The organism is Brevibacillus sp. FW306-2-1A-C05A, assembly GCF_058781555.1.
Genome location: NZ_JBYSWV010000029.1, coordinates 1 through 57,671, shown reverse-complemented (window position 1 = coordinate 57,671; position 57,671 = coordinate 1). Strand labels below are relative to the sequence as shown.

Here is a 57,671-nt window from a genome sequence, read left to right as displayed (position 1 = left end):
GAACTTGTACATGCCGAGCCTGGACAAAGATTTGCGCGCGATGCAAAAGCAGGTGGAGCAGTTGTTCCGGCAAATTTTGCGGGAGTTCAGCTACTATTTGCGACACGGCGAGAGCGAGTGGGACGGAAAAGAGATGATCGAGGCGCCCGGTCTGCTGGAAAAAGCGATTCGGCTGGCGTCGCGCGACATCGACAACCGGCTGGGACGCCGGGATGATTCGTACTACCAGTATTTTGTCATGCGCGAAAAGCAGTTTGAGCTGCTGGAGCGGATGATGCCGATCGTGTCGTCGCTGGACACGCAGGTGCCGCAGAGCCACCGCATCGCGGACTTTCTCGAACAAATCAGCGCATCGGTGCATCCGGGCAATACGGCGTACCGCTTTATCGACCAACTTCGCCAGATGCGCGAGGAGATCAAAGAGTCGGAGCTGCCGCGCACGCGCGAGGAGTTCGAGACGCGGGCGTCGCTGTTTTACTTGTTGCGCGAGATCGAAAACTATTTATTCATCAAGCATGAGCTGGGCAAGAACAGTGACGACAAGAAGACAGCAGCCGTAAACAAGGCGAAGCCAGGCGCGTAAAGCCTGGCACAGCGACAGTGGCTTCCTCTGGTTGAAGAGCCGGAGGAAGCCGCTTTTTTTGGCGTTCATGCATATTTATTCAGCAAATTAAATTTTTCTTGAATGTCTGAAAATATACAATTATAATTTAAATCAGAAATCATTTCCGGTATTCGGAAAAAGTATAAGAGGCAATCCATCCGGCAGCAGATAGATAGGGGGATAGCAGGATGATTGAGGTTAAGCAGCTTGTCAAATCTTTCGGCTCGCTCACGGTACTGAAAGGGGTAACGCTCAAGGTCGAGGAGAAAGAAGTCGTCGTCTTGCTCGGGGCCAGCGGTTCAGGCAAAAGTACGTTGCTGCGTTGCCTGAATTTTCTGGAGTTTCACGATGGCGGCGAAATCTGGATCAGCGGGCAGAAGATTGACCCGCACAAGACCAACCTGAACCATTTTCGCGAGAATGTGGGCATGGTCTTCCAGCACTTCAACCTGTTCCCGCACAAGACGGTACTGGAAAACGTGATCGAAGCGCCGGTGCACGTCAAAGGAATGAAGGCGGCGGAAGCGAAAGAGCTGGCGTACGAACTGCTGAAAAAAGTAAACATGCAGGATAAGGCGGATGTCTACCCGGACATGCTCTCGGGCGGACAGAAGCAGCGCGTGGCGATTGCGCGGGCGCTTGCGATGAAGCCGAAAATCATGCTTTTCGATGAACCTACCTCCGCACTTGACCCTGAGCTGGTCGGCGAAGTGTTGCAGGTAATGAAGCAGTTGGCAAAAGAAGGAATGACCATGATCGTCGTGACCCATGAGATGGGCTTCGCCCGCGAGGTTGCCGACCGGGCGGTGTTCATGCACGATGGTCAAATTTTGGAGCAAGGGCCGCCTAGTGCGTTCTTTGAAAACCCGCAGCATGAGAGAACAAAACAGTTTTTGGGCAGTATCCGCTAAAAAAGAGAAACAGGGGGAATTTCAGATGAAAAAACGTGCAAAATGGTCAGGAGTTTTGTTGTCGACCGTACTGTTGGGCTCGCTTTTGCTCGCGGCATGCGGCTCGCAGGAGAGCAGCGCGCCAGCAGGCGGCGGACAGGCAGCGGGCGGCGAAGGCAAAAAAGATTTTACGTACGCGATGAGCGGAGTGTACAAGCCGTTCAGCTTTAAAGAAAACGGAGAACTGACAGGCTTTGACGTGGAAATCGGCAAGGCTTTGGCGGAAAAAATGGGCATGAATCCGGTGCCGATCACAAACCCGTTTGAGACGATCATCCCTGGTCTGGAAGCGAAAAAATACGATACGATCATCGGCAGCTTGACGGTGACGCCAGAGCGGCAAAAGGTAGTTTCCTTCACGAACCCGTACTATCGCTCCGGCTCGCAAATTTTCGTCCAGGAGGGCAATACGACGATCAAGAGCAAGGAAGACCTGAAAGGCAAAAAGATCGGCGTCGTGAAGGCTTCCAACTACCTCGACTGGGCGAGAAAGCTGACGGATGAAGACAAGATCACGCAGTACGACAGCGATATTACGGCGTTGCTCGACTTGCCGACAGGACGCCTCGATGCGGTCATTACCGACCAGGTAGTAGGCTTGCGCTTTATTAAAGAGGGCGGCGGCAAAGTGATCGACGTCGGCGAACCGCTCAGCTACGATGAACAGGCGATTGCCGTGCGACTGGGCGACCAGGAGGCAGTCGACCGGATCAACAAGGCACTGGACGAAATCATTAAAGACGGCACCTATGAAACAATCAGCCAAAAATGGTTTGGCCGCAATATCCTGCAAAAACAATAAAGTGGGCAACGGGGTGTCCGGTCTGGGCGCCCCCCTTTTTCCGCTTCATGTGAGGAGGATCTCCAATGATTATTGATATTTTCCTATCCAGTTATCCCCTTTTCCTTAAAGCGACATGGCTGACCGTGCAGCTTACGGCAGTCGCCCTCTTGCTCGGGTGCATCGTCGGTCTGGTCATTGCCTTTTTCCGCATATCCGATTCCAAGCCGCTCAACTACTTCGCGCACGTGTACATTACCGTCATTCGCGGCACGCCGCTGATCGTGCAAATTTGTATTTTGTACTTCGGGCTGGCGAACATGGTGACGCTCTCCCAGTTCTGGGCGGGGGCTATCGCGCTTGCGGTCCACAACGGCGCGTACATCGCCGAAATTTTCCGCGGCTCGATCCAGTCGATTGACCGCGGACAGATGGAAGCGTCGCGCTCGCTCGGGATGTCGTATCCGCTGGCGATGCGCCGGATTATTTTGCCGCAGGCGTTCCGCAGGGCGATTCCGGCGCTAGGCAACCAGTTCATCATCGGGCTGAAAGACTCGTCGCTGGTCGCGTACGTAGGAATGCAAGATTTGTGGGGGACCGGTCTCGGCGAGGCGGCTTCCAACTACAAGCAGTTGGAAACGTACATGGTTGTCGGCTTGTACTATCTCGTGCTGATTATGCTGTTCACTTATTTTGTCAACCGATTGGAAGCCAGGCTGGCCCGGGGAAGGGCGCCGAAAAAGCAAGACAAAGGGACGAGTGTTGCAGCGTAACGCACTTTTACGGAGGACGAAGCAATTATGGTTCAATCTATCGAGCGGACGATGAAAATTATCAGAGTGCTGATATCTGACGAAAAACCTGCCTGGCCGATTTCGGAGCTAGCTGACGCAACTGGCCTGCCCATCAGCACGCTCCATCGTTTTCTCGACTCGATGATCCAGTTCGGCCTGGTTGAGCAGGAGCCTGCGACCAAGCATTACAAGCCGGGATATACCTGGATGGAAATCGGCTTTATCCTGCATGAAAAGCTGAATTTGCGTGCCGTGGCGCGGCCGTTCATGGAGGAACTGGCAAACGAGGTCGAGGAGAGCATTTTCCTCAACGTGCCGGCGGGGACAGATTCGATGCCGATCGAAAAGGTCGAAAGCCCGCTGAAAATCCGCATCGACGAGAATTTGGGGGAGCGCATTCCTCTCACGATTGGCGCTCCCAGCAAAATGATTCTCGCTCATGCCAAGGCGGCTGAAATCGCCAAGGTCGTCTCTGCGCAACTGCCCGAGCAGCGGCAGCAGGCATTTGTAGAGCAACTGGCAGCAGCGAAGCAGAGCGGCTATGCCATCAGCTACGGGGAGAAAACGGAAGGGACGATGGCAGTCGCAGCCCCGGTCTTCGGCTACGGCAACCAGCTCGTGGCGGCCTTGTCGATCAATGCGCCGATCTTCCGGGTCCCGGAGGAAAGGCTGCCGCAGCTCATTGAAAAAGTAAAAGAGAAGGCCACCGCGATTTCGGCAAGAATCGGTGGAGCCTAGATCAAACCTCCATTTCCGGATGAACGGATGGAGGTTTTATTTCTTCTAATGCTTACTATTGGAACTTTCAATTTTTTTGCCTCAAAAAGTTGTGGTAGTGTGAAGGGAATCGAGAGGAGGCACACAAGACATGTTTCCATTTCGCGTCATCAATCAGGAAACCACGGAAGACTTACTGGATATGGCCAGCGTGATCGAAGTGGTCGAGCAAGCCTACCAGATGAAGTCGGCGCAGCAAGCGACGCTGTTTCCGATGATCTTTCACGAATTTGTACCGGGGAAAGCAGACATGGACATCAAATCCGGTCATTTGCCCCAGGCGGACGTGTTTGGACTGAAGCTCGTCTCCTGGTTTGGGGACAACGATCAGAAAGGCTTGCCGCAACTGCTCGGGACTGTGATGGTGCTGGACAGCCGCACAGGCGTCCCGCAGGGGATTTTGAGCGGCGAACACATCACCTGCATGCGGACAGGCGCGGCAGGGGGGATCGGAGCGAAGTATTTGGCCCGCCCGGAATCGGAGCATTTGCTGATGATCGGGACGGGGCACCAAGCGCCTTTTCAGATCATGGCAACATTGATGGCGATTCCAAACATCAAGCGAGTCTCCATCAGCAACCCGCGTTCCCATGCAAAAGCAGAGAAGTTCGCAGCAGAGATCAAAGACAAGCTGCTCGCCAAGTTCGTCTCGAAGTACAAGGGCGACGAATACGAGCGGTACGCACAAAAATGCGAAGTAGAATTTGTGGCGGTAGACGACCTCGAAGCGGCAACAGGACAAGCGGACGTCATCATTACCGCGACACCAGCGCGGGAGCCGTTCATCCGCCGCGAATGGGTCCGGCCTGGCACGCACATTACGTGCATCGGCGCCGACATGGAAGGCAAGCAGGAAATTGACGAGCGCCTTTTCGCTGTCGGACGCGTCTTTACCGACGATATCGGGCAGGCTGTACGCGTGGGCGAAACCGAGATTCCGCTGAAAAAAGGACTGATAACAGAAGCAGACATCGCGGCGGAGATCGGGAGTGTTATTTCCGGGCATGCCGCCGGGCGACAGTCTGCGGAAGAAATCACGATTTTTGACAGCACAGGGATTGCCATTCAAGATTTGCTGACGGCGCAACATATTTTGCGGATGGCCGAAAGCCGCGGCGCAGGAGCCATCGTCGACCTGTAGAGAGTCAGAAGCGGTACTGGACTTGGACTGGATGAACAAAGGAGAGGAACAGCCATGAGAATTGCCCCTTTTAAAGTGGAAGAATGGATGAACGCCTACGAGCTGGAGGCCGTGTACAATATCGCGGAAACGTGCGTCGATTCGCTCACCGTGGAAGAACTGATCCGGCTCTCTGCGGAACCGGAAGACTTTTTTCGCGAGATGGCGCAAAAGAAGCTGACGTACGGCCACATCGAAGGCTCGCCGGAGTTCCGCAGCCTTGTTGCGGGGATGTACGAGACGATGAAGCCGGAAAACATTTTGGCGATGAACGGAGCGATCGGCGCCAACTTTTTGACCTTGTTTTCGCTCGTAAACCCCGGCGATGAGGTCGTTGCCGTCCACCCGACCTACCAGCAAATTTACGAGGTGCCTGCGGCTTTCGGAGCAGAGGTGAAGCATTTGCGCCTGGTGCCGGAAAAGCAGTTTTTGCCTGACCTGGACGAGCTGCGCGCGCTGGTCACCGACAAGACCAAGCTGATCTGCATCAACAACCCGAACAATCCGTCCGGGGCCTTGATGGACGAAGCTTTGCTGCGGGAGATTGTGGAGATTGCCCGTTCGGTTGACGCCTATTTGCTGTGTGACGAGGTGTACCGCCACTTGCACCAGGACCCGGAGATCGTCGTGCCGTCCATTGTCGATTTGTATGAAAAAGGGATCGCGACGAGCAGCATGTCCAAAGTGTTTTCGCTCGCCGGGCTGCGTCTGGGCTGGATCGCAGCGCCGCTCGACGTCATCAAAAACTGCATCTCGCACCGCGACTACACGACGATCAGTTGCGGGATGCTCGACGACATGCTGGCTGTGCACGCGTTGAAAAACCGGGACAAGATCATGGAGCGCAACCTGAAAATCGTGCGGGACAACCTGCAAATTCTCGACGACTGGGTGGCGAGCGAGCCGCTCATCTCCTACGTCAAGCCGCAGGCAGGCACGACTGCGATGCTGAAATACGAGCTGGATATGCCATCGGAAACGTTTTGCATCGACTTGTTCAAATCGACGGGAGCCTTTTTGACGCCAGGAAGCTGCTTCGACATGGAAGGCTGGGTGCGGATCGGGTACGCTTGCGATACAGAGGTGCTCAAGGCTGGTCTGGCGCAGGTTTCGAAGTTTTTGCAGGCGCAAAAGTAAGCGGCGGGAAAAAGCGGGGAGAGTCTCTTTTGCCAGCGGAGCGAGGGAGGCTCGCCTGCCTCGCGCTTGCGCTTCTGGGGTTACAGGACTTGGATTTGATATCGAACAGGGGGGATATCATGAGTCAGCCACATGCAGAAGCGCAGCCGAAAAAACCGAAAAAGCTGCGGGAAATCAACGTGTTTGCCCTGCTTTTTGCCGTCATTGCCGTGGCGGTCGTTTTGACGTATGTGTAGCCTGCCGGAGAGTACGGGCGGGTGGAAGTGAACGGGCGGAGCGTCATTAATCCTCAGTCGTTTCAATGGCTGGAATCCGCGCCAGTCAAGCCGCTTGGGCTTGTGAACAGCGTGCATACAGGCTTGGTGGAAGCTTCGGGCATTATCTTTTTTGTACTGATAATTGGCGGAACATTCGGTATTTTGGTGGCGACAGGGGCGATTGAAGCGCTGATCGTCACGCTTTCCAGGCTGCTTCGGAACCAGGAAAAATGGCTGATTCCGATCATGATGCTGTTTTTTGCCGCGGGAGGCTCCCTCATGGGGATGGAGGAGGAGACGATCCCCTATATTGCAGTTCGGGGACGGCATCTCCAACATTTTTATTCCGACCTCGGGGTATTTCATGGCAGGGCTTGCTCTTGCAGGCATTCCGTGGATTCGCTGGATGAAGTGGATTTTGCCGCTGATTTTGCTGCAGTATGCAATCGCGGCGGTAGCGGTCAATTTGGCAGGGAAAGTGTTGCCTATGTCCAACCTGTCATGGGGGGCGAAGATTTTTCCTATTACTTGCAGGAAAAGCCCGGTGCCTTCCTGTTCGTAGGGATGGGAGGCGAAAACAGCAAGTATCCGCACCATCACCCCCGCTTTGATCTCGACGAAGAGGCCATTCCGGTGGGCATCGAGCTGTTTGTTCAATTGGTGAAGCATTTTTCCTGAGGAGGGAATGAAGTTGTTAACTGTATCGTTTCTGGATATTGTCAAAGCACACAAAAAGTTGCAGGGGCAGGTGCTCCACACCCCGTTGATTTCATCCGCGGCCCTGTCCGCCCTGGCTGGGGCTGACGTTTGGCTGAAGCTGGAGTGCCAGCAAAAGACAGGTTCGTTCAAGGTGCGCGGCGCCTTGAACAAGATCGCTTCGCTTACAGCGGAGGAGCTGGCGCGAGGCGTCATTACGGCGTCTGCGGGCAATCACGCGCAAGGGGTGGCCTATGCGGCGGCACTGCGGGGAGTGTCCGCCCTGATTGTTGTACCAAGCACAGCGCCGGAGACGAAAAAAGCGGGAATCAGACGCTACGGCGCAGAGCTGGTCGAGCATGGCAACAGCTATGACGAGGCGGAGAGCTACGCCTACGAGCTGGCAAAAGCAACGGGCCGTACATTCGTGCACGCTTTTGAAGACGACCACATCATTGCGGGACAAGGAACCGCAGGGTTGGAGGCCATGCTTGCGGAGCCGGACTTTGACGCGATTCTCGTGCCTGCGGGCGGAGGCGGGCTGATTTGCGGAGTGGCACTGGCGGCAAAGGCGATCAACCCGCAGGTGCAGGTGATCGGAGTCCAGACGCACGCTTCGCCGCCGTGGTACTACTCGTTTCGGGAAAAGCGGCTGGCAGACGTCGTGTACAGCGACTCGCTGGCAGACGGTCTGCACGGCGGCATTTCCCAGGGCAATCTCGACCTGGCGCTTGAGATCGTCGACGACTTCGTGCTCGTCGAGGAGGAGCATGTCGCCCAGGCGATGTACTGGCTGGCAAAAGAGCACCATCTAATAGTCGAAGGCTCAGGAGCTGTCGGAGTCGCTGCGCTGATGCAAGGCGTCGTGGGCGAGCTGGCCGGAAAAAAGGTGCTGACCATCGTGAGCGGCAGCAATGTGGACGCCGCCAAGCTGGCGGGGATCGTGGCCCGCTACTCCTAGCACGCAGCGTGCAGCCCGCAGGTTGAACTTCATGTCCACTCTCGGCTACACTTTTCCCTAGAGAGGCAGAAACGGCGGGAGGGTGATAGCGAACATGGAGTTGCGCAATTTGAAAACGTTTCAGGTCGTAGCCGAGCATCTGAACTTGACGAAGGCGGCCGAGTTGCTCGGCTACAGCCAGCCGACGATTACGCTGCAGATTCAGGCGCTGGAGCGGGAGCTGGGCCATCCGCTGTTGAACCGGGTGGGCAAGCGCACGTTTTTGACCCCGGCAGGGAAAACGGTGAAGCAGCATACCGACCAGCTTTTCTCTGTGCTGCAGCATATGGAGGAAGGGCTGAACCACCTGGATTTGCCTGTGGGGCCGCTCGTCGTGGCCGCTCCCGAATTTTACTGTACCCAGTACATGCCGCAAATGCTCAAGGCGTACGTCGAGACACATCCGCAGGTGAATTTGCAGGTCATCTCGTGCACGAGCCAGGAAGCGCTGAAAAAAATTCAGGCGCACGAGGCGGATATCGGGATCATTGCCGGAGTCAGTTCGCAGCCGGGGATTTATTCGATGGTGGTCGATTTGGAGGAATTCGCCCTGGTTGCCGCGCCGGAAATGGTAAAAGGACGCTCGATGGCAGAAGTACTGGCCGTATTTCCGTTTTTGTCCTACCAGGAGGGCTGCAATCTGGACGGGTTTATTACCCAATGCTTGCTGGAGATCGGCTACGTTCCGCCCTCCGTCATCAAGTGCAGCAGCGAGGAAACGATCAAGCGTTCCGTGCTCAATCAGACGGGGATCGCCCTGCTCAGCACGGCATTGGTGGAAAAAGAGCTGCGCACGGGCGAGCTGATCCAGTTGTACCGTTTTTCCAAAAAGGCGGAAACCTCGCTCGTCTGCCTGGAGCGCCGCCGGGACGAGCCGGCGATTGAAACTTTCATGGAACTGGTGAAGGACGTGTGGCTGTCGGTGCGAGAAGAGTAGCGGGAGCGCGTTTTGATACGGGAAAGGAAAGCGAAATGGGAATAAGCCGTGCGCAACGAGACACTTCATGAGGCAGAAGTGTCTTTTTTTAATGGGCATCATTTTGGATGGACAGTTTTACCCGTGGAGCGGGGAAGCGGCAGGCGAGATTGGCAGCATGATGATCGGCCCGGTACATAACTGCCCGAATGGCGTGTCAGAGTTTGGCAGCAGGGCCAGGTCAAGGGATTTCTCTCTGACTTTCAGGAAGGGGCGAGTGTCATAGAAGAGCTCATTTTAGTAGCTTTATTTTTTACTTTAATTGAAAATACATACACAAAAGTAAAAGTAATAAGCAAACATCCAGAAAATATCTGAAAGACAAGAGCAAATTATTTGACTATTCCGAAGGGTGTAGGTATAATTTGCTTATCTTTGTTAGTAAACTTAACTAACTGCTGTGGTGGTGATTGTATAGGCGTGCGAGCTCCGAGAAAAACAGGCAACAGTAAACTCGTCAAGAAACTGAACAAGGAAGAAGTTTTACAGCAGGTCATTCAGCACGGTCAGATTTCCCGCGCCGATATTGCCAAGCAGACCATGCTCAGCCGCCCGTGTGTCTCTGCCCTGGTCGATGAAATGATCCAGGAAGGACTGCTGCAGGAAGTGGGCATGGGCGATTCCAAAGGCGGCCGCAAGCCGATTTTGCTGGAGTACAACTACCAGGCTTACGCCATTGCCGGAGCGATCTTCGAAGGCTCGACGCTGGACATGGCGATTGCGGACATGAAGGGGGAGTTTCTCGCCCGGCATCGCAAGCGGCTGGCGCAGCCGGCGAATGGCGAGACCGTCATTGAGGATTTGGCAGCGGGTCTGGAGCGGCTGCTCGCCGAGAGCGGGATCCCGCGAGAGCGACTGCTCGGGATGGGCGTCGGCTTGCAGGGGGTTACACAGCGGGGAAGCGGTACGGTCAGCTTTTCGCCGAGCACCGGATGGATGGGGTCGCCGATTTTGCAAACCATCGAGGCGCGTCTGGGCGTGCCTGTCATTATCGACAACGATGTCAACATGATGACGCTGGGCGAATACGTTCGCGGGGCAGGCGTCGGCCACTCCAACGTCGTCTACATGTACGTCGGTACAGGCATCGGTGCGGGCATCATTTTGGATGGACAGTTTTACCGGGGGAGCCGGGAAGCGGCAGGCGAGATCGGCTTCATGATAATCGGCCCGGTACATAACCGCCCGAATGGCGCGTCAGGGGTGTTCGAGACGCATTATTCCATACCGGGTATTTGGCAGCAGGGCCAGGCCAAGGGATTTCTCTCTGACCTTCAGGAAGGGTCGAGTGTCATAGAAGAGCTCATTTTCCACGCCAAACAAAACAGCGAAGCCAGGCAGCTTCTTCTGGATGTGTACCGGCATTGGGCGTACGGGATGGCGAATATCATCAGCATCTTGAACCCGGAAATTTTGATCCTGAGCGGAGAGATGGTCCACGTCGATGATGAAGGGGTGAAGCAGATTCACGAGTGGCTGACCGAGTGGGTGCCGGAAGTGCCTTGCCTCGAAAAAGCCAGTCTGGGGGAGAGAGCAGGTCTGATTGGCGCCGTCCACAGTGTCTTGGAAGCGTTTCCGTTCACACGACTGCTTGACAAAGAGTGAGAAAACAAAAGGGGGAGTCAGTTTTGAAAAAGGTCAATCACAAGCTGAAAACTTGGATGAAAGGTGTATTCGTCAGCTCCTTGGCGCTGACGGTGGCCGCGTGCTCAGGTGGAGGACAGGAAGCAAAGCCTGCCGACAACGGCGCAGGCGGCCAAGCGGGCACACAGCCAGCGGCCGAAACGCCGGCTCCATCCGGCGAGCCGCAAAAGCTGGTCATTTACACCGGACGGGATAAAAACATTTTCGAAATCGTGTTGCCGAAGTTCAAGGAAAAGTACCCGAACATCGAAGTGGAGACGCTGGAGATGGGCGCGCAGCAAATTTTGGAGCGCGTTCGCGCCGAAAAAGCCAATCCGCAAGCAGACTTCTGGTGGGGCGGCACGCAATCCGCTCTGAGCACGGCCGCTGACGAAGGATTGCTTGCGCCGTACAAGCCGACGTTTGCCGACAAGATTCCGGACTTGTACAAAGACCCGCAAGATCGCTGGTACGGCGAGATGCTGCTGCCAGAGGTCATCATGTACAACTCGCAGGCGCTCAAGCCAGAGGAAGCGCCCCAAGATTGGGATGAGCTGCTCGATCCGAAGTTCAAGGACAAAATCGTCATCCGCAACGTCCTGCCGTCCGGCACGATGCGCACGATCTACTCCGCGATGATCTACCGCCAAGGCCCAGACACGCCGGAAAAAGGCTACGACTGGCTACTGAAGCTGGACGCCAACACAAAAGAGTACACGCAAGACCCGACAAACCTCTACCTGAAGCTTGACCGTCAAGAGGGCGTCATCTCCTTGTGGAACTTGCAAGACGTCCTGATTCAGAGCAAAAAGAACAACCATCCGTACGACTTCATCTATCCGAAGAGCGGAGCACCGATTCTCGTAGACGGAATCGCGCTTGTCAAAGGCGCGAAAAACCTGGATGCAGCGAAAAACTTTATGGAATTTTTGATGAGTCCTGAGATTGCTTCCCAGTTGGCGAAGGAGCGCTTCCAGTTCCCTGCCCGCACTGATATCAGCAAGGACGATCTGCCAGACTTCATGAAAAACCTGGAGCTGAAGCCGCTGGAGCTCGATTGGGGCGTCATGGCCGCCAAAGAGAAAGAGTGGATGCAGCACTGGGACGAAAACATCAAGGGCAAAGGCAAGAAGTAAGCGGCAGTCGGCTAGACGGGAAGGAGCGTTCCTTTCCGTCTAGCTGCTTATGCCAAGCAAGAATGATTTGCCACGAAGGAGGAAACAAAACCTGATGAGCAGCGTAACACTCGATCACGTCCACAAAAGGTTTGGCAATGCAAAAGGAGTAGAAGACGTCCACATTCACATCGAGTCAGGTGAATTTTTTACGTTCCTCGGTCCGAGTGGTTGCGGCAAAACGACGACCTTGCGGATGATTGCCGGCTTTTACTACCCGACAGAAGGACAAATTCGCTTCGGGTCCCAGGAGGTTACGTCCGTTCCTCCGCACAAGCGCAACACAGGCATGGTTTTTCAAAACTATGCACTGTTCCCGCACATGACCGTGTTCGAAAATATCGCGTTCGGCTTGCAGGTAAGATCCGTCAGCAAGACAGAGACAAAGGAGCGCGTAGAGCGAATCATGAAGCTCGTTCGACTGGAGGGCTACGGCGAGCGGCGTATCGACCAGCTTTCCGGCGGACAGCAGCAACGGGTGGCACTGGCGCGGGCGCTGGTCATCGAGCCGCAGATTCTGCTGTTGGATGAGCCGCTGTCCAATCTGGATGCCAAGCTGAGGGAAGAGACGCGCTTTGAGATCAAACGGCTTCAGTTGGAGCTGGGAATTACGACGATCTACGTCACGCACGACCAGGCCGAAGCGATGTCGATGTCCGACCGGATCATGGTCATGCAAGGCGGGGAAGTGCAGCAGGTCGGCACTCCGCACGAAATCTACCACCGCCCTGTGAACCGCTTTGTCGCTTCGTTTATCGGGGAGACGAATCTGTGGGAAGGAACCGTGGTCGGCCTCGACCAGGAGGAAGTGCACGTGCGAATTTCCTCGGGCCAAGTGCTCAGCGGGCTTGTAAAAAATGCTTCGCCGCGCGCCAAGCTGGCTGTCGGGGAGCAGGTCACGCTATCCATCCGCCCCGAATCGGTTCAGGAGAGCAGCGAGCGGGAAGGGACGAACATCGTCGCAGGCACTGTCGTCCTGTCTGAGTTTACCGGGGCGTGTGTCAATTACGTCACGGCAGTCGGGCAGGAGCAGTTGCGCAGCATGTCCATCAACCTGGGACGCCCCATCAAGCAGCGCGGCGATACCATCGGACTGCACATACCGAAGGAGAGCATCTACTTCGCGGGATAAGGGGGAAAAAGCTTTTGAGAGCACAATTGCAGCAAGCGCCGGCATCGGTCAGACGAAAGTCGATCACCGCTTCACCCGCCTTCGTCTATGTGCTGGTCTCGCCACTCTTTTTGATTTTGCTGGCTTATGTCATCTATCCGTTGTTTGAAACGTTCGTCGCCAGCATCCATGTCGACGAGCAGATTACGTGGAAAAACTACACGCGCTTCTTCAGCCTGGAGCATACCGCCAATCTGGAGGCGCTGTGGACGAGTGTGTACATCTCCGTGCTCAGCGTCATCACTTGCGGAATCGTCGGCGTGACGATGGCGTTTTTGCTGGAGCGCTACGAGTTTCCGGGACGAAAAATTCTTTCGGTGCTGGCGCTCGTCCCGATGGCTTTGCCTCCGTTGATCGGCGTTCTGTCTTTTACTTTTTTGTACGGCGAGAGCGGCATCTTCCCGCGCGCGATCAAGGAGCTGTTCGGGCTGGCCCAGGTGCCGTTTTCGCTCAAAGGCATCTGGGGCGTCGTCGTCGTTCATACGTTCACGATGTACACGTACTTTTTCATGACCGCGACCGCCGCGATCAAAGGGCTTGACCCGTCTTTGGAGGAAGCGGCCGCGAGTCTGGGCGCCAACCGCTTTACCGTATGGCGCCGCATCATTTTGCCGATGCTCACGCCGGCGATGGTTGCCTCTTCGCTACTCGTGTTCATGATTTCCATGGCTTCGTACACCGCACCGCTCATCTTCGGCATCGACCGGACGATGACGATGCAAATCTATTTGTCCCGCACCAATGGCGACCTCGACATGGCTGCGGCGCAGTCGACGATTTTGTCGATCGTCTCGATCGCGTTTCTGTTAATCATGCGCTGGTATCAGGGCGCGCGCAACTATCAAAACTTGAGCAAAGGCGTCAGCGTGCACCGGACGGAAATCAAGAGCAAAGCCGGGCGTTACGCCACGATTGTGCTGTCCTTCATCGGCACGGTCATTTTGATGCTGCCGATTCTCGTGCTGGTGCTCATCTCCTTTTCGGTGGATGGAACCTGGACGGTGCAAATATTGCCTCCGCAGTACACGCTGGAGCATTACGTAGACTTGTTTACCGACAGCAAGACGTGGCGTCCGATTGTCAACAGCTTGCAGTTGTCGGCGATTGCGTCGATCGGGATTGTCCTGTTCGGCGTGGCGGCGGCTTACGCCATGGTGCGCCTGAAGTTCCGCGGAAAGACGCTGCTGGATGTGCTGATTATGCTGCCGTGGGCTTTGCCGGGCACAGTTGTCGCGGTGAACCTGATCGCGGCGTTCAGCGAGCCGACCGTGTTCAGCTTTGGGCAAGTCTTGATCGGAACATTCTGGATTATTCCGCTCGCCTATTTTGTCCGCCACCTGCCGCTCGTCTTCCGGTCCACCTCGGCGACCTTGATGCAGATGGACCCGTCCGTCGAGGAAGCGGCGCGCAACCTGGGCGCATCGTGGTGGTACAGCTTCAGGCGGGTCGTGTTTCCGATGGCGTTGGGCGGAATCCTCGCCGGAACGCTGCTGGCGTTCGTGCAGTGTATCGGGGAATTTGTCGCCTCGATCCTGATCTTTACCCCGCGGACGACGCCGCTATCCGTCGCCATTTTCCAGCGCATGTACAGCTTCGAATTCGGCACTGCCTGCGCCTATGGCGTTTTGCAAATCGTCGTCATCATCCTCGTGCTGTTCATCTCTAGCAAGCTGACCAAAGACAAGGCCGGTACAGCGATCTAGCGAAAAGCGCTGTGCGCAAACGGCTTTTGTGGCAAGTCTCGTGGCATCACACGCTACCTGGCGAAAAAGGAGGCGCTTCACGTGGAGTGCAGCGAATCAAGGCCCGACCTACAATTACCGTGCTCCCGCCGTATTCCTTGACGCTGACTCCTTCAGCCGTCGTGCGCAACACGCTGCATACGGAGCAGCCTATTCCGGTAAAAGTAACATTGAAGCAGTATCGGCCAGGTAGCACGACGGCAAAAGTCTCGCTTGTCGTACCGGAAGGCTGGATGGCAGAACCGGAGTGTATCGACGTGCCGTTTGCTTTTCGCGGCGAAACGAGGACGATTGCGTTTACGGTGCAGACGGGACCACAGGTCGAAAACGGCAAGTACGAAGTTTTCGCGCAAGTAACCCGGCCGGACGGCGCGGCAGAGAGTGCCCGGGACGTCCAGGTGATCGAGTATCCGCATGTCGGCCGGACGTATTTTATCCGCCCGACGAAGCTTACCGTCCAGGCTTTCGACTTGGCGATCCCCGAAAATCGGCGGATTGGCTACGTCGCAAGCGGCTTTGACAGCATGGACAAATATTTGCGCGTAGTCGGCGTGCATTGTCTCAACCTCGACGCAGACGAGATCCAGTCGGGCGATTTGTCCCGCTACGACACGATTGTGCTCGGCATTCGCGCTTACGGCTTCCGCAGGGAGCTGATCGAGAACAATCATCGTCTCTTGCAATATGTAGAAAACGGCGGCAATCTCGTCGTGCAGTACCACAAGCCCGAGGACAAGTGGAAGCCCAGCCTCGCGCCGTACCCGATCTTCATCGGCGAATCGCTGATCGACTGGCGGGTCACCAATGAACAGTCAGACGTCCGCATGCTCGCGCCTGAACACCCGATGTTTTGCGAGCCGAATCGGATCACCCAGGCAGACTGGGACGGCTGGGTGCATACAATCCTTCGCGCTGGGGCAGCGAATACACGGAGCTGATCGCCACCAGCGATCCGGGCGAGCCGGAGTTTCGCGGCATTTTTTTGACCGCCCGCTATGGTAAAGGCATCTACACCTACAGCTCTCTCGCCTGGTTCCGCGAGATTCTGCAGCTTGTGCCAGGGGCATTCCGCCTGTTCGCAACATGATTAGCCAGAAGCAGTAAGCCCAAAAGGCCATTCGTCTGAACAGCTCCAATCTATCGTGGGTCGATCCATGGCAGCAGCAACGAAGCACTCGCGTACAGACCGCCATGATTGATATAGACATCAATCGTAAAAGGGAATGGAGGAGAGTTCATTGAGGAAGGGGAAACTTGCCAAGCTTTACACGATTGCGGCCGCGGCCGCGCTTGCCACCAGTCTGGTCATCCCGCTGGCGCCGCAGACTGCGCACGCCGATCGGGGAGTCGTCGACCTGTGGAAAGCGATCAAGCCGCTCACCACGATTGCCAGCGCGATGAATACCGGAGCCCATCCGGACGACGAGCACAGTGCCATGCTCGCCTATTTGTCGCTCGGCAAAGGGGTAGACACATCCAGTGTCATCGCCAACCGTGGTGAAGGAGGACAAAACGAGATTGGCAGCGAGCTGGGCAACGCGCTGGGGATCATTCGTACCCGCGAATTGCAGGAAGCTTCCAAAATCACGAACATCCATCTGGAGAACCTCAGCGAGAAGATTGACGACCCCATTTTCGACTTCGGCTTTTCCAAAAGCCCTGACGAAACGTTGGAAAAGTGGGGCGAGGATGTCGCTTACGAAAGGCTGATCCGCAAAATCCGCACCCTGAGACCCGATGTCGTGATTCCCGCATTTTTGAACGAACCTTCGACTCACGGCCATCATCGCGCGATTAACGTCATGACCGTTCGGGCATTCAAGGATGCCGCAGATCCAAACGTTTTCCCCGAGCAGTTGAAAGAAGGTCTGTTCCCGTGGCAGGTGAAAAAGCTGTATGTGCCCGCCCAGGAAAAAGACTACTCCGTGAGTGTCCCTGTCGGAGCCTACGACGAGATTTACGGCGCTTCCTACGTACAACTGGGCGAAGAGTCCCGCTTCATGCACAAGAGCCAGGGCATGGGCCGCCACTATGACGAAGGGCCGAGCTTCAGCTACTACAAGCTGGATCAGTCCATCGTCGAGACGAAGGCCAAGGAAGCCGACTTTTTCGCAGGCATCGCCTACACCTTCGACGATTTGGCCAAAGAAACCGCCAGTCAGTCCGGCGGCGAAAAAGTCGCCAATGAATTGAAAAAGCTGCAAAAAGACGCAGAAGAAGTCATTGCCGCCTACCCGAGCTTTGCCGCGGTAGCCAAGGAAGCGCACGAAATGCTCGCTGACGTGCAAAAAGCGCTGCGCGATGTCGAGTCGTCCTCGCTTCCCGCCGCTGCCAAAACGGATTTGCTCCACCGTCTGGGCGTAAAGCAGGCGCAACTGAACAAGGCGAGTGCAGAAGCGCTCTCGCTCGTGACAAAAGTGAAGCCGGAGACGAATGAGCTGGTCGCAGGCCAAACGACAAAAGTCACAGTGAGCGCGTACAACGGCGGCCAGGCCAAGGTGAACAACGTGAAGTTGGCGCTGAACGTACCGAAAGGCTGGCAGGCGAGGGCGCTTTCCGCCACCAGCTTCCCGTCGCTCGGCTACAACCAGACGGTGAAAACGACCTATGAAGTAACGGTGCCTGGCCATGCGGAGTTGTTCCAGCCGTACGCAGCTCCGGCCATCACGGCGGATGTCAGCTACAGCTTTGCAGGCTCGACAGCAAACAGCCATGTGCTGCCAGCCGATGCGGTCGCGGTGCTCCCGGCATTCGCCATGACGCTCGATCCGAACGCAACCGTGCTGAACACGCTGAAGCCGCAAGATCCGATTCCGGTGAAAGTGACAGTGAAAAACTACAATCCTTGTGCGGCCCAGACGAGCATTTCGCTGGAAGCGCCGGAAGGGTGGAGCGTTGAGCCGAAAGCGGCGCCGCTCGCCTTTGACGCCAAAGGAGAAACGAAGTCGGTAGCCTTTACAATCAAAGCGTCCGCTTCCGTCAAGCCGGCTCCTTACACGATTACGGCGGTGGCAGCAGGCGGCGGAAAAGAAAGCCGTCACGGGGCGCAAGTCATCCGTTACCCGCACATCGGCACGACGTATTTCGTACAGCCAGCGACACTCAACGTTCAGGCGTTTGACCTGAAAGTTCCAGCGGGACTCAAGGTCGGGTATGTTTCCAGCGGCTTTGACAACATCGATCAGTATTTGTCCCAGTTGGGCGTCGATGTGACGAACCTGACGGCCAAAGACATCGAATCCGGCGACCTCGGCCAGTACGACACGATTGTGCTGGGCATCCGCGCCTACGGCTTCCGGCCAGAGCTGATTCCGAGCAACGCCCGTTTGCTGAAATACGTGGAAAACGGCGGCAACCTCGTCGTGCAATACCACAAGCCGGAAGACAAGTGGAAGCCGGAACTGGCGCCGTATCCGATCAAGATCGGCACGCCGCTGATCCAGTGGCGCGTCACGGACGAAAATTCGCCGGTGACGATGCTCGCACAGGATCACGCCTTGTTCAACACGCCGAATAAAATAACCGAAGAAGACTGGAACAACTGGATTCAGGACCGCTCGGCCTACAACCCGTCCGAGTGGGGCAAGGAATACACCGAGCTGATCGCAAACGGCGATCCGGGAGAAAAAGAGTTTACGGGCACATTCCTCACCGCCAAGTACGGAAAAGGAACGTACACGTACAGCTCGCTGGTCTGGTACCGCGAAATTCCTTCGCTCGTGCCGGGAGCGATCCGCATGTTCGTCAACATGGTCAGCTTGCAGCAGTAGCTGCGCGCCGCTTTGCCAAAATAATAGCGCTTTGCCTGGGAAGAGCGAGACGACCGGGAGCGGTCGTCTCCTAGGCCCGAGGTGAAAAATGGGCTCTGCCGAGGGCGAGAGGCACACGAAATCAAGCAGAGAGACACGAATCCGTCGCAGAAAAATGAGTAGCTGAACAATCGGCAGGGAAGGAGATGCGAGTAGGATGGATTACAGAGAACGCATATTTTTGCAGGAGGGAGCCAGTTTCCCCGGGAAGACGTACGTAGAGGCGGTTTTGGAGCCGGCATTCAACGAGGCCAAACACCACCTGTTGCAGCCGATGATGGCGATCAACAAGGCGCATCTAATCATGCTGCGCGAGACGGAATTGATTACAGACGACGAGGCCAAGCAGATTGCCCGCGCGCTCTGCGGGATTGAGCCGGAAGAGTTGCGTCGCTCGGCCTATACCGGGCAGTTTGAAGATTTGTTCTTTCAGGTAGAGAGCCGTTTGCTGGAGCTGGCCCCTGATGTGGCTGGCAACCTGCACCTGGCCCGCAGCCGCAATGACATGGGGATCACGATCTACCGCATGGTGCTGCGCGAAAAATTGCTGGTGACGATCGCATCTGCCCTCTATCTGAAAGAGCATTTGCTCCTCTTTGCGCAAGAACACGCCGAGACGGTCATGATCGGTTATACGCATACCCAGCAGGCGCAGCCAACGACCATGGCGCATTACATCATGGCGGCGACAGACCTGCTTGGCCGCGATATCAAGCGGCTGATCCAGGCGTATCAGACAGTCAACCGTTCCCCGATGGGGGCCGCCGCCCTGACGACCTCCGGCTTTGCCATCAGCCGCGAGCGGATGCGCGAACTGCTCGGCTTTGACGAACTGGTGGAAAATTCGTATGACGCCGTCTGCGGCGCGGATTACTTGGGCGAGGTGGCGACGGCGGTACAACTGGCTGCGATCAACCTGGGGCGCACAGTCCAGGATATGCTGCTCTGGTGCACGCAGGAGTTTGGCGCGCTGAAAGTCGCAAGCCCGTACGTGCAGATCAGCTCGATCATGCCGCAAAAACGCAATCCGGTTTCGTTTGAACATATGCGCTCGCTGTTGTCCAGCAGCGCCGGAAATGCAACGACTGTGTTGACGATGATGCACAACACGCCGTTTGGCGACATCGTCGACACCGAAGACGACATGCAGCCGTACGCCTGGAAAAGCATGGCCGTGCTGGAGCAGATGTACCGCCTGATGGCGTGCGTCGTCGGGACGATGGAAGTCAACAAGGACGTTTTGCTGGAACGAGCCAAAGGCAGCTTCGCAACCGTGACGGAGCTTGCGGATACACTGGTGCGCACAGATCGCCTCTCGTTCCGCAAGGCGCATCACATCGTGAGCCGCGTGGTCAAGGAAGCGACCAGCGCCAACCTTTTGGCCAACCAGATCAGCCTTGCGCTGGTCAACCGTGCGGCGGTGGACGTGATTGGACGAGAGCTGTCGATTACGGCAGAAGAGTTGCGACTGGCACTCGATCCGGTGCACTTTGTCATGATCCGCAAGCTGCCGGGCGGCCCGAATCCGGAAGAAATCAAGCGGCAAATCGCTGAGCGCAGAGCCGTTCTCCAGCAGGAAAACGCATGGCTTGTCGCGAAAAAACAAGCCTGCACAGATGTAATGAACAGGCTCGACCAGATGACAGCCGAATGGAGTGTGGGGTAATGGCAGTGGTGCGAATACCTCTTCTGGCAGTGGACGGAGGGGGCACCAAATGCTTGGCGGTGCTCGCGGACCGAGCGGCAAGAGAAGTCGGCCAAGGCCGTTCTGGCTCTTGCAATTATCAAGGAATCGGAGAAGAAGCGGCTGCTCGCGAGCTGGTCGCAGCGATTCGCCAGGCGATGGAGGATGCGGCAGGGCGCGGCACCTTGCCCCCGTTTGTCTCGGAACAGGGCGCAGGCGAGCTGGAATGGGAAGTGGACTGCGCCGTTTTCGGGATCGCAGGTCTGGACACGGAGCACGATCGGCGGGTGATCTCGCAAATGGTGAGTAAAGTGCTCGATCAGCTCGGCATTCGCGTCCACCAACTCATCGTGGAAAACGACGGGTTTGCCGCCTTGCTCGGCGCAACTGGCGGCAAGCCGGGCATCCTCGTCATCGCCGGGACAGGTTCCATCGCCTTTGGCGTCAACGAGGCGCAGGAAACGGCACGCGCCGGAGGCTGGGGCCATCGGGTCGGCGACGAGGGAAGCGGCTACTGGATCGGCAAGCAGGCGATCATGGCTGTGCTGCGGGCAGCAGACGGCCGCGGCGAGCCGACGCTTTTGAAGGAGCTGCTACTCCCGCACGTAGGGCTTGCGCGCGTCGACGAGCTGTTCAATTGGACCTACAGCGAGCACTATTCCGTAGAAAAAGTAGGCGAGCTGTCTCCTTTGGTCAGCCAGGCGGCGCTCGCGGGAGATCAGGTGGCAGCGCACATTTTGCAGGTGGCGGGCGAAGAGTTGTTTGCTGCGGCTCGCGCTGTCATTGAGGCGCTGGACATGAAGACGAAGCCGTTTCAGATGATTATGCAGGGCGGCGTCCTGCAAAACGACGATCGCGTCCGCAAAATCGTCGTGGAGCACGTCCAGCGCTACGCTGCCCAGGTCGTCATCGAAAACGCGCAAAACGAACCGATCTACGGTGTCATAGCAAAAGGATTGGCGTATTTGGAGCGTCAATCCGGCAGCAAGTGAGGTGCCTGAAATGAAAAAAGTGATGGTCGTTTTTCCCCACCCGGATGACGAATCGTTCGCCTGCGGGGGAACACTGGCCAAATGCAAGGCAAAAGGCCAGGAGACGCGCCTATTGTGCATTACGTCCGGCTGCAAGGGGCGCTCCGGACCGTTTGCGATTGAATGCAGGGAAAAGCTGGCCCGTCACCGGGAGCAGGAGCTGGCAAAGGCGGCGGAAGTGCTCGGCATCAAGCGCCTTGATTTGCTCCGCTATGCAGACGGCTCCCTGCAACATGCCGATCTGCACGAGCTGACCGCCAAAATTCGCGACGCAATCGTGGAGTGGAAGCCTAACGTCGTCATCACGTTTCCGCCAGACGGCGTGACAGGCCACCCCGATCACATTGTCACCTGCAAAGCGACGACGCTGGCTGTCGCGCAGGCAGAGGAGCAGCTTGCTTGCGGGGAATATCCGGATTTGTACTACGTCTCGATCCCGCATTACTACGACCATTGCCCGGATCGCGGCCCCGAGCCTGCTGTTCCCATCACCGGCAAAGTAGACATCACCGACTACCGGACGCAAAAAGGGGAAGCGCTGCGCGCCCACCAAAGCCAGGTCTATTCCGTCAACCGCGCCTATCCGGGCGTCATCGACGGCGATTTTTCGGTCATCGGCTGCTACGAGTATTACACGCTCGTCCGCTCGGCGGGCCAGCGAATCGAGCCAGTCCGGGGGACGAATGGCATTCCGGTAATGGAGCTGTAGAGCGGCTTTGCCCGCTCGTCCCGCAATCCGCAAGAACATGTCTGTTTATCCAGCGGCTGTTTTCCGTCATTGGGCGGAAGCAGCCGCTTTTTTCAACCGTACATGTGACGGCGAATCTAGCTCAGCCATTTGATAGACTGCTTTCATCGGGCATATAATGAGGAGAGAAAAGGTTATTTTGCTTGAGCGCCTGATGAAGAGAAGAGGTGGCTTCTTATCGCGAATCCGACAAAAGGGCAAAAAGACAAAAAAGTTCTGAGATATATCAAGGCGTACAGGGAAATTTTGAACATGATCGAAAACGGCCTTTATCCTGAAAACAGCAAACTTCCGTCCGAATCAGAATTGTCCCACATGCGTGGCATCAGCCGGATGACTTTGCGGCAGGCGCTTTTGCTGCTTCAGGAAGACAGGTATATCGTCATGCGTCTCGGCTCCGGCAGCTATGTCAGCAAGGTGCCCAGCGAAAAACGTGCAGGACTGGAAAAAAAAGACAAACCCGGTCTATACAAGCTCGCAGTATGGCAGCAACGGGCTTGACCCAAGAAAGGAGCGGCAGCGATGAATTTTTTCCTCACTCTCTTTTCCAAATACAAATGCCTGATCTATACGGCGTTTGGCCACGAGCAATATTTGCAAATCGTGCACAAGCTGTCTGCCCACGGAGTGCGGTTTCGGACCCGTTCGCACTCATACGGAAGCAATTATTTCGGTGACAGTGCGGGCATGCTTCCCCGCGACAATCGGACGCAGTACGATATTTACGTCAAAAAAGAAGACGTGGCCAAGGCTCATCAGGCGATTCATGCAAGGTGAGGCGTCCGTTCTGATGGCTCCCCAGCCGCGCTCGCTAGACGAGTTCGAAGCTAAGGCCGAGCGGGCAATCCATGCAAGGTGAGGCGCCCAGGTCTTCCGGCGCAACTCGCCCCGCTCTCTATACGAATCGGCGAGCCATTATATATAATGAAATGGGGAATTTGTGCAAGCGAAAGAGAGCGAGGAGGAAACAGACGTGTCCGTAGTAGAAGCACTCAAAGAGAGAAGAGCCGTCCGCAACTATATTCCAAAAGAAGTCGAGACTGAAAAAATCAAGGCCTTGCTGGATTGCGCCGTATTGGCGCCGAATGACCGCTTGCGTCAGCCGTGGCATTTTTACGTCATCCGCGGAGAGGCGAAGCAACGGTTTGAGGCGATCGCCAAGGAGTTTTTGCTGGAGCGCTTTCCAACCAAGCCGAATCTCGTTCAGGATTCTTTGGCCGTTTTGGAAAAAACGCCGCTCGTTATCGTCGTGACAGCCGATGTGATTCCGGGCGACGAAGCTTCGTCGGAAGACAACGAGTACGCGGTGTGCTGCGCGATTCATTCCATGTGGCTCGCTGCCCGGGAGCTCGGGCTGGGCATGGTGTGGCGCACGCGAGGCGTAGGACTGGTGCGTGACGAGCGCCTGATGCAATTCCTCGGCTCGCCAGAAAACAAGAAGGTCGTAGGCACGCTGTTCATCGGCTATCCGGAAGCGGATGCGCCTGTGACAAGCCGCGTCGCTGCGGAAGACAAGACGACCTGGCTGTAAAAGATGTAAAATACACCGGAAAACATGCGGCAACAGAAACGATCCATGCATAAGGCCACAGGCAGCTACAGGCTTCCTTTTGCTTGCGACAGGCACTGTGCTCGCCTGGGCATTCGGCCTGCAAGATCGGGCCGCGATTGCTGCTTCCATGCAGTCGTTTGGCTTCAATCCGCCAACGGTGCACATTGACAGCCTGATTCAAGGGATTCCGCACGCGCTGCCGTACTTGGCTTCTGCTGTACCGCTCGGGCTGGCCAACTATATTTTTGACCTGGAAAACATCGAGAGTGCGCATGCCGCAGGGGACGAGTACAAGACGAGACAGGTCATGCTCGCCAACGGCATTTCCTCGATCATCGGCTGCTTCTGCGGCAACCCGTACCCGGTCACGGTCTACGTCGGACATGCCGGCTGGAAGTCGCTCGGCGCAGGAATCGGCTACACGGTCGCGACAGGCTTGTCGATGTTCCTTATTTCCCTGTTCGGGATAGGCGCCTTTTTGCTTGCGGTCATCCCGGTGGCGGCGATCGTGCCGATTCTCGTCTACATCGGAATCGTCACGGCGAATCAGGTCGTGCGCGAGACGCCGAAGCTGGAAGTTACGGTCATTTTCACTTGCATGTTCCCGTGGATCGCAAACTGGGCGCTGACCTTGACCAACAACGTGCTGTCTGCCGCCGGAACGACAGGCGCACAGGTCGGGGCTGCCATCATGGCGAACAAAGGCGTGTACTACAAAGGCCTGGTTCACCTCGGCAACGGCGCGCCGATCAGCAGCATGGTCTGGGGTTGCATCGCGATTTTTGCGATTACGGACAAGCCGTTGCGCGGCGCTGTCGCTGGTGCTGCGGGGGCGATTTTGTCCGTGTTCGGCATCATCCACTCCCCGACTGTCGGCTTCGCGCTGGAGCCGTCCATGCAGTTCGTCTACTCGTACCTGATGGTCGCCGCTATTTTCGTCGGCAAGTACATGATGGACAAAAACGCGCCGCACGCCCAACTGCAACAAACAGACGCAAAAGCTTGACCGTCCCGTCCGAAAAGCGAAGAAAGCCATGATCTGAAACAACTAGATCATGGCTTTCTTTTTTGCAGTGGATCAGTCGTCGCGGCCGCCGCGAACCGTTACAATCAGTCGGTCGCCGGGACGAAGCGTGAGCCGGAAAGTCCGCCTGCGGCGTTGTCTGGCGTTGTGCCGTCTTTTGCTGCTCATTGGAAATCCCCCCTTGCTCTTTCGTTACCATACTTTATGCGAGCGACAGCGAGGTGCTTGGACAAGTGGCGTAGGGAGCTTGACCATTTTTGCGGACGAGGGGGCGATTTGGCGTGTGCTATGGTACGCAACGCGGCTGGCTTTTTTTGTTCACGCGGCCAGCAAAAGTATAGTAGACTTGGATCATACTGGAAAAGGAAGAGAGGGGCGCTGGCATGAACAAGCACCGCGTCTTGCTGCTGGGGGCAAGCGGTTATTTGGGGGCGCAGATTTGGCAGGAGCTGCGGCGGATTGGCACGTACGAGATCGTCGGGACGTACTGTTCCTCGCCAGCTTCAGATGCTGGCCTGGTGCAGATGGATGTGACCGATTCCGCGGCGTTTGCGGCATTGCTCGATGAGTTTGCGCCGGATGTCGCCATCTGGGCGCTGATGAGTACCGCCGATGAGCAGGCCATGATCGCAGCAGGCATGGAGACCTTGCTCGGCCGTTTGCCGGCAAAGAGCAGGCTGATTTACCTATCCACAGACGGCGTTTTCGGGCAAGGGACAGGCTCTTTTGCGGAGGACGATCAGCCTGTGCTATTGGACGAGCGAAATCCGCTGGCAGGCTATTCGCATGCAAAATGGTTCGGAGAGACGCTCATCCGCGAGCGGCACGATCAGCACGTCATCGCCCGCATTGGGCCGATCTACGGCTGCAATTCCCGTGGCAGGTGGGACAAAAGAATCGCGGCGATTCGCCAGGAGCTGGAGGCTGGCCGTGAAGTCGTGCGCACGGGCAATTTGTACAAGACGTTTCTCCACGTGCAGGACGCGGGCCGAGCGATTGCGGAATTGGCGGGCAACCCGTACGTCGGGACATTGCATCTCGGCCCTGCGCAAAAAGAAAGCTATTATTCGTTTGCGCGTAAAATGGCTGCCGCGCTGGGGCTTGATGCCGCTGCCGTAAAAGAAGATCGCCTGGACGATACAGAAGCAAGGGCAAAAGGCATTCCGCTGGACACTTCGCTGGATACGAGCAGGGCGCGGGAGATTTTGCACATGCGTTTTCGGCAGGTGGGCGCAGAAGGGACGGCGAGCGGGATGCCGCTGCGGGGAGAAGGGGCTGTTCGTTGAACCTCGGTTTTCTTATGGGCAGTCGTCCGGAAAAATAACTCGCTACGGAATTTCCTCAAAATGAACGCCGCCAAACCGATGCTCGCTATTCGTCAATTCCTTTTGCAACATAACCAGATGATAGCAGTAGTCGGTTTTGCTCGAGCGCAACCAATCGGTATGCGTAGCTGTTTCCGTAATTCGCGAAACCAGTATAAACCAAGCCCACAAGGAGGTAGCGCTATGAAAACTATCGGACTGATCGGCGGCATGAGTTGGGAGTCGTCGCTCGTTTACTACCGTCTGCTGAACGAAACGGTCAAGGAAAAGCTGGGCGGGCTGCACTCCGCCAAAACGATCCTCTACTCCGTCGATTTTGCCGAGATCGAGGAAATGCAGCGCGAAGGACGCTGGGCAGAAGCGGGCGAGCGCATGGCGCAGGCGGCGCAGGGTCTGGAGGCGGCGGGGGCTGAACGGCCTGCTCAGCGCAGAGGTCTACTTTTTGGGCGGCAGGGTGAACGCCAAACATTACCGCGTTGGCGGTCCGTTTGCCGAGAAGATGATGAAGTCGTTTTACGTCGACAAAGCGTTTCTTTCCATGGATGGCGTGCTGCTGCACAAGGGCCTGACCTGCTATGACCCGGAGCGGGCTGAGCTGGCCAAGCATTTTATCGAAAATGCCAATGAGAGCATCGTGCTGGCCGACCATTCCAAAGTCGGGATCAGCACTTTGTGCAAAGTGGCGGACCTCAAGGAAATTGACATGGTCATTAGCGATGCGGCCGCCCCGGAGGAATGGAACGAAGAGTTGCAGGCGAAGGGTGTCACTTGGCTGGTGGCAAAAGAGCTGTAGGCGGGCACCAGCGAAAAAACGAATGAAACACGAACAGGCCGGATTGCTCCGTGGGGGAATCCGGCTTTTTGCGTTTTGTCCAAAAAGAGGCGCGAAAGCCGGGGCGCTGTCGCGAGTTTGGACAAAAAATAGTGGAGAACGTGCATTGTTTGTCCTCATGGAAGCACATAAGATGATGAAAAAGCTTGTGAGAATGATAATCATCATAAGCTCATCAGCAGCAAAAGAAGAGAGGGTAAAACATGGGGAGAAATCGTCGGAAAATCGTATTCGCGTGGCTGGCAGTTTTGCTGATCGCAATGGCAGGACTCGCCGCGTGCGGGGAAAAAGCGCCGGAACAGCAGGCTGCAGGCACAGACAGCGGGCAGCAGCCAGCCGAGCAACAGCCAGCGGCCAGCAAGGAAGCATCGGCAGAAACGAGAGTCGTCCAAGATGCGTACGGTGACGTCACGATTCCGGCTCATCCGCAGCGAGTGGCGGCCATTTATCAGGAAGACTTTTTGCTGGCCCTGGGCGTGACGCCGATCGTCCAATGGTACCACCCGGCATGGGGCAAACAAGATTACCTTGGCCTGGATGTGCCGCCGTTTGACATTACAGGCAGCATGGAGGCGCTGATTGCCGCCAACCCTGACCTGATTATCGTCGACGGAGGAGCGGATAAAGAGAAATACGAGCAGTACAGCAAGGTAGCGCCTACCTATAAACTGCCGGACGAGCTGCGCAACGACACGATTGGCCGCCTGAAAAAGATCGCCGACCTGTTGGGCATCCCGGAAAAAGGATTCCCCGGAAAACAAAGAGGCGCTGAAAATTCTCCAGGACCCGCTCTGGCAATCCGTCCCGGCGGTGAAAAAAGGGCATGTGTACCAGATGAACCGGACGCACTGGCAATCTGGCGCGATCATTGCCAATATGATGAAAGCAGACGATCTTATCAACACGTTCGTCAAGTAAAGCCAGCCGTTGTCTAGGCGAGCTGGGAGCCAGGCAGAAAGAGGGTGGCCCGGGGCAGATGAAACTGCGTCTCGGGCCGCCTTCTTCGCTTTTTTCCATTTTCCACAAGCGGCATTCGCCGTAGCCGAACCTGCTCTTTTGCTTGGCAAATCCCGTTTGTCCCCGTATAATATATAATGATAATCATTCTCATGTGATGGGTGAGGATATGCACACTAACGGGACGAAGAAACAACTGTACCCATCAGCGATTTGCGTGCTGACGGGCATGGAACGAGGGGTTCTTGCATCGCATTCTTGCCAGGACAGCACGGAATCGAATGATTTTACCATGATCGTGACCACGGATGGACTAGGCGTCCTGCAAGTCGACCAATCCCGCTTACGTCTTGGAAAAGAAAGCTGCTGGATCGCCGCGCCGGGCCAGCGTGTGCAAATTTGCGCCGCTGAGCGGGAACTCGAATACTATCGTTTGCCGCCCAAAACAAGCTGTCCCGCAGTCTGAAAGGACAGACGGTGGCGTTTTTGCGCATTTTGCCAGACAAGATCATCGTGGAGAAGACGTACACGGCTCCCGTGATGTTTGAGGATTTGCGCATGCAGCCGCACCCGCTGGTCAAAGCGCTTTCAATCGCCGAAGCAAGGGCAGGGGTGTCGCGGGAGTGGCTCGCCTCGCTTGACGCCGACCACATTTTTTACTCGTTCGACAAGTGGCACGAAGCGGACGAAGGCGCGGAAAAGCGGCTGATCGACCAACCTGTCTGGCAGTCTCTGCGAGCCGTACGCAACAACTGTGCGTACGAGGTCGATTTCATCACCTGGATGAATCACGGAATCATTGCCAACGGGAAAAAAATTGACGAGATTCTCAGCGTGTTGGCCTAGAGAGTTGGGAAATGTTTCAATCGTACAAAAAAGACCTCTCTTTTGTCCATTGACACCTTTTTCGTCAATCGCCTAAAATCCTACTATGATAATAAGAATCAATTTCAGATTTTTGCCGGAAGGGAAGGAGAAAGCGTCGTTCAGTGCATTTACATAATGAATGGAAAAGGTGGCTAGCATGGGTCAACAGGTACAATCTCTGAAACAAGGAGCCCAATCGAAAGCGGAACAGTTTCGTTCGCGTCCGTGGGCAGCAACGCTGATCCTGACGGGCGGGGTCTTTGCATTGATATTCGGCATGTTTCTGTCCGTATCATTCGGGGCAGCAGACATCCGGTTTTCTGTCGTTTGGGATGCCATTTTTCATTTTAATCCAGATATTACTCAGCACCAGATTATTCAGGAGATACGTCTTCCCCGCTTACTCGGGGGCGCGATGGTCGGAGCCAGCTTCGCTGTTGCTGGCGCGATCATGCAAGGGATGACGCGCAACCCGCTGGCAGACTCCGGCTTGCTCGGGCTAAATGCCGGGGCGGGCTTCGTGATTGCGCTCTGCTTCGCGTTTTTTCCGGGATTGCCGTTCATGTACTTGATTTTGTACGGCTTTTTGGGCGCAGGCGTCGGGGCAGGATTGGTTTACGGGATCGGCTCGATGGCCAAAGGCGGGCTGACCCCTGTGCGGCTCGTGCTTGCCGGGGCGGCGCTCAGCGCGCTTTTGTCCGCGCTCAGCGAAGGGATTGCGCTGTACTTTAAAATCGGCCAAGACCTGGCTTTCTGGTACGCAGGCGGGGTAGCCGGAACGAAATGGTTCCAGTTGAAAGTGATGTTCCCCTGGATTGCGGCTGCCATCCTGGGGGCGATTGTTTTGTCCCGTTCGATTACGATGCTCAGTCTCGGCGAGGAGATCGCCAAAGGGCTGGGGCAGCGAACGGCGCTTGTCAAGCTGGCGGGTACCGTCATCGTTTTGATTTTGGCAGGCTCGGCCGTTGCGGTTGTAGGCGCGGTTGGCTTTGTCGGCCTGATTATTCCTCACTTGACCCGCTATCTCGTCGGGGTCGACTATCGCTGGATTATTCCATGCTCGGCCGTTTTGGGCGCCTTGCTCGTCGTCTTTGCCGACCTGGCCGCGCGAATGGTGAATCCGCCGTACGAAACACCTCTGGGAGCACTTATTGCGCTGATTGGCGTTCCGTTCTTCCTTTACCTCGCACGTAAAGAAAGAAGGGAGATGTAGATATGCAACCAGCTACGGCTCATTTCGATGCCCGCAAGCGCAGCAGGGGCATCCTCGTCATGACCATTTTGTCCGTGCTCATCCTGATCGCTTTCATCATCAGTATGAACACGGGATACATCCGTCTGTCGCCTATGGATCTGCTCATGACCTTGTTCGGGGCGGGGACAGAGAAGCAAAACCTGATTTTGTTTGATTTCCGTTTGCCGCGCATCGTCATTTCGATTTTGATCGGCGCTGGTCTGGCGGTTTCCGGCTGCATCATTCAAGGGATTTCCCGCAACGCTTTGGCCGACCCGGGGATTTTGGGGATCAACTCCGGCGCGGGCTTGATGGTCATGCTGTTCATTTCGTTCTATCCGTCGACGGCTGCCGCGCCTGTATTTTTGCTGCCGGTATTGGCTTTGGTGGGCGCGAGCCTGACGGCGGCACTGATTTTCGTTCTTTCCTATCAGCGGCACAAAGGCTTGTCGCCGATTCGCATCTTGCTGACCGGGATCGCGGTCGCTGCGGGCATGAGCGCGGCGATGATCGTGCTGACGCTCAAGCTGAGCCCGGACAAATACCAGTTCGTAGCCACCTGGCTTGCCGGAAGCATCTGGGGGACCAACTGGAAGTTCGTCCTGTCGCTCTTGCCGTGGATCGTCGTCCTGCTGCCTTTCGTCTTTTACAAGGCGCGGGTGATGAACGTCCTCAATCTGGGAGAGGAGCTGTCGATCGGCCTTGGCGCTCCGGTGGCGAGAGAGCAGCTCAAGCTGTTGGCCGCTTCGGTCGGACTTGCCGCATCGTGCGTAGCGGTCAGCGGCGGTATCGGCTTCGTCGGCCTGATTGGCCCGCACCTCGCCCGCAGGCTTGTCGGGCCGAAGCACGAGATGCTGCTGCCTACTTCAGCGTTGACAGGGGCGCTTCTGGTCATCGTCGCCGACACGATCGGACGCTGGATTTTGCAGCCGTCCGAGATTCCGACCGGGATCGTGGTCGCTGTCATCGGGGCTCCGTACTTCTTGTACTTGCTTGCCCGTTCGAAGGCGTAGAGAAAAGAGAGAGTCTGTCACTGCGGGGGGAGAGATATGAGGAACTGTGGGAGGTGGCCAGACGAGCGCAGTTGGAAGAGATGATCCGTTCCATGCCGGACGGGCTGGACAAGCTGATCGGGGAGCGGGGAGTCAAGCTGTCCGGCGGTCAAAAGCAGCGTCTGTCCATCGCGCGGATGTTTTTGAAAAACCCTCCGATACTCATTCTCGATGAAGCGACCTCCGCTCTCGACACCGAGACGGAAGCGGCGATTCAGCAGGCTTTGGCGGAGCTTTCCCAAGGGCGTACAACGCTCGTGATCGCTCACCGCCTGGCGACGATCAAAAACGCAGACCGGATCATTGTCGTCGCCGACCAGGGAATTGTCGAGCAAGGGCATCACGACGAGCTTTTGCAGACGAAAGGCGTGTACAGCAGGCTGCACCAGGCGCAGTTCGGCTCGTAAGCGGGCAACTGCGTACACCTGGGCGCGGAAGCTTCGCTCTCCAGCGAAAACGAGCGAAAACGAATAAGGCCAAAAAAGTGGCGAGCGTATCTTTCGAACCAGTGGTTTCGGGAGGTGCGCTCGCTTTTTTGATGGGCGACTGCGCTGTGTCCAGTCGGTCGGCCCCGCCTGGTAGGACAAGCGTTTCGGCCAGTTACGCCGGGCTGTTCTGTGCAAAAGAAACCGCCAGTCTCTCCTTTCGCGGTTGGTAATGCGCAGTTTGGTTGTATAATGGTGGTAGCAGAAAGGGTTTTCAGACAGCTTGGCTAACGGCAAGAAGAGGGGAGCCAGCAATCGTTCAGGGACGGGACAGGACAGGAAGGAGTGATGAGCGTGATCGACCGACTGGACCATCTGGTTTTGACTGTCCGTGATCTGGAAGCAACCTGCCAGTTTTACGAGCGCGTGCTTGGTATGCAGGTTGTAACTTTTGACAATGGCAGGCGGGCATTGCACTTTGGACAGCAAAAAATCAACCTTCATCTGGCAGGACGCGAATTTGAGCCGAAAGCGCGGCACCCGCAACCTGGCTCTGCCGACATATGCCTGATCGCAGCAGTGCCACTGGAACAAGTCATCGAGAAAATAACCGCATGTGGAGTCGAGATCGAGGCGGGGCCTGTACAGCGGACGGGGGCTACCGGACCGATTCGCTCTGTCTACGTGCGCGACCCGGATCAAAACCTCATTGAAGTGGCGGAGTATGCGCAAGCTGCTGATCTGTTGGCGAAGGAAGCGGCCGTCCAGGCAATTTCCGACGTGCTCAAGCAGCGCGAGCCGGGGATCATGGGCGCACAGCAAGCAGGGGTGTTTGGCATTTTGCTCCCGTTGGTGAAAATGGACGACGGCAAGCTCGGGGTCTTGTTTGAAAAGCGGGCCAGCACGATGCGCAGACAGGCGAACGAAATTTGTTTTCCCGGCGGCCGCGCAGAGGAAGGCGACGCGTCGAGGTGGGCGACGGCGCGCCGGGAGACGAGCGAGGAGCTGGGCGTGCCGTTAGAGAAGATTCACTACGTCGGCGAGCTGGATCGGCTGATCGGGCCGGGACATGCCGCTATTTACCCGTTTGTAGGCTACGTGGAGGGGATCGTGGACATGAAGCCGAATCCCGACGAGGTCGGCGAGGTGTTCGTCATCGCGCTTGAGCGGCTGGCTGCCGCCGAGCCTTCCACGTACACCTCAGCGCTTGTCACCGAGCCGGAGGAAGACTTTCCTTACCATCTGATTCCCGGCGGCAAACGGTATCCGTGGCGCACAGGCACGGTCGAGCATCTGTTTTACGAGCTGGACGGACGAGTCATCTGGGGACTGACTGCCCGTGTGCTGGCGCATTTTCTCGAACGGCTGCAAAGCGAGGGCTGGTCTCGCAAGTAAAAAAGCAACAGACAAAGGGAGTGGATGAAGCATGTGGAAAGGAAATCCGGTTACGTCACGTCTGCAAATCAAATGGCCGATCATCCAGGCGCCGATGGCGGGGGGAGCAACTACGCCGGCACTGGTCGCAGCCGTCTCGGAAGCAGGCGGACTGGGCACGCTCGGAGCGGCCTACATGAGTCCGCAGCAAATCCGCGAAGCGATACACGCCATTCGCGAGCGGACAGACAAGCCTTTTGGCGTCAATCTGTTCATCCCGGAAGACTTCGACCAGGAGCAGCCGATCGCGGCGAATGTGGCTGCGGCGCTCAACGAGGTGCGGCGCGAGCTGGACATCCCGGAAAATCCTGAGGTCACGAGCTTCGCCGAAAATTTTGCCGAGCAGTTGGCCGTCGTGCTGGAAGAAGTGCCTGCGGTCTTCAGCTTTACGTTTGGCATGCTCGATGCGCGCTCGCTCCAGGCGTTGAAGCAAAAAGGGGTGACGGTCATCGGGACGGCTACGACGGTGCGCGAGGCAGTAGCTCTCGAAGCTTGCGGAGTGGACATGATTGCAGCGCAGGGCAGTGAAGCGGGCGGGCATCGCGGCTCGTTTTTGCCGGACGCTCCCAACAATCTGATCGGCACGATGGCATTGGTGCCGCAGATTGTGGATCGGGTGAAAATTCCTGTCATCGCGGCAGGCGGGATCATGGACGGACGGGGCATCGCCGCCGCTTTCGCGCTGGGAGCGCAGGCGGCACAGCTCGGAACGGCGTTTTTGACGTGTGCGGAAAGCGGAGCGCATCCTTTGCACAAGCAAGCCATCCGGGAGACGAGCGACGAGAGCCTCGTGTTGACGCGTGCCTTTTCCGGAAAATGGGCGAGAGGCATCCAGAACGACTTCATGCGAAAAATGGCGCCGCTGGAGCACGAACTGCCGACCTATCCGGTGCAAAATGCGCTGACCAAGGACATTCGCGCCGCTTCCGGCAAACAGCAGCAAACAGCGTACATGTCGATGTGGGCCGGGCAGGCAGCGCCACTTGGTAGAGAGCTGGGAGCGGGCGAGCTCGTCTTGCAGTTGGTGGAGGAAACGAAGCGGGTATGCGGCAGCCTCGTGTAGAGCAGCCCGATCAACAGACTACGGCAGTGCCGTGACGGAGGAAAGCAACATGAAACAGGAGTACGCTCTCAAAGGGAAAATCATCGCAGAGGGGCAAGCAATCGCAGACGGCTTGGTCGTAGTGGCGGACGGAACGATTGTGTATGCCGGGGACGCAGCGGGCTACGCCAAGCCGTTGCCGACAGAGGTGGTGGCAACAGGGACAGGCTGGATTTGCCCTGGCTTCGTAGATATGCACATGCACGGCATTGACGGACACGATACGATGGACGGCACGCCTGAATCTTTGCAGGCAATTTCCACGGCGCTGGCGCGGTATGGCGTGACCTCGTTTTTGGCGACGACGATGACAGCGCCTTACGAGGAACTGGAGCCTGTGCTGGAAAACATCGCGCAGGTCAGCAGGCAGGGGCTTTTGGGGGCGCAGGTGATCGGCATTCATCTGGAAGGGCCGTGGATCAACCCGCGCTACAAAGGGGCACAAAAGGAAGAAAACATCGCGCTGCCCAAGCTGGAAGCCGTACAGCGGCTGTACGAACTGGCGCAAGGTCTGATGAAGGTCGTGACGATCGCGCCGGAGCAGCCGGAGGCGCTCGAAGCGATTGCCTGGCTGAAGGAACAGGGCGTGATCGTCTCGGCAGGGCATACCGGAGCGACGTTTGCCCAGGCGGCTGAAGCGGTCGACGCAGGCGTGCGCCATTTCACGCACTGCTTCAACGCCATGACCGGACTGCATCACCGGGAGCCGGGCGTCGTCGGAGCGGCGATGTATCACGAGCATCTGAGCACCGAGCTGATTGCAGACGGCATTCACGTTCATCCGGCGGTGATGCGCATTTTGTACCGGGTGAAAACGGCAAAGCGGCTCGCGCTGGTCAGCGACTCCATGCGGGCGGCGGCGCTGGGCGAAGGAACGTACGATCTCGGCGGGCAAGAGGTGCGCGTCCGTGAAAATCAGGCCAAGCTGGCCGACGGGACGCTCGCTGGAAGCATCCTGACGTTGAACAGGGCAGTCGGCAACATGGTGACGCTCAGCGGCGTGCCGCTGCCGGAAGCGGTAGAGATGGCCTCCCATACGCCTGCCTCGATTCTCGGCTACGGCGAGCGAAAAGGCCGCCTGGCAGCCGGCTACGATGCGGACATTGCGGTGCTGGATGAAAATTTTGACGTGGTGATGACATTCGTTGCCGGAAAGAACGTGTACGCGCGCTCCAATTGAAAAGGCAAGGGTGAAAAAAGCAGTTCGAGCTGTCAGCTTCACAGCTCGGACTGCTTTTTGCTTGGGGGACGACGCTTACGCTTTTGTTGGCTGCAAGGCATTGGGGCCAAACCAGATTTTTTGAAAGTCGAGCCAGCCGGACGGATGGATGGAGACGCCGCGAACCGATTTGTGATAGGAGGTTTGCGTTTTTTTCTGCACGAGATACAGCACGGCATGGTGTTCCTTGATGAGCGCTTCCACTCGTGCGAGCTGTTGCCGCCGCACAGACTCGTCAGCCTCCCGGAAGAGGGCAGACAGCTCTTTGTCGATCGTCTCGGCCAGGGCGGCATCGAAGGCGGGCAGGAAGTAGTTTTTTTGCATGTACATTTCTAGTTCACTGATTTCATCCTGGCTTAAAGCATTTCCGAAAAGCAGACAGTCATGCGCGGGCAGAGTCCCGTGGTCCGCAAATCGAACGGTTCGCGGATGGCGACTTCGACCGGGATGCCGCAGGACTGGCAGCGCGCCTGAATCCAGCGGGCGTCCGGCTCATGGTAGGATGTCGTCACGAGCCGCAAAGTCTCTCCCTGATAACCGCTTTCTGCCAGCAATGCGGCAATGTCCGCGCGATTTTGACGGGGAGCGCTGTCCGCAGCCAAAGTCGCCAGAGCGGGGGAGTACGGGCGAAAGCCTTTGGCCGGATAGATGCGATCTCCGCCCAATTCCGCCACTATCAGCTCGCGATCAATCAACAGATCGAGCGCCTGGCGAAACTTCGGGTGGTTTTGCGGGCCTGTCTGCCACTGGTTGAAGATGAGCAGGTTGCAGCAGGAAAACAGCGTCTCCAGATCACACCAGTCGCTGCTGGCGCGAACGGCTGCCTCCCGCAATGCCTCCGCCTTCGCCGCCGCTTCGTGCGACATCATGACAGCGGTCCAGTCCGGCTCCCGCAGGCTGCCTGTTTCCAGGTCGGGGAACAGCAGAATTTCCACGCGGTCGAGCTGCGGTCTGCCCTGAAAATGAGCCGGGAACGCCTCCAAAATACAAATCCCTTCGTCGAGGCGGACCAGTTGGAACGGGCCGGTGCCAACCGGATTTTTCCCAAACGTCTCCGCCGCCTCCTGGACGATCTCCTCTGGAACGATGCTGGCAGGAGGGGCCGCAAGCAGGCGCAAAAACAAGTAATTCGGCTCCTGCAGCACGATCCGCACCGTTCTGGCATCGACCGCCCCGATCTGTTCGATTCCCCGGAACATCCAGCTCGCTTCGTACAAGTCCGGGTTTGCGCGCAGCCGTTCCAGGGAAAACACGACATCGCGCGCGGACAACTCCCGGCCGTGATGAAAAAGGACGTTTTTCTTCAAGTGAAACGTCCATTCCCGGTGGTCGGCGCTGTGCTCCCAGGAATGGGCGAGTGCTCGGATGAATCGCACGGCTGTCCGCGTCGTACTGAACGAGCGTATTGAACAACTGTCCGACCAAATGCGCGTCGAAGTGGTAATACAGCTTTCCGGGGTCCAGCGTGACAATCGTGCGGTAGACGGGGAAGCGCAACACGTCCTGATAGCGGTTCGCCTCGTTCAACGTGCAATACCCGAGTCCTGCTGACAGCCATTCCATGAACTGTTCTTTGACGGCAGGCTTGCCGAAGCGGTTCAATAGTTCCATCGCTTCCTTGACGTCGCCTTGCTCCATGCGCTGCTTCCCTTCCTGCAGCAAAATCGCATCGGCATCGGCGACAAACGTCAGGACGGAGGCATGGCCACGGCCGCGGCCGGACTGCCACTCGATCCAGTTTAATTCAGCCAGCTTGCGCACGATCAGCTTGGCGTTGCGAGGCGTGCAGTGCCAAAGCCCGCTCAGCTTTTCAATCGTGACGGGGAACGGCTTTGCCGTTGCTTCTTGTTGAAAAAACTGGCGCAGCTTTAAAAAATAAAGAACGGTAACGTACAAAGCCCCCCTTCCTGTGCAAAAAGGTGACAGAACTCACGCAAAGCTTACCCTTTTTACCCTCTGTCGGATCAATATACTGAAGATAACACGACAGACCAAAAACAGGAATGGGGAAGCGGTGTACGCGGCCGTCCTGGTCGTGTTCATGCTCCTGTTCAAGCAAGAGCTGCGCGAGCGTTCGACCTCTGTAACGATGCGCGAAATGGCGCGGATCGTCTTCACCGACAAAGTGTTCCTCAACTTGCTGCTCGGCAACCTGTTTGTAGCCGGAGCCTACTCGCACCTGGATACGACGCTTGCGCAGTACATCGGCCACGACCGGATCGAGGAGATGCTCGTCACCTATTTGGACGGCATCCCGGAAGTGTGCCTGTCCAGCTTGCGTCTGGCGCTGCTCTCCGGCGACTGGATTCCGCTGACGCTGCCCGATCAGATGGCAAAACGTCTGCCGTTTGCCCAGACGGTCAGCATGGGCGGTGCCACGGAAGCGGCGATCTGGTCTATTTACCATCTGTACAAAGGACTTTTGCCAAACTGGCGCAGCATCCCGTACGGACGTCCTCTCGCCAACCAGGGCTTCCGGGTGCTCGACTCGCAACTGCGCGATTGCCCCGTGTGGGTAACGGGCGAGCTGTACATTACCGGACACGGCCTGGCCCAAGGGTACGTGGGCGACGAGAAGCTGTCGGCAGAGCGCTTTTTCCTGCATCCGGCAGATGGACAGCGGCTCTATCGCACAGGAGATTTGGGCCGCTATACGCCGGGCGGCGAAATCGAGTTTTTGGGCCGCGAAGACAACCAGGTCAAAATTCGCGGCCACCGCATCGAGCTGGGGGAAATCGAATCAGCGCTGCTCAAGCATCCGGCAGTAGCCGCAGCAGGCGTCGTGCTGGATGAGGCGAGCGACGAGCCGGCTTTGCTCGGAATCGTGGAGACGGCCCGCAAAAAGGACCGTGACCGCACAGCCGAAGCGGCCGAATTTGCACAACTGACGAGCGGCATCGGCGAGGCGGCAGGGGAGATCGCGGCGCACATCAGCGCCCGGCAAATCGAAGAAGCGATGGCCAGCCTGGATCGGGCCGTGCTCCATTCGATGCTGCGCGCGCTGCAAACGCTCGGATTTTTTGCAAAAGGCCAGGCGCAATCGCTGGAAGAAGTGCTGCAAGCGGGGAGCATCCTGCCGAAATACCACTGGCTGGCGCGGCGCTGGGTGGCGAAGCTCGCCGAAGCGGGCATGCTGACCGAGCAGGCGAAAGGGCAGTACCGCAGCGAGCTTGCCGTAAATGACGAGCTTGTCCGCGAGAACTGGACAGAGGCAGAGGCGATCTGGACGAACATGCTGGGGACGGCAGGATTTACCGCCTACGTCCGCAAAAACGCCGAGAAGCTGCCGGAGCTGCTCGGCGGCCAGGAGGACCCGGTAGCGCTCCTGTTCCCGGAGGGCAAATTCGACCACGTCCATACGCTGTATATCGAGCACATCATGGCGAACTACCTGAACAAATGCATGTGCCTGCTTTTACAGCGCATCGCCGAAAAGCAAGGGAGCAAGCCGCTGCGGATTTTGGAGGTCGGAGCCGGAACCGGAGCGACGACAGGACATGTCCTCAAGGCGCTCGAAGGCTACCCGATCGAATACGTCTTTACCGATGTGGCCACGTTTTTCATTCCGGGCGCCAAACAGCGCTTTGCCCAGTATCCGCACGTAAGCTTCGGCGTCTTTGACGTCGACCAGGACTACCGCGCCCAAGGCTTTGCGCCGAACAGCTTCGACGTCGTGCTGGCAGCCGGGGTACTGGAAAATGCCCGCGACATCCCGGCGAGCATGCGCAGGCTGCGGGAGCTGATTCGCCCGGGCGGCTGGTTCGTCTTCACCGAGCCGACTATCGAGCATTTGTGGATTTTGGCCTCGCAGGCGTTCATGATGATGGAGCCGGGAGACGAGCTGCGCCTGGAGACGTCCTACCTCGATCGCCACGACTGGCTGCGCCAGCTTCAGGAAGAGGAAAACGAGCCGCTGCTGCTGCTGCCGCAAGAGGACGACAAGCTGACCGCGCTCGGGTTCCACCTGTTTGCCAAACGGATGAAGCAGGAGCGCCTGGCAGTGGAGGCGACGGAGCTGGAAGCGTTTTTGGCCGGACAGGTGCCTGCCTACATGCTGCCTCAGCACTTGCAAGTAGTCGATGCGCTGCCGTTGACCGGAAACGGCAAGGTAGACCGGCGCACCTTGGCAAAATGGCGTCCTGCTGCCAACGGGACACAGGTGGCGGCGGCTTTCGTCGAGGAAGGACTGGACGCGCTGGAAACAGAGCTTGCCCGGCTGTGGGCGGAAGCGCTCGGCCTGGCTGGCATCGGCAAGTCGCAAAGCTTTTACGAACATGGCGCCGACTCGCTCATCATGGCGCAGGTGGCAGGAAAGCTGCGCGACAAGCTGGCGGAGGACCCGGAGCACGAAGCGATTCCGTTCGACGCCCTGCTGCGGCAAATGCTGAACTACCCGACCGTCGCCGATCTGGCCGAGTTCATCCGCTCGCGCAGACAAGTTACGGAGCGCGAGAGCGTAGCTGTGTGGCCCGGCAAGCAGGACGGCTCCAGCAATGCCGTGCTGATTCCGTACGACAGCGCGCAGGAAGGGCCGCTCCGCGTCGTGTTCCACGCCGTTTTGGGCACGATGGACATTTTCCGGCCTCTGCTTTCGCACCTCCAAGCGCAAAAAACGGGCAGCATCGTAGGGGTGGCAATTGCCGATATGGAAAAATACTGCTCACTGGAGCCGTCCGAGCTGATCGAGACTGTGGCTGACGACTACGCCGAATGCCTGCTGGCAGGCGGCCACAGCGAAATGCAGTTGATCGGCTACTCCCTCGGCGGCCTGATTGCCGTCGAGGTCGCCAGACGACTGATGGAGCGAGGGATTCAGGTCGTCGATCTCGTGCTGATCGACATTCCGCCGATCTTCACCGAAGTGGATGACGATCTGCTCGTCGAAACGCTGTTTGTGCCCAACCTGAACATCACGCTGGCGCAGGCAGGCTTTGGGCAGGTCGATGAAAATGACCTGGCGCGCGGCGTCATGAAGCTGGTTGAACAGCATGGGGACTGCATCCCGCAAGGCGCCGCCGTGACCATCGGCGGAGACGCGGGGCTGGATCGGGTCGGAGAGCTGTTCCGCAACATGGCGGCTGTCAGCAAACGGGAGCGCTTCGCGGCTTACGTCTGCGCGAAAGCCAAGGCAACCGGGGAAGAGATGCCGATCGAGATGGCGGAAGGCTTGTGCCAGGTGTTCCGCCAAAGCTTCAAGGCCGCCCGTTATACGCCGCTGCCGTACATGGGCGACATCCGCTTCCTGTTGGCGAGCGAGCCGTTCTTGTTCCTGCCGCGCACGGATGATACGACTCTCGCATTCTGGCAAGATGTGTGCCTGGGCGAGCTGGAAGTGACGACGATCGCAGGAAACCACTTCAGTTGCATGGTCGAGCCGAATGCAAGCAAGCTGGCGCAACTGCTGGCAGCGCCGTTCACGCAAAAATAAACGCCCGCAACCTCGGGAAATGAAGAGCGACAATGCGTCTTGAGAGGGATGGCTCCGCTGTGCGTGCTAAAAAAAGCAGGACAGCAGGAAGCATCCCTCTTCTTTTTTTCGGAAGGCAGACGCTACCGGGCAGCTTTTTTCCTGCTTTGGTCCCAGGGGGAAAAGGCTGCGCTGCCTGGGCATTCGTGGTACCCTATTGCCAACGAGTCAACCAATTCCGCTCCAGCAACGATTTTGTCGGCCCAAGCGGGCGAATGAGAAAGGATGGTACCGATGAGCCATAGCGACTCCCCGATCAAAGAGCAGTCGCCCCTCTGTCAACGCACCAAACAGATCGGCAACAGAACCTTCGTCGTGACCTGCCGGGAGTTTCTGGCAAAGCAGGCCGATTTTTTGCTCGATCTGTTTGCGGATGTGGAAAACGAGAGCGGGCCGCTGCGAAACGGCGCGAAAATTCAAGTAGGCTGGACAATTTTAATTGTCAATGAACGAGAGGGACACGAAGGACAAATGGAAATTGTCGCACCGGACTACGACACGAATCCGTTTACAGAAACAAACCGCGACTTGTCCGTGTCCCTCTACGTCCAGATGGCGCAAAACCACTGTCTGCAAACGTTGCAGCTCGCAGGAGAAACCGCGCTGTTCCAGGACAAGATCGTGGTGGCAAAAGGGGCGCTAGAAGAGGAGCACGTCTATTTGCAGCGCGCCGAACAAGCAGAAGCAGGCGACTCCGGCTGGTATCTCGGGCCTGTACAGGGCGAGGTGGACAGCGACGGGCTGGAATCGTACTACATTTTCCAACTGCTAAAACGCCGTCCCTCTCTTTTGCAGGCGTTGGCGCTGCCGTGCGGCTACATCGCCGTGCTCAAGGGTGACCAGATTGAGGCGGTGCTGGACGAACATGACGAAAACGTGTGGCCGACGCTGCACTAGAAGCGGCCAGGATACCGACAACGTTTGCAACGACGCACCAGCGCGTAAATGGGCTACTGGCGGTCTTTATTGAAGCCAGCAAATGGTGATGTTATCATGGGTGGGGAAAAAGCGAGCACGAAGAGACAGGGGAGGTAGCACGTTGTGAAAATCGCAGTAGTAGGAAGCATCAATATGGATCTCGTCTCCCACGTCCACCATCTGCCCAAGGCAGGAGAAACGATTTCCAGTCATGACTTCCGGCTGATTCCAGGCGGCAAAGGGGCCAATCAGGCAGTGGCCGCCGCGCGTCTCGGCGCACACGTTTCCATGATCGGGATGGTGGGCGAAGACGAGAACGGGAGCAAGATGCTGAACAGCTTGACAGAGGCGCGCGTTCACGTGGAAGGAATCAAACGCTCGGGGACGACGGGCATGGCTTTTATCAATGTGAGCGATGACGGGGAAAACAACATTGTGCTCGTCCCGGGAGCCAATGCGCAAATGAGCGTGGAGCACATCGAGCAGAACCTGTCCATTCTTGTGGAGAGCGACGTCGTGCTGCTGCAACTGGAAATTCCGCTTCCCGTAGTGGAGTACGTCGTGAAAAAGGGGTCCGGACTCGGCAAGCTGGTTATTTTGAATCCGGCTCCGGCGCAGGCGCTGTCACCTGAGCTGCTGCAGTACGTCCACACGTTGACGCCAAACGAGACAGAGCTTGCGAGCTTGAGCGGCATGCCGACTGCTACGCTTTCAGAAGTCGAGGCGGCGGCGAAAAAGCTCTTGGCAAGCGGGCCCAAGCGGGTTATCGTGACGCTGGGCGAAAAAGGCGCTCTGCTGGTGACCCCAGACGGGGCGACGCACGTCCCTGCTTGCCGGGTAGAGCCTGTGGACACGACGGCGGCTGGCGATTCGTTTACCGCGGCTTTTGCCGTCGGGATCGCCAAAGGGATGCCGGAAGCAGAAGCGGCGGCATTCGCCAGCAGAGTGGCGGCGATCGTCGTGACCAGACGCGGGGCGCAGCCGTCCCTCCCGACGCTTGCGGAAGTAGAGGCGCACGCGTTTTAAGGAAACCACAATTCATGCAGACCAAACGAAAAAGCAAACGGTTTTTGGAGCGAACAGTTCCAAAGGCTCGTTTGCTTTTTGCTTTTCCTTGTTCGTTATCCGCGCTTTTGCAACAGCTCCAGAACCCATTCGCACCAGGCGATGTCTTCTTTCATCCGCCGCGCTCCCCACGAGAGCAAAATGTACTCGCCAAACGCCGGATGGTCCGGGTGGTCGGGCGGGTGGGGATGGTCGACAGCATCAGCCTGGTACTCCTGAATGTAGTGCTCGTACATGTCCAGATGCTCGCGGCATTGCTGGATGCGCTCGACAAACATCGTCGCAGCGGCATTTTCATCAGCGAGCCCGAGGCAGTACGTTTTCAGGACCAGCTCGTCCCGGACGACAGGCTCTGCTGCCGGCTCACTGAGCCAGACTTGCAGCGCGATCTGCCCTTTTTCTGTAATCGAATACACTTTTTTATCAGGACGATCCGTCTGGTGGATGCGAGTGAACTCCAGGTAGCCCTCCTGTTCCAGCTTGGCCAGCAGCGGGTAAATCTGGCTGTGCTTGGCCTGCCAAAATGGTTGAAGCTGGAGCATCAAATCGTAGCCAGAACTGGGCGTGCGGGCGACCAGCCCCAGGAGTCCATACGCGAGTGTGTTCAAGTGAAAGCCCCCTGACTTTTACGAATCTCAAGATCATTATAGGAAGGGTTTTTCGGCGAGGCGGCGAGGCAATAGCGAACCTGCGTCCTGCTTAGCTTTTCCCAAGCTTATGTGCAAAATCCAAAGAAACCCTCTTGAAAGTCAAAGAAGGTCAAACTATAATAAAGTCATCGAAGGTCAGAGAAGGTCAAACGACACTGAACCTTCCGGGAATCAAAACGTGCACGTCAACATTCCAAAATAAACATTTTGGGGGTATGAAAACATGCAATGCGAAATCTGCAAACAACGACAAGCAACTGTTTCCGTTCATATACAAGTGCAAAACAACCGGCAAGCCTACCAGCTTTGCAAGGAATGCCACGCCAAGCTGGGCAGCAAAATGGGAATCGGCATGGGCATGGGCTTCACTCCGTTTTCCTCCTTCTCCGCTCTGGACGAGTTCCTGCAAGGCTTCGCCCAGGCGCAAGCGAAGGGCGGCAAGCCTAAAGCGCAAGAGCCGCAAGCACCGGACCGCGGCGGCATTCTCGACGAACTGGGCCGCAATTTGAACGATGCGGCGCGCGCCGGGCTGATCGATCCGGTGATCGGACGCGACCAGGAAATCGAGCGCGTCATCGAGATTTTGAACCGCCGCAACAAAAACAACCCGGTTCTGATCGGGGAGCCAGGGGTAGGGAAGACGGCGATTGCGGAAGGACTGGCGCTGCGCATTACCGAAGGGCAAGTGCCTGCCAAGCTGAAAAACAAGCAGGTGTACGTGCTGGACGTCGCTTCGCTGGTAGCGGGCACAGGGATTCGCGGGCAGTTCGAGGAAAAGATGAAGCAAGTCATCGCCGAGCTGCAAGCGCGTAAAAACGTCATTTTGTTCGTCGATGAAATTCACCTGCTGGTAGGCGCTGGCTCTGCGGAAGGCTCCATGGACGCAGGCAACATCCTCAAGCCTGCCCTGGCGCGCGGCGAGCTGCAGTTGATCGGGGCTACCACATTGAAAGAGTACCGCATCATCGAAAAAGACGCTGCGCTGGAGCGCCGCCTGCAGCCAGTGATGGTCAAAGAGCCAACAGTGGAAGCCGCCATCGAAATTTTGCAAGGGCTGCGTCCGAAGTACGAGGCGTTCCACCAAGTCTCCTACTCCGACGACGTGATCCGGGCTTGCGTGGAATACTCGCACCGCTACATTCAGGACCGTTTCCTGCCTGACAAGGCGATTGACCTGATGGATGAAGCGGGCTCGCGCCTGAACCTGCGTTCGTCCGGGGCAGACACCGCCCACCTGCATGAGCGGCTGGCGCAAATCAACCAGGAGAAAAAAGCCGCGACCGAGCAAGAAAACTACGAGCAAGCAGCCCGCCTGCGCGACGAGGAAGCAGAAATTCTCGCCAAGCTCGATCAACTGGATGGAGCGGCCAATCGCGTGCAGGTCGAAGTGGCAGACATTCAGGAGATGATCGAGCAAAAGACAGGCATTCCGGTCCGCAAGCTGCAAAGCGACGAGCAAGAGCGGATGAAAAATTTGGCGGCGCATCTCGAAGCCAAAGTGATCGGCCAGTCCGAAGCCGTCAAACAGGTCGCCAAGGCGATTCGCCGCAGCCGCGCCGGACTGAAGCCGAAAAACAGACCGATTGCCTCTTTCCTGTTCGTCGGGCCGACTGGCGTAGGGAAAACCGAGCTGTCCAAGGCGCTCGCCGAGGAGCTGTTCGGTACGCGCGATTCGATGATCCGTCTCGACATGAGCGAGTACATGGAGAAGCATTCCGTCTCCAAGCTGATCGGTTCGCCACCAGGGTATGTGGGCCACGAGGAAGCAGGGCAGTTGACCGAGCGCGTGCGCCGCAACCCGTACAGCATCATTTTGCTCGATGAGATTGAAAAGGCACACCCTGACGTCATGCACATGTTCCTGCAAATTTTGGAGGACGGCCGCTTGACAGACAGCCAGGGCCGCACCGTGAACTTCAAGGAAACCGTCATTATCGCGACGAGCAACGCGGGTGTGACCGAGCGCAAAATCTCCGTCGGCTTCGGAGCAGAGTCGCCTAAGCCTGGCACCGTGCTCGACTCGCTGGGCGCGTACTTCAAGCCGGAATTTTTGAACCGCTTCGACTCGATCATTTCTTTCGCTCATCTGGAAAAACACGATCTGGTCAAAATCGTCGAGCTGCTGCTGCAAGATGTCATGGCAAATCTGAAAGAGCAAGGCATGGAGCTTGCCGTTACAGACGCCGCCAAGGAAAAGCTGGCAGAGCTGGGCTACAACCCCGCATTCGGGGCGCGTCCGCTGCGCCGTGTCATTTCGCAGTACGTAGAGGACGGCATCGCCGACCTGGTGATGGAGGAAGCGGATGTGCGCTCGATCGTAGTCGATGTCGAGGAAGACCGCATTCGCGTGAAAAAAGCATAAAGACCCGCCAGACGGCAGGTCCCGAACCGAGAAGAACCCCTTTTGCCGAGGCCACTGAAGAACTTAGGTTTTGCCGGTGACTTGAGATTTTTGTAAAAAAATAAGCGACACCTGTTCCGTTTTTCCTGGCAGGTGTCGCTTTTTTGTTACTGCATTTCCCTTTTATTCGTCATATATAAAGGAGAAATCCACAAGTTCATTGATTTGGCGCAACATGTTATCTTTAGGGACAACAAGGTCATAGAGTGCGGTGTAGGGACTAAACGCAAATGAGATCTGTGGCTGGAACATGGGGCTTCAACCCTTTCGCCGTGATGCTTTAAGTATACATAGAAAAAGGTACAGCCGCCTCAAAAATGAGGGGACTGTACCTTCTTTATAAGTAAAGACTTTTTCAGTGGCCTCTTTTGCCGGGGGGGTTCTTTTTTGCTTGAGGACGATTCAGTCATTTCCCGCTTGCTTGTTCACCGTATGCAGCAGTTGTCTTTTTGCCCGAATTTTTCGCACCAGGAGTCCTATCAACAAAATCGGGATCATCAGCAAAAACACGTACAAGGAGACATGACCGACCATGTTTTCCGCCATCCGCCCATAATAATAAAACAGGAAGCCGACGACGTAAAATTTGACAGCCCTTCCGATGGCCGCGTAGCCAATCAGCTTCCAGAGCGGGTAGTTCAGACAGCCGGACAAGATCGTAAACACTTTGAACGGGATCGGCGTAAACGAGCCGACAAAAATGGCGACTTCGCCCCGTTTTTGAAACATCTCCGTCGCCGAGTCAATCCATTCTTTTTTGAGCAGTTTGTACAGGACAGAGTGACCCAAGAGTTTGCCGAGATAGTAACCGACTGGTGTTCCAAGCAGACAGGCGATATATCCTGCCGTAGCAATCCATAAAGCCGAGGATGGATCGATCAGGCTTAATGAAACCTGCAGAAAGAACACGGGAACGGGGAAGATGATGGCGTCTGCAAAAGAATGGATGACGACTCCCCAAATGCCGTATTCCATCAAAAAATCTAAAACGTTCTGAACCATTTCATTCTCCTTTGTCCATCTCTCAAAATCCGCCTGCTGCGGCGGAAAAAATGGGTAGAGTCATGTTGCGAACCGCCAATCAAGCTCGCGCCGGATTTTTACCTTTCTTCATTATAACCGCATCGCATGCAATACCGCCATCAACTGATTGATTCCTTTTTCAACCGCTTCTTCCTTGACGTTGGATACGTCTAGCTTCAATATATTTTCTCTGGGAATCTTGGAATAGCTTTTCAAATAAATCGTGCGGCCGAAGCGGTCGTAGGCGAACAGCGGGTCTGCCTTGCTGTCGTGCTCCAGATCCGCCATATGGTCGTCTTCCACGATGTAGACGTCGTATTGCTGCGCCAGCTCGGCAATCCGCTGTTTTTCTTTGCGGCTGTACGTCGTTCCGAGCGGGCTGTGGAAGCGCGGCATCGTGTAAAAAAATTTGATCTTTTCTGTACGAAACAGTCGTTCCAACTCGTCCAGATCAATCCCTTGCGCCGTTCGCCGGATGCCTTTTACCGGAAGCTTGTGTAACTGCACATATTCGATAAACAGGTGGTAGCTTGGCTGCTCGATCAGCACGGTTTCCCGGCCGTTCGGAAACGGGATCGTACACAAGATGGACAGCGCCTGCTGAACGCCTGCCGTGATGAACATGTTCGCAGGCTTGGCAAACACCTGATGGTTCGCGAGGTGCCTGGCGATCACGGGGATCAGCGTCGGCAAGCCTTTGGGAGTGCCGTACAGAAACAGATCGTTGCGGTACGTCTCAATCGCTTTATTGATACAGTGCTGGAAGTCGAGATAGGGAAACACGTCCGGATCAGGGGCAGAGGTGGCAAAGTCGATGATGTCTGTATCCTTTTGCTCGGCTTCCCGCTCTTATTTCACGACGTAAAAGCCGCTGCGGTCTACCGAGTAGATGAGGTGACGCTTTTCCAGTTCGTTCAAAGCCGAAATGACAGTGCTTTTGCTGCATTGATACCGGGCAGACAGCTCGCGGATGGAGGGCAGCTTGTCTCCGTCCTGGTAGGCGAGGCTTGCGAGATTGTGTATCGGTACAGATCGGCTTTTTTTGCATTGTAGCACGATTGGCGCCACATTACTATGAAAGCAAGAAGAACAGTTGCATATGCAACGATTGAGGAGAGATTTGTTTGAAAGATCAACCAAAAGCGATACTGGCTGCCCTGCTGAATGCCCTGATCGTCGGCCTGTCTTTTCTTTTCGTCAAAATGGCGCTCACGGCAGCAAGTCCGCTTGATACGATGGCGCACCGCTTTACGGTGGCGCTTGTCGCAGCTTCGATTCCGCTTGTGTGCGGCTGGATTCGGCTGTCGATCAAGCCGCGGGATATGTTGTCCATTCTGCCGCTTGCCTTGCTCTATCCGGCGCTCTTTTTTCGGGCTGCAGACGTTCGGGCTGGTCTACACGACATCGTCGGAGGCGGGCATTATTACGGCGACAGTGCCGATCTTCACGATGATAATGGCCGCCTTGTTTCTGAAAGAGACGTCGACCTGGCTGCAAAAGCTGTCCACGCTCCTGTCTGTCGCGGGCGTCGTGTTCATTTTCGCGATGAAAGGAGCGGGGGTGGGGATGGGCGACAGCATCGGGACGGTTTTGATCCTGCTGTCGGCTCTTTCGCTGGCCGGGTATAGCGTGCTCGCCAAGAAGATGACAAAAGCCTTCCATTATATAGACGTAACGTATATGGTTTCGGTTATCGGTTTTGTGTCATTTAATGCGCTGGCTTTGATCCGGCACGGCTCGGAAGGAACGCTGTCCGCCTTTTTCGTGCCGTTCAGCCATTCGCCGTTCGTCATCGCAATCTTGTACTTGGGGGTGCTGTCTTCGTTGGTGACGTCGTTCATGACGAATTTTGCCCTCTCGAAAATGGAAGCGTCAAAAATGAGTGTATTCAACAACCTGTCTACGATCGTGACGATTGCGGCTGGCGCGCTTTTCCTGCAAGAACAGCTCGCCTACTACCACCTGCTCGGCGCTCTCATGATTATTTTGGGCGTAGTCGGGACCAATTTCCTAGGGAACAAACAGCGCGCAGCACAGGTTGGGCGCACGCCAAAATCGCCTTCGCTGTAGCGGGCAGCGGGCAGTCCGAACAGGCGACGGAGCAGAGAACATTGGTGCTGCTATGTCTTGTTTTTGTTCGGTTTTGTCTGGAGGACGATCTGCAAAAAAAATCAGGGGCCAATGCGGGTGAAACTGTTTACAAAAACCAGCTAACACGATATAGTTACCTAGATTGCTATGAGTATAATGACATATGGTGAGATGACAGAATGAAAACGATTATTCATCTGGATTCAATTGAAAAAAGCTTTCACGGTTCCATCGTCGTCCCCTCTTTTTCTCTCTCCATTGAAGAAGGGGAGTTTTTGACGTTGCTCGGCCCGAGCGGCTGTGGCAAGACGACGCTTTTGCGGATGATTGCTGGATTTGAGGAGCCGACCTCCGGGGAGATTTTTCTCGACGAGAAGCCGCTCACCCATGTGCCTCCTTACCAACGGGACATGAACATGGTGTTCCAGCAATACGCCTTGTTTCCGCACATGACTGTCGAGCAAAACATTTTGTTCGGATTGAAAATGAAAAAGGTAAGTGCCAGTGAGCAAAAGAAGCGCCTGGAGGAAGTGTTGCAGTACGTGCAACTGACCGAGCTGAGAAAGCGCACGCCGAAGCAGCTCTCTGGCGGACAGCAGCAGCGGGTAGCGATCGCCCGGGCGATTATCAACAATCCGCGCGTCCTGTTGTTGGACGAGCCACTTGGCGCCTTGGACTACCAGTTGCGCAAAAGCTTGCAGTTGGAGCTGAAAAACCTGCAAAAAAACCTCGGGATCACGTTCATCTACGTCACCCATGACCAGGAAGAAGCGATGGCGATGTCAGACCGGATCGCGGTCATGAACAAGGGACGGATCGAGCAGATTGCTTCCCCGGCAGAGATTTACAACCATCCGCAAACGCTGTTTGTCGCTACGTTTATCGGCGAGAACAACATTTTCCGCGAAAACGGCACGAACACAGCGGTCCGTCCGGAAAAGATCAAGCTGTATCAGCCGCATACGGAGCCTGAGAAGCACAAGAAGCAGGGGACGATTACCGACGCGGTATTCCTCGGCAACCTGCGCAAAGTGTTTATCCGCCTGGACAGCCAGGACATGACGGTAATGGCGCATCAGTATGCGGGCGACGGTCTGGACTGGAAGGTGGGAGATCGGGTAGCTCTTGGTTGGGCGCAGACGGACGAGGTGATCCTGACTTGTTGAACAAAAAGCCGGTAAAACTGCTCGCGGCACCCGCCCTTTTGTGGATGGGTGTGCTTTTCGTCCTGCCCATGCTCCTGATTGCGCTGTTATCGTTTTTAAAAAGAGGCACATACGGGCAAGTTGTCTATGAGTTTACGCTGAACAATTACATTCGCATCCTGGACCCTTTGTACGGGCAAATTTTCGCGGACACGCTGGTGGTCGCCATCCTGACGACGTTTTTGTCGATCGTCTGCGGCTATCCGCTCGCGTACTACATCTCCCGGCTGGAAAAGTCTTCGCAGCAAATTTGGCTGCTCTTGGTGATGATTCCGTTCTGGATCAACTTCCTCGTCCGGTCCTACGCCTGGGTCATCATCCTGCGCTCGCAAGGCGTCGTCAATACGATTTTGCAGTCGCTGGGGCTTATCACGGAACCGTTGCCGCTGTTGTACAATTCCGGCTCGGTGCTGCTCGGCATGGTGTACACGCTTTTGCCGTTCATGGTGCTGCCGATTTACGTGTCGCTGGAGCAGATGGACCGCCGCAAGCTGGAAGCCGCTTACGACCTCGGGGCGACTCCGTGGAAAGCGTTCTGGCAAGTGACGTTGCCGATGACCAAAACAGGCGTCGTCACCGGATCAATTCTCGTGTTCGTCTCCTCCATCGGGATGTTCGTCGTCCCGGATGTGATGGGCGGAGCGAAGTCAGCCCTGATCGGAAACGTCATCCAGAACCAGTTTCTCTCGGCGCGTGACTGGCCGTTTGGCTCGGCGCTGTCCATCGTGCTGATGCTTCTGTCGATGCTTCTCATTCTTCTCTACTTCCGCGCGGTCAAAGCGGGCGAAGCGAAGGAGGGAGCAGCATGAAAACATGGCGCAGACATACGCTGACCGGCTACTCCTGGCTGATGCTCGTCTTTTTGTACTTGCCGATTGCCATTCTCGTGCTCTACTCGTTCAACGATTCGCGCATCAATGCGACGTGGAACGGATTCACCTGGAAGTGGTATGTATCGTTGTTTGACAACCGACAGGTGATGCAGGCCTTGATGAACAGCCTGTCGATCGGCGTCATCAGCAGCGTGCTGGCGACTGTTCTCGGCACGGCCGCATCGCTTGCGATCAAGCATTATTCCTTGCGCTGGCGCAACATCGTCAACGGGCTGATTTACTTGCCGATCGTCATTCCCGAGATCATGATGGGACTGGCCCTATTGGTTTTGTTCAGCCAAGCGCACATCGAGCTTGGCAAATGGACCCTGATTATGGCGCACGTGACGTTTTCCATGCCGTACGTGATGGTCATCATCTCCGCCCGCCTCGCCGATATGGGCAAGGAGCTGGAGGAGGCCGCACAAGATTTGGGCGCGACCCCGTGGGAGACGCTGCGCCATGTGACGCTGCCCTTGATTATGCCTGGGATCGTCGCCGGCTTTTTAATGTCGTTTACGCTATCGCTGGATGATTTCATTATTTCGTTCTTCGTGGCTGGTCCGAATTCGACCACCTTGCCGCTATACATTTACGGTTTGGTGAAGCGAGGCGTGTCGCCGGAAGTCAATGCGCTTTCGACGCTGCTGATCGTAAGCACAGTGCTTTTGGTCATCATCGCCGAGCTGTTCCGCCGCAAGGATTCCAAAAACGGTCAGATTCATTTTTAGTCGACCGAAAAAAACATCCCATACCGATTTGGAGGTTGAGAAGAAAAAATGAAACGTTTCAAGTCCATGATGATCGGCGCCCTGACCGCCGTCCTCGCGGTGACAGCAGTCGGCTGCTCATCGTCCGAGCAAGAACAGCAAGTATTGAACATCTACTCCTGGGCCGACAACTTCGACCTCGACGTCATTAAAGATTTTGAGCAGAAGTACAACGTCAAGGTCAACTACGACATCTACGGCAGCAACGAGGAAATGCTGGCGAAAATCCAGGCGGGCGCCTCGGGCTACGACCTGATCCAGCCGTCCGATTACATGGTCGCGACCATGATTCAGCTTGGCCTGTTGGAAGAGCTGAACAAAGAGAACATCCCGAACATGAAAAACATCGTGTCCACGTTCAAGACGCCTCCTTTTGACAAGGAGAACAAGTACTCGCTCGTCTACACGTGGGGCATTACCGGGATTGCCTATAACAAGAAGTACGTCAAAGAAACCCCGACAAGCTGGAGCGATCTGTGGAACGAAGCGTACAAAGGCCGCGTCATCATGCTGAACGACCCGCGTGAAGTCATGGGGATGGCTTTGATTAAAAACGGCTTTTCCAACAGCACAACAAACAAGGACGAGTTGGAAAAATCGTTCGCGGACCTGAAAAAAATGTTGCCGGGCGTCATGGCTTTTGATACGGACAACATCAAGCAAAAAATGATCGCGGAGGAAGCGTGGATCGGTACGGTCTGGTCTGGCGACGCTGCGATCATCAACGGCCAAAACCCGGATGTGGAGTACGTCATTCCAAAAGAGGGCGCAACGATCTGGGCGGACACGCTGGCGATTCCAAAAGGAGCCAAGCACAAAGACTTGGCCGAGAAGTTCATCAACTACCTGATGGACCCTGAGGTCAGCGTGAAAAACTACGAATCCATCGGCTACAGCAACCCGAACGAGCAAGCATACCCGCTGCACAGCGAAGAATACCGTTCCAACAAGATGATCTTCCTGGACAAAGCGGACATCGACCGCGCCGAGTGGCTGGTCGACGTCGGCGATACGCTGCAAGAATACGACCGCTACTGGACAGAGATGAAGAGCGGCAGGTAACAACGAAGACCGAGGCTGGGAGAAATCCCGTCTCGGTTTTTTTGTTTCTACTGTAAAGCAGCAAGCGGTTGCTTGCGAAAGCTCTGCTTGTGCAGCGTTGGTTGGACAAACAAGAAGCAGAGATGAGATAGTATACGGAAGGAGAGGTGAAAAATATGGAAACTGGACAAGCAGTCGATTCAGGCTTTCTGGAAGCGAATGGAACGCGGTTTTACTACGAAATGGCTGGGGAAGGCGAGCCGCTTCTGTTGATTCACGGGTTCAATCTGGACAACAGGATGTGGGATGAGCAGGTAGCGGCTTTGGCGGAATCGTACAAGGTGATTCGTTTTGACCTCCGCGGCTTTGGCAAAACACCTGCGACGAATTTGCCTTTTACGCTATACGATGATGTACGTGCTGTATTGGCGGGATTGGGCATCGAAAAAGCACACGTGGCGGGTCTTTCCTTTGGGGGAATGGTAGCCCAGGAGTTTGCGCTTGTGTACCCGCAAATGGTGAAAAGTCTGGTTTTGATCTCGTCGGGGCTGTTTGGCCATTCGAGAAGCGAGCAGAGATTGCGGGATATGGAACAGTTTCATCAACTGTTGGAAGCCAAAAAGACAGAGGAAGCGCTGGAGCAGAATACCCGGATGTGGTTTGACGGACCTGGCTGTGCGGCGAATACCAAGCGGGCAAAAGCGCGTGAGCTGTTTGCAAGCATGAGTCGAAACGCCTTTTCTTTGCCTGCTTTTGGAGAAGGACTCGTGGGACTCACTCCCCCTCCAAAAGAGCGTCTGGAGGAAATCAAGGCCCCCACGCTGGTCATTGCGGGAGCACGCGATTACATCGACTTTTTGCAAATCGCTGACGAGCTGGCTGAGCGGATCGAGCGGGCTGAAAAGGTCATTTTGACAGATTCGGCCCACATCCCGCCGATGGACCAGCCAGAAGTGGTAAACGAGCTCATTCTGCGCTTCCTCAAGCAGCAAAGCGACGAGTAATGCATAGACGTGCAGCAAAAGAAGACACCACGCGGGAAAAACTACTCGTAGGTGTCTTTTTTTGCTGGTATATTCGGCTGCTTCAAAAAATCGTCACAGCAGATAGCCCGATGTAGCCATACAGATTCACAGACGATTTTGATAGGATTAGTGACGAAAAGGCGAAGGAAGTAGGTGATTGGCTGATGCACAGCATGAAGCGACTATGGACCGTGCTTTCGCTGGCCTTTTTTCTTGTGCTTGCGATTGGAACCAATTCGGCCTATGCCCATGCAGGCATGATGGGCAGCACTCCGAAAGACGGCGAGGTGCTGCAGGCGAATCCGGGACAAATTTCCATGCGCTTTACCGAGACGCTGGAGCCGGATCTCGTCACCGTACGCCTGTTTGACTGGGACGGCAAGGAAATACAAATGCAGCGACCGACCTTGCAGCCGGGAGATGCTTCGCAGGTGAATGCGCAGTTGCCGGCGGATTTGGCGGAAGGGACGTACTCGGTGATCGTGGCGGTCGTATCCGAAGACGGCCATCCGGTTGAGGAGCGCCTGACCTTTTCCATCGGGCAAAAAAGCGCGGTCGTGGTGCCGCCCGGGGCAAAGCAGACGGATACGAATTATTTGATCGTCTATCGTTACCTTGCGCAAGGGATTATTTTGCTCGGCGGCGGTTTGTATCTGATTGCCGATCGAGGACAGCGCTACGGTTTGCCGACGCTTCGGGCGCTGATCGGGATTGGCAGGCAGATCGGCTGGGCGCTTGCGCTCGTGGGACTTGTTTTTCTCTGGTTTTTGTACGACGAATCGTTGACGGCCGTTACCTTGACGCAAGCCCTGTGGCGGTTTGACAGCCATTTGCTCGCGCAGTCTCCGTTTGCCGTCATGCTGATCGTCTCCTTTCTGCTCCTGCTGCTATTGGCTATTCCGAACATGGTATCTGGCTGGTACGCGGGAATTTGGGTACTGCTGATTGGCGCGCAAGCTTTTGGCGGCCATGCCTGGGGGATTGCTCCTGTCTGGCTGTCGATCGTGCTGCGGCTGTTGCACGTCCTGACAGTGGCGCTATGGCTTGGCGCGCTCGTCTACCTGCTGCTGGTGGCAAAAGAAACAGAGCGGGGCAATGCGCCGTTCAAGGCCTTCTTCTTGCGCCTGGTTGCCGCGGCGGCCGTACTTGCCGTCGTGACGGGAGTGCTCATGCTGATCGTGCAGACCGATGTGGCGCTCATTTGGCAAAGCTCGCTTGCCTGGAGCTATTTGCTCTACGCCAAAATCGTCAGCGTCTGCATCATGCTCGCGCTCGCCTATCGGCAAACGAAGCGCTGGCGGGCGAACGGCAGTCTGCGCATGAAATGGCTGCGCTGGGAAATCATTTTCGGTATCGTCGCTGTGCTGGCAGGGCTTTGGATGAGCCAGACCAACTATCCGACTGACATGAATGATACGACAAACACACAAGCCGCAAAACAAACGGCGACAAACTAGGAGGGTTTTTTTGCATGAAGATGAAAAAATGGCTGAGCAGTGTATTGGTGGCAGGAGCAGTTTTGACGCTCGCGACTGCGGCGCAAGCGCACGTCAACGTCTATCCGAAAGAAACCACTACCGGCTCTTATGAAAAATATACCGTTCGCGTACCTGTGGAAAAGGACGTCAACACAGTAAAAGTGAGGCTGGAATTTCCGGCTGGAGTGAAAGTGAACACCGTACAGCCAGTTCCGGGCTGGAGCTACGAGTTTGAAAAAGACAAGGACGGCGTGAACACAGCACTCGTCTGGACCGCGACAGACGGCGGCATCAAGGCGCATGAGTTCATGGAGTTCGCTTTCGTGGGCGCGAACCCGAAAGAGGAAGGTGCACTCGCATGGAAAGCGTATCAGACTTACGCGGATGGCGAAGTAGTGGAGTGGACCGGAGACAAGGATTCCAAGACGCCTGCGTCCGTGACTACAGTGAAAGCGGGCGTTGGGGAAGCCGGACACGATCACGGGCACGACGCTGCTGCACCGGCGGCAAGCCCAGCCCAAGATCAGGCGGCGGCAAGTGCAGGCGGCAGCAACACATTGCCACTGGTGCTCTCCGGACTGGCGCTTCTGCTCTCCATTGTGAGCCTGTTTAGAAAAAAAGCGTAAAACCAAACGGCGGAAATGCCGTGCAGCTAGTCGATATGCTGCACGGCATTTTTCATTTTTTCTCTACCTATTTTTCCGGAATCACTTTATAATGAAGGCTAATTACTTTCGGAGGTGTTAAATAATGTCAATCACAATCAAATTGGCGCAAGCGAACACAAGAGTAGGAAAACAATACGAGTGGCAGTGTGGCACGTGCGGATTTTCTCCGCGATAACGAGCAGTAATCTAGCGGCATCACGGCTGGAAAGACGGAACGTGTCATCTGCCCAAAGAGGTGGAGACTGTTTCCATGGTTATGAATGCAACGCATGTATATATGACGAAACGATTTGCGACGTCGCTCGCCAACGCGACGATGTTTACGACCTACGCGCTCTACTACATTGCGGCGCTGGGACTGAATCCGTTTGAGCTTTTGCTGGTCGGCATGGTGCTGGAGCTGTCCGTGCTCTTGTTCGAGGGCGTGACGGGCGTGGTGGCGGATACGTACAGCCGCCGTCTGTCTGTCATTATCGGGATGTTTTTGCTGGGGACGGCTTTTGTTCTGCAAGGTATTTTGCCTGCCATTGATGGTGTTTTGCCGTTTGTCTCCGCGTTTATGTGGGTGTTGGTTGCCCAAGTGTTTTTCGGCGTGGGAGACACGTTCGTCAGCGGGGCCGATACGGCCTGGATTGCGGACGAGGTGGGGGAAGAAAAGCTCGGGAGCATCTTCATGCGGGCGAAGCGCTACTCTTTGCTGGCGAATATGCTCGGAATCGGGCTGAGCGTTTGGCTGTCCACGCTGGCTCCAAACTTGCCCTATCTGGTCGGGGGCTTGATCTATTTGGGGCTTGGCGTGTTTTTGATCCTGTTCATGCAGGAGACGGGCTTTACGCCCAGGGAGCGCGAGCGAGGCGCTTCCCACTGGCGGGAAATGGCCCAGACGTGGCTGTCTGGCGCACACGTCATTCGCAGGCAGCCGATCTTGCTGTTGATTTTGCTTGTGACGCTGTTTACGGGCGCAGCTTCCGAGGGATACGACCGCCTGCGGGAAGCGCACTTGATTTCCGAGATTGGCTTCCCGCAGCTTGCGGGCATTTCGATGGCGATGTGGTTCGGCATCATTGCCGCCCTGTCGAGCCTGCTCGGGCTGTTCGCGGTCAGCTTTGCCGAGAAGTGGCTGGATGTCAACAACGGGCGTGTCGTCATTGTCGGCATGTTCGTTTTGACCGCGCTGAAAATTGCGGCGTTGATCTCCTTCGCCATGGCTCCTGATTTTGGCTGGGCGCTGGCCGCCTTGCTGCTGATCGGAGCCATCGAGTCACTTATCAACCCGCTGTACGACACGTGGCTGAACCTGAACATCGAAAGCAGCGTGCGGGCGACCGTCCTGTCGATGATGAGCCAGTCCAACGCGTTTGGACAGACGGCAGGAGGACCAGCAGTCGGCTGGATCGGAAACCGCCTGTCGATCCGCGCATCCTTGCTGACGGCGGCGCTGCTACTGCTGCCAATCCTGGCGGTGTTCGGGCGGGTGCTGCGCAGGCGTTAACTGGCGCAAAGAGTTTCAGAGTAGTTCGCGCGATGTATATAAGCTTACGGTTCAAGGTTTAATATCCTTGGAGCCAAACGAACTGTGGGTAGATGTATATGTGGCAGAAAGCGCCCTATGGAACATAGGTAGCGCAAAAAAAGAGTTTGTTGGTGTTGGCCCTCATCTTTTTGCCATTGCGTGCAAAAAAAGTTTTGATTTAGGATTCGGTGGCTGGGTAGCATTTTTTGCAAAGACGAATCTCATTGAACATTACAGATTTTCCGAACAAGAAAGCCCGCTACGGTGCGATAGCACCCCCTTTAGGGGCGGGATGAGAGTGAGGTCAAATACGGAGTACCACGAAT

The 57,671-nt window shown here is 56.3% G+C and carries 48 protein-coding genes and 8 pseudogenes (1 of these 56 running past the window's edge); 50 read left to right on the top strand and 6 right to left on the bottom strand.

Annotation, left to right across the window (positions count from 1 at the left end; translation table 11 throughout):
• From AC3WJN_RS17115 to nagA, 35 genes and pseudogenes are all read left to right on the top strand, one after another.
• A protein-coding gene (locus tag AC3WJN_RS17115) for an aromatic acid exporter family protein (protein ID WP_081494723.1) crosses the window boundary here: on the top strand, positions 1-583 show its 3' portion. It extends 425 nt beyond the left edge of the window; the window shows 583 of its 1,008 coding nt (coding positions 426-1,008); its start codon lies beyond the left edge, outside the window; the stop codon is at positions 581-583.
• Positions 584-792: 209 nt separating this feature from the next.
• Positions 793-1,515, top strand: a complete 723-nt coding sequence (locus tag AC3WJN_RS17110; protein ID WP_005834628.1) for an amino acid ABC transporter ATP-binding protein — start codon at positions 793-795, stop codon at positions 1,513-1,515.
• A 25-nt stretch (positions 1,516-1,540) separates the two neighbouring features.
• Positions 1,541-2,356 carry an ABC transporter substrate-binding protein gene (locus tag AC3WJN_RS17105; protein ID WP_005834626.1) on the top strand — a complete coding sequence of 272 codons (816 nt, stop codon included), beginning with the start codon at positions 1,541-1,543 and terminating at the stop codon, positions 2,354-2,356.
• A 65-nt stretch (positions 2,357-2,421) separates the two neighbouring features.
• Positions 2,422-3,108 (top strand): amino acid ABC transporter permease, encoded by a 687-nt coding sequence (locus AC3WJN_RS17100; RefSeq protein WP_005828582.1) that lies wholly within the window; start codon positions 2,422-2,424, stop codon positions 3,106-3,108.
• Positions 3,109-3,135: 27 nt separating this feature from the next.
• On the top strand, positions 3,136-3,867 hold the full coding sequence (locus AC3WJN_RS17095) for an IclR family transcriptional regulator (protein WP_005828580.1): 732 nt from the start codon (positions 3,136-3,138) through the stop codon (positions 3,865-3,867).
• Positions 3,868-3,997: 130 nt separating this feature from the next.
• Positions 3,998-5,047 (top strand): ornithine cyclodeaminase family protein, encoded by a 1,050-nt coding sequence (locus AC3WJN_RS17090; protein ID WP_007785861.1) that lies wholly within the window; start codon positions 3,998-4,000, stop codon positions 5,045-5,047.
• A gap of 54 nt (positions 5,048-5,101) precedes the next feature.
• Positions 5,102-6,223: an aminotransferase gene (locus AC3WJN_RS17085; protein WP_005828575.1), complete on the top strand. Its 1,122-nt coding sequence runs from the start codon at positions 5,102-5,104 to the stop codon at positions 6,221-6,223.
• Between the two features lie 257 nt (positions 6,224-6,480).
• Positions 6,481-7,158 carry a M20/M25/M40 family metallo-hydrolase gene (locus AC3WJN_RS17080; RefSeq protein WP_492329308.1) on the top strand — a complete coding sequence of 226 codons (678 nt, stop codon included), beginning with the start codon at positions 6,481-6,483 and terminating at the stop codon, positions 7,156-7,158.
• A gap of 7 nt (positions 7,159-7,165) precedes the next feature.
• Positions 7,166-8,137, top strand: a complete 972-nt coding sequence (locus AC3WJN_RS17075; RefSeq protein ID WP_005828570.1) for a threonine ammonia-lyase — start codon at positions 7,166-7,168, stop codon at positions 8,135-8,137.
• 94 nt (positions 8,138-8,231) lie between these two features.
• Entirely contained in the window at positions 8,232-9,113 is an 882-nt protein-coding gene (locus AC3WJN_RS17070; protein WP_007785869.1) for a LysR family transcriptional regulator, read from the top strand.
• Positions 9,114-9,572: 459 nt separating this feature from the next.
• Positions 9,573-10,757 carry an ROK family transcriptional regulator gene (locus AC3WJN_RS17065; RefSeq protein ID WP_005828564.1) on the top strand — a complete coding sequence of 395 codons (1,185 nt, stop codon included), beginning with the start codon at positions 9,573-9,575 and terminating at the stop codon, positions 10,755-10,757.
• A gap of 23 nt (positions 10,758-10,780) precedes the next feature.
• Complete coding sequence (locus tag AC3WJN_RS17060; RefSeq protein WP_007785871.1) at positions 10,781-11,911, top strand: extracellular solute-binding protein; 1,131 nt, start codon at positions 10,781-10,783, stop codon at positions 11,909-11,911.
• Positions 11,912-12,005: 94 nt separating this feature from the next.
• Entirely contained in the window at positions 12,006-13,082 is a 1,077-nt protein-coding gene (locus tag AC3WJN_RS17055) for an ABC transporter ATP-binding protein (protein ID WP_005828562.1), read from the top strand.
• A 14-nt stretch (positions 13,083-13,096) separates the two neighbouring features.
• Positions 13,097-14,824 carry an ABC transporter permease gene (locus AC3WJN_RS17050; RefSeq protein ID WP_005828560.1) on the top strand — a complete coding sequence of 576 codons (1,728 nt, stop codon included), beginning with the start codon at positions 13,097-13,099 and terminating at the stop codon, positions 14,822-14,824.
• Between the two features lie 116 nt (positions 14,825-14,940).
• Positions 14,941-15,967 (top strand): annotated as a pseudogene (locus tag AC3WJN_RS17045) (COG1470 family protein); the annotation flags it as partial.
• A 134-nt stretch (positions 15,968-16,101) separates the two neighbouring features.
• A complete protein-coding gene (locus AC3WJN_RS17040; protein WP_492329307.1) occupies positions 16,102-18,633 on the top strand; it encodes an NEW3 domain-containing protein in 2,532 nt (843 codons plus the stop codon).
• Positions 18,634-18,829: 196 nt separating this feature from the next.
• Positions 18,830-20,338, top strand: a complete 1,509-nt coding sequence (gene argH, locus AC3WJN_RS17035; protein WP_005828556.1) for an argininosuccinate lyase — start codon at positions 18,830-18,832, stop codon at positions 20,336-20,338.
• On the top strand, positions 20,338-21,348 hold the full coding sequence (locus AC3WJN_RS17030) for an N-acetylglucosamine kinase (protein WP_005828553.1): 1,011 nt from the start codon (positions 20,338-20,340) through the stop codon (positions 21,346-21,348). The genes argH and AC3WJN_RS17030 overlap by 1 nt, the downstream gene beginning before the upstream one ends.
• Positions 21,349-21,358: 10 nt before the next feature.
• Positions 21,359-22,096, top strand: coding sequence for a PIG-L deacetylase family protein (locus AC3WJN_RS17025; protein WP_005828552.1), 738 nt, complete (start codon positions 21,359-21,361; stop codon positions 22,094-22,096).
• A gap of 216 nt (positions 22,097-22,312) precedes the next feature.
• Positions 22,313-22,636 carry a GntR family transcriptional regulator gene (locus AC3WJN_RS17020; protein ID WP_309479529.1) on the top strand — a complete coding sequence of 108 codons (324 nt, stop codon included), beginning with the start codon at positions 22,313-22,315 and terminating at the stop codon, positions 22,634-22,636.
• Positions 22,637-22,657: 21 nt separating this feature from the next.
• Positions 22,658-22,912: a hypothetical protein gene (locus AC3WJN_RS17015; RefSeq protein ID WP_005828547.1), complete on the top strand. Its 255-nt coding sequence runs from the start codon at positions 22,658-22,660 to the stop codon at positions 22,910-22,912.
• A 196-nt stretch (positions 22,913-23,108) separates the two neighbouring features.
• Positions 23,109-23,666: a nitroreductase family protein gene (locus AC3WJN_RS17010; protein ID WP_005828545.1), complete on the top strand. Its 558-nt coding sequence runs from the start codon at positions 23,109-23,111 to the stop codon at positions 23,664-23,666.
• A 79-nt stretch (positions 23,667-23,745) separates the two neighbouring features.
• Positions 23,746-24,693 (top strand): hypothetical protein, encoded by a 948-nt coding sequence (locus AC3WJN_RS17005; RefSeq protein WP_007785875.1) that lies wholly within the window; start codon positions 23,746-23,748, stop codon positions 24,691-24,693.
• Between the two features lie 401 nt (positions 24,694-25,094).
• Positions 25,095-25,997, top strand: a complete 903-nt coding sequence (locus AC3WJN_RS17000) for a sugar nucleotide-binding protein (protein ID WP_007785876.1) — start codon at positions 25,095-25,097, stop codon at positions 25,995-25,997.
• Between the two features lie 222 nt (positions 25,998-26,219).
• Positions 26,220-26,450 (top strand): annotated as a pseudogene (locus AC3WJN_RS16995) (aspartate/glutamate racemase family protein); the annotation flags it as partial.
• 40 nt (positions 26,451-26,490) lie between these two features.
• The gene (locus AC3WJN_RS16990; protein WP_237716684.1) at positions 26,491-26,829 is read left to right on the top strand and encodes a DeoR/GlpR family DNA-binding transcription regulator; all 339 of its coding nucleotides are present in this window, start codon (positions 26,491-26,493) and stop codon (positions 26,827-26,829) included.
• A gap of 242 nt (positions 26,830-27,071) precedes the next feature.
• A pseudogene (locus AC3WJN_RS16985) lies at positions 27,072-27,786 on the top strand (ABC transporter substrate-binding protein).
• Between the two features lie 208 nt (positions 27,787-27,994).
• Positions 27,995-28,291: a hypothetical protein gene (locus tag AC3WJN_RS16980; protein WP_129552184.1), complete on the top strand. Its 297-nt coding sequence runs from the start codon at positions 27,995-27,997 to the stop codon at positions 28,289-28,291.
• Positions 28,292-28,302: 11 nt separating this feature from the next.
• Positions 28,303-28,671, top strand: a complete 369-nt coding sequence (locus AC3WJN_RS16975) for an ABC transporter substrate-binding protein (protein ID WP_007785880.1) — start codon at positions 28,303-28,305, stop codon at positions 28,669-28,671.
• A 178-nt stretch (positions 28,672-28,849) separates the two neighbouring features.
• On the top strand, positions 28,850-29,905 hold the full coding sequence (locus tag AC3WJN_RS16970; protein WP_007785882.1) for a FecCD family ABC transporter permease: 1,056 nt from the start codon (positions 28,850-28,852) through the stop codon (positions 29,903-29,905).
• A gap of 2 nt (positions 29,906-29,907) precedes the next feature.
• On the top strand, positions 29,908-30,939 hold the full coding sequence (locus AC3WJN_RS16965) for a FecCD family ABC transporter permease (protein ID WP_005831516.1): 1,032 nt from the start codon (positions 29,908-29,910) through the stop codon (positions 30,937-30,939).
• Positions 30,940-30,977: 38 nt separating this feature from the next.
• Positions 30,978-31,385: pseudogene (locus AC3WJN_RS16960) on the top strand (ATP-binding cassette domain-containing protein); the annotation flags it as partial.
• Between the two features lie 372 nt (positions 31,386-31,757).
• Positions 31,758-32,798 (top strand): VOC family protein, encoded by a 1,041-nt coding sequence (locus AC3WJN_RS16955; RefSeq protein ID WP_007785886.1) that lies wholly within the window; start codon positions 31,758-31,760, stop codon positions 32,796-32,798.
• Between the two features lie 31 nt (positions 32,799-32,829).
• The gene (locus AC3WJN_RS16950) at positions 32,830-33,900 is read left to right on the top strand and encodes an NAD(P)H-dependent flavin oxidoreductase (protein WP_005831521.1); all 1,071 of its coding nucleotides are present in this window, start codon (positions 32,830-32,832) and stop codon (positions 33,898-33,900) included.
• Between the two features lie 49 nt (positions 33,901-33,949).
• Positions 33,950-35,119 (top strand): N-acetylglucosamine-6-phosphate deacetylase, encoded by a 1,170-nt coding sequence (gene nagA, locus AC3WJN_RS16945; protein WP_007785890.1) that lies wholly within the window; start codon positions 33,950-33,952, stop codon positions 35,117-35,119.
• A 75-nt stretch (positions 35,120-35,194) separates the two neighbouring features.
• Here nagA and AC3WJN_RS16940 read toward each other — a convergent pair whose 3' ends face one another.
• Both AC3WJN_RS16940 and AC3WJN_RS16935 read right to left on the bottom strand, forming a co-directional pair.
• Positions 35,195-35,488, bottom strand: coding sequence for a hypothetical protein (locus AC3WJN_RS16940; protein ID WP_007785899.1), 294 nt, complete (start codon positions 35,486-35,488; stop codon positions 35,195-35,197).
• Between the two features lie 26 nt (positions 35,489-35,514).
• Positions 35,515-36,534 carry an ABC transporter substrate-binding protein gene (locus AC3WJN_RS16935; RefSeq protein ID WP_007785900.1) on the bottom strand — a complete coding sequence of 340 codons (1,020 nt, stop codon included), beginning with the start codon at positions 36,532-36,534 and terminating at the stop codon, positions 35,515-35,517.
• On the opposite strand from AC3WJN_RS16935, the gene AC3WJN_RS16930 reads away from it, so the two are divergent.
• Positions 36,524-36,709 (top strand): hypothetical protein, encoded by a 186-nt coding sequence (locus tag AC3WJN_RS16930; RefSeq protein ID WP_307723513.1) that lies wholly within the window; start codon positions 36,524-36,526, stop codon positions 36,707-36,709. The genes AC3WJN_RS16935 and AC3WJN_RS16930 overlap by 11 nt on opposite strands.
• 81 nt (positions 36,710-36,790) lie before the next feature.
• Here AC3WJN_RS16930 and AC3WJN_RS16925 read toward each other — a convergent pair.
• A pseudogene (locus AC3WJN_RS16925) lies at positions 36,791-37,054 on the bottom strand (SgrR family transcriptional regulator); the annotation flags it as partial.
• A 118-nt stretch (positions 37,055-37,172) separates the two neighbouring features.
• On the opposite strand from AC3WJN_RS16925, the gene AC3WJN_RS16920 reads away from it, so the two are divergent.
• The 3 genes from AC3WJN_RS16920 (at position 37,173) to rbsK (ending at position 42,569) form a co-directional block, all read left to right on the top strand.
• Positions 37,173-40,586 carry a thioesterase domain-containing protein gene (locus AC3WJN_RS16920; RefSeq protein ID WP_007785901.1) on the top strand — a complete coding sequence of 1,138 codons (3,414 nt, stop codon included), beginning with the start codon at positions 37,173-37,175 and terminating at the stop codon, positions 40,584-40,586.
• Between the two features lie 273 nt (positions 40,587-40,859).
• Positions 40,860-41,522 carry an immunity protein Imm33 domain-containing protein gene (locus AC3WJN_RS16915; RefSeq protein ID WP_007785902.1) on the top strand — a complete coding sequence of 221 codons (663 nt, stop codon included), beginning with the start codon at positions 40,860-40,862 and terminating at the stop codon, positions 41,520-41,522.
• Positions 41,523-41,666: 144 nt separating this feature from the next.
• A complete protein-coding gene (gene rbsK, locus AC3WJN_RS16910; protein ID WP_026557806.1) occupies positions 41,667-42,569 on the top strand; it encodes a ribokinase in 903 nt (300 codons plus the stop codon).
• A 95-nt stretch (positions 42,570-42,664) separates the two neighbouring features.
• Here rbsK and AC3WJN_RS16905 read toward each other — a convergent pair whose 3' ends face one another.
• The gene (locus AC3WJN_RS16905; protein ID WP_005831534.1) at positions 42,665-43,216 is read right to left on the bottom strand and encodes a PadR family transcriptional regulator; all 552 of its coding nucleotides are present in this window, start codon (positions 43,214-43,216) and stop codon (positions 42,665-42,667) included.
• 265 nt (positions 43,217-43,481) lie between these two features.
• Here AC3WJN_RS16905 and AC3WJN_RS16900 point away from each other — a divergent pair, with 265 nt between their 5' ends.
• Positions 43,482-45,620, top strand: a complete 2,139-nt coding sequence (locus AC3WJN_RS16900) for an ATP-dependent Clp protease ATP-binding subunit (RefSeq protein WP_007785909.1) — start codon at positions 43,482-43,484, stop codon at positions 45,618-45,620.
• Between the two features lie 441 nt (positions 45,621-46,061).
• Here the strand turns inward: AC3WJN_RS16900 and AC3WJN_RS16895 are convergent, their stop codons facing one another.
• Both AC3WJN_RS16895 and AC3WJN_RS16890 read right to left on the bottom strand, forming a co-directional pair.
• Positions 46,062-46,661 carry a YqaA family protein gene (locus AC3WJN_RS16895; RefSeq protein WP_007785911.1) on the bottom strand — a complete coding sequence of 200 codons (600 nt, stop codon included), beginning with the start codon at positions 46,659-46,661 and terminating at the stop codon, positions 46,062-46,064.
• Between the two features lie 216 nt (positions 46,662-46,877).
• A pseudogene (locus AC3WJN_RS16890) lies at positions 46,878-47,738 on the bottom strand (aminotransferase-like domain-containing protein); the annotation flags it as partial.
• 68 nt (positions 47,739-47,806) lie between these two features.
• Here AC3WJN_RS16890 and AC3WJN_RS16885 point away from each other — a divergent pair.
• The 10 genes and pseudogenes from AC3WJN_RS16885 to AC3WJN_RS16840 all read left to right on the top strand — a co-directional run.
• Positions 47,807-48,752: pseudogene (locus AC3WJN_RS16885) on the top strand (DMT family transporter).
• A 200-nt stretch (positions 48,753-48,952) separates the two neighbouring features.
• Complete coding sequence (locus AC3WJN_RS16880; RefSeq protein ID WP_005831545.1) at positions 48,953-49,939, top strand: ABC transporter ATP-binding protein; 987 nt, start codon at positions 48,953-48,955, stop codon at positions 49,937-49,939.
• 44 nt (positions 49,940-49,983) lie between these two features.
• On the top strand, positions 49,984-50,787 hold the full coding sequence (locus AC3WJN_RS16875) for an ABC transporter permease (protein WP_051998943.1): 804 nt from the start codon (positions 49,984-49,986) through the stop codon (positions 50,785-50,787).
• On the top strand, positions 50,784-51,581 hold the full coding sequence (locus AC3WJN_RS16870; protein ID WP_007785925.1) for an ABC transporter permease: 798 nt from the start codon (positions 50,784-50,786) through the stop codon (positions 51,579-51,581). Before AC3WJN_RS16875 ends, AC3WJN_RS16870 begins: the two co-directional genes overlap by 4 nt.
• Before the next feature lie 48 nt (positions 51,582-51,629).
• On the top strand, positions 51,630-52,682 hold the full coding sequence (locus tag AC3WJN_RS16865; protein WP_005831550.1) for an ABC transporter substrate-binding protein: 1,053 nt from the start codon (positions 51,630-51,632) through the stop codon (positions 52,680-52,682).
• 155 nt (positions 52,683-52,837) lie between these two features.
• Entirely contained in the window at positions 52,838-53,665 is an 828-nt protein-coding gene (locus AC3WJN_RS16860) for an alpha/beta fold hydrolase (RefSeq protein WP_007785927.1), read from the top strand.
• Between the two features lie 185 nt (positions 53,666-53,850).
• Positions 53,851-55,143, top strand: coding sequence for a copper resistance CopC/CopD family protein (locus tag AC3WJN_RS16855; protein WP_007785929.1), 1,293 nt, complete (start codon positions 53,851-53,853; stop codon positions 55,141-55,143).
• A 14-nt stretch (positions 55,144-55,157) separates the two neighbouring features.
• Complete coding sequence (locus AC3WJN_RS16850) at positions 55,158-55,790, top strand: YcnI family copper-binding membrane protein (RefSeq protein WP_007785931.1); 633 nt, start codon at positions 55,158-55,160, stop codon at positions 55,788-55,790.
• A gap of 292 nt (positions 55,791-56,082) precedes the next feature.
• On the top strand, positions 56,083-57,324 hold the full coding sequence (locus AC3WJN_RS16845; RefSeq protein ID WP_007785933.1) for an MFS transporter: 1,242 nt from the start codon (positions 56,083-56,085) through the stop codon (positions 57,322-57,324).
• A 67-nt stretch (positions 57,325-57,391) separates the two neighbouring features.
• Positions 57,392-57,671, top strand: a pseudogene (locus AC3WJN_RS16840) (hypothetical protein); the annotation flags it as partial.

Bases quoted from the DNA above. Each gene is read 5' to 3' on its own strand.
- AC3WJN_RS16855 (WP_007785929.1), top strand. From the start codon at position 53,851: ATGCACAGCATGAAGCGACTATGGACCGTGCTTTCGCTGGCCTTTTTT.
- AC3WJN_RS16860 (WP_007785927.1), top strand. From the start codon at position 52,838: ATGGAAACTGGACAAGCAGTCGATTCAGGCTTTCTGGAAGCGAATGGA.
- nagA (WP_007785890.1), top strand. From the start codon at position 33,950: ATGAAACAGGAGTACGCTCTCAAAGGGAAAATCATCGCAGAGGGGCAA.
- AC3WJN_RS17000 (WP_007785876.1), top strand. From the start codon at position 25,095: ATGAACAAGCACCGCGTCTTGCTGCTGGGGGCAAGCGGTTATTTGGGG.
- AC3WJN_RS17075 (WP_005828570.1), top strand. From the start codon at position 7,166: ATGAAGTTGTTAACTGTATCGTTTCTGGATATTGTCAAAGCACACAAA.
- AC3WJN_RS16875 (WP_051998943.1), top strand. From the start codon at position 49,984: ATGGGTGTGCTTTTCGTCCTGCCCATGCTCCTGATTGCGCTGTTATCG.
- AC3WJN_RS16895 (WP_007785911.1), bottom strand. From the start codon at position 46,661: ATGGTTCAGAACGTTTTAGATTTTTTGATGGAATACGGCATTTGGGGA.
- AC3WJN_RS16865 (WP_005831550.1), top strand. From the start codon at position 51,630: ATGAAACGTTTCAAGTCCATGATGATCGGCGCCCTGACCGCCGTCCTC.
- AC3WJN_RS16900 (WP_007785909.1), top strand. From the start codon at position 43,482: ATGCAATGCGAAATCTGCAAACAACGACAAGCAACTGTTTCCGTTCAT.
- AC3WJN_RS16870 (WP_007785925.1), top strand. From the start codon at position 50,784: ATGAAAACATGGCGCAGACATACGCTGACCGGCTACTCCTGGCTGATG.
- AC3WJN_RS17105 (WP_005834626.1), top strand. From the start codon at position 1,541: ATGAAAAAACGTGCAAAATGGTCAGGAGTTTTGTTGTCGACCGTACTG.
- AC3WJN_RS16965 (WP_005831516.1), top strand. From the start codon at position 29,908: ATGCAACCAGCTACGGCTCATTTCGATGCCCGCAAGCGCAGCAGGGGC.
- AC3WJN_RS16950 (WP_005831521.1), top strand. From the start codon at position 32,830: ATGTGGAAAGGAAATCCGGTTACGTCACGTCTGCAAATCAAATGGCCG.
- AC3WJN_RS16940 (WP_007785899.1), bottom strand. From the start codon at position 35,488: ATGTACATGCAAAAAAACTACTTCCTGCCCGCCTTCGATGCCGCCCTG.
- AC3WJN_RS17030 (WP_005828553.1), top strand. From the start codon at position 20,338: ATGGCAGTGGTGCGAATACCTCTTCTGGCAGTGGACGGAGGGGGCACC.
- AC3WJN_RS17095 (WP_005828580.1), top strand. From the start codon at position 3,136: ATGGTTCAATCTATCGAGCGGACGATGAAAATTATCAGAGTGCTGATA.
- AC3WJN_RS17100 (WP_005828582.1), top strand. From the start codon at position 2,422: ATGATTATTGATATTTTCCTATCCAGTTATCCCCTTTTCCTTAAAGCG.
- AC3WJN_RS16915 (WP_007785902.1), top strand. From the start codon at position 40,860: ATGAGCCATAGCGACTCCCCGATCAAAGAGCAGTCGCCCCTCTGTCAA.
- AC3WJN_RS16980 (WP_129552184.1), top strand. From the start codon at position 27,995: ATGCACACTAACGGGACGAAGAAACAACTGTACCCATCAGCGATTTGC.
- AC3WJN_RS17015 (WP_005828547.1), top strand. From the start codon at position 22,658: ATGAATTTTTTCCTCACTCTCTTTTCCAAATACAAATGCCTGATCTAT.
- AC3WJN_RS17090 (WP_007785861.1), top strand. From the start codon at position 3,998: ATGTTTCCATTTCGCGTCATCAATCAGGAAACCACGGAAGACTTACTG.
- AC3WJN_RS17110 (WP_005834628.1), top strand. From the start codon at position 793: ATGATTGAGGTTAAGCAGCTTGTCAAATCTTTCGGCTCGCTCACGGTA.
- AC3WJN_RS16970 (WP_007785882.1), top strand. From the start codon at position 28,850: ATGGGTCAACAGGTACAATCTCTGAAACAAGGAGCCCAATCGAAAGCG.
- AC3WJN_RS17070 (WP_007785869.1), top strand. From the start codon at position 8,232: ATGGAGTTGCGCAATTTGAAAACGTTTCAGGTCGTAGCCGAGCATCTG.
- AC3WJN_RS16930 (WP_307723513.1), top strand. From the start codon at position 36,524: ATGAATCGCACGGCTGTCCGCGTCGTACTGAACGAGCGTATTGAACAA.
- argH (WP_005828556.1), top strand. From the start codon at position 18,830: ATGGATTACAGAGAACGCATATTTTTGCAGGAGGGAGCCAGTTTCCCC.
- AC3WJN_RS17055 (WP_005828562.1), top strand. From the start codon at position 12,006: ATGAGCAGCGTAACACTCGATCACGTCCACAAAAGGTTTGGCAATGCA.
- AC3WJN_RS17085 (WP_005828575.1), top strand. From the start codon at position 5,102: ATGAGAATTGCCCCTTTTAAAGTGGAAGAATGGATGAACGCCTACGAG.
- AC3WJN_RS16880 (WP_005831545.1), top strand. From the start codon at position 48,953: ATGAAAACGATTATTCATCTGGATTCAATTGAAAAAAGCTTTCACGGT.
- AC3WJN_RS16850 (WP_007785931.1), top strand. From the start codon at position 55,158: ATGAAGATGAAAAAATGGCTGAGCAGTGTATTGGTGGCAGGAGCAGTT.
- AC3WJN_RS17025 (WP_005828552.1), top strand. From the start codon at position 21,359: ATGAAAAAAGTGATGGTCGTTTTTCCCCACCCGGATGACGAATCGTTC.
- AC3WJN_RS16845 (WP_007785933.1), top strand. From the start codon at position 56,083: ATGGTTATGAATGCAACGCATGTATATATGACGAAACGATTTGCGACG.